The sequence below is a fragment of the Emticicia sp. genome, assembly GCF_043780375.1.
In the GTDB taxonomy this organism is placed as follows: Bacteria; Bacteroidota; Bacteroidia; order Cytophagales; family Spirosomataceae; genus Emticicia.
The window spans coordinates 1-57,671 of sequence record NZ_JAYWCU010000261.1; the positions used below are offsets into that span (position 1 = coordinate 1).

The following is a 57,671-nucleotide window of genomic DNA, read 5'->3' on the forward strand; positions in this document are numbered from 1 at the left end:
TTATTACTCATCACCAACATTTGCCAAATGTGCCTTCGGCCGAAGAAATGGCAAAGAATGGTATGGATGTAATGGAAACAAGTGCCAAACTATTGGAGAAATTGGAAGAGCTAACACTCTACATGATTGATGCCAACAAGAAAATTGAGGCGTTGCAAGAGAAGGTAAAGACGCTTGAAAAAGCACAAAAATAAAAAGTACAGAATCAATTACAGAGATTGCAATAATTATTAAAATAATTCAATATCAGTGATTTTAAATATATTGATTTTTATGGGTTAGGGTTTATTTTAAACGCCACTGCACACGATTGCGGTGGCGTTTTTTGTTGTGTATTTTGATTATTTCTGTAGATATTCACGGGTAGGAATCAAAGGAATATCAGTTTTATAGAAAGTGTTGACCGTTTTGATTATTTAGTTTGCTATAATAGCATTGCCGAGTGCTGTTGGCATTCCCCCCAGCAGACGAGAAAAAATTGTCGCTTGGATAGGAGAAATCTATTGATACCCCGTTAAAATTTATCATTGTGAGGTTTTTTAGCGTTTATGTTGCAACTAAAGATGAGTGAAATTTATATAATTATTTCTATATAAAAAACAATGTTTTTTATATAGATTTGCTTTTATTTTTTTTATAAAGTACTTATATTCAATGACTTAGCAAAAATGTACCTTATGAAAATCAGGTGTTTTTACGTAGTATTGATTCCCTAAAAATACCTTCATTATAGCATAAAACCACAAATAAAGAAAAAAATATGTATCATTGCGATTAGTTTTTAAAACCTCTTTCTTAGTATCATGCAAAAATCAAAATCTGTCAACTATTCACGTACCACCATTACCGAGCTGATGATTCCTGCTTACGCCAATTTTGGTGGCAAGATTCACGGAGGCATTTTATTATCGTTGATGGACAAAGTAGCTTATGCTTGTGCATCGAAACACGCAGGGGCGTATGTGGTAACGGTTTCGGTTGATGGCGTAAATTTTTTGCAGCCAATCGAAGTGGGCGAGTTGCTTTCGCTCCATGCGTCGGTAAATTATGTGGGGCGTAGCTCGATGGTTATTGGCATTAGAGTAGTGTCGGAAAACGTAAAAACAGGCGAACAAAAACATACCAATACTTCATATTTTACGATGGTTGCTAAAGACGATGAAGGCAAACCGACGGAAGTTCCGGTATTGATTTTGGAAAACAAGGATGATGTTCGTCGTTTCCTCGAAGCCATCAAACGCAAGCAATTGCGAGAAGCATACAAAGATGATTTCGACAACGAAAAATCAAGTATGCACGTGAATGAAAATATACATCTACTTGATAATGAGCGAGTTATCTACAAGATTTTAGAATAAAAAACCTATAAAATCAACAAACTTTTTATGCTAAAAATAAGCATTACTTTCATTATTTTCTTATTCTTGAGTTTCAATCTCTTAGCTCAAAACGCTGATATTGATTTACTCAAAAATATCAACGTCAATCGCAATCAAAACCTTGATAAACCATTTAAGTTCATCAGTGAAACAGTCTATCCTGTTAGCTTGGCTATGCCAATTGGATTGCTTGGTATAGGTTTAATAAAACATGATAAGATATTACAACAAAAAGGACTTGTAGCTTTGACTTCATTGACGATTTCGATGGGTGCAACCTACGTTTTAAAAAAAATCATCGACCGTCAAAGACCTTCAATAACTTACCTGTTTATTCAACCTGTTATTATAGAAACCAATGGTTCTTTTCCTTCGGGACATACAACCGCCGCTTTTGCGACCGCTACTTCATTTACTTTGGCTTACCCAAAATGGTACGTGGCAGTGCCAGCTTATACGTGGGCAAGTATGGTTGCGTACTCTCGTTTGCATTTGGGCGTACATTATCCAAGCGATATTTTGGGAGGAGCAATCATTGGAGCAGGTTCGGCATGGTTGAGTCATAAGGCAAATAGTTGGTTACAAAAGAAGGAACAAAGAAAAAAATAAAGCATAGTTTTCTGACAATGAATGCTTTAACAAAAAAAATCGAGCTACACGGTTTTGTGCAACTCGACTTTAACGAAGATTCTCAATTCTTCATTTATTATTTAGGCATAATCAATGTATCAATTACATGGATAACACCGTTGCTTTGATTTACATCAGCGATAGTAACTTTCGACGTTCCACCTTTTTCATCTGTCAAAATCACATTTTTACCTTTCATTGAAACTTTCAAAGTACCACCTTGAACAGTTTTCAATGTTGCTGTTCCATTACCAGCTTTAATTTTAGCTGCAAGGTCTTTAGCATTCAATTTTCCTGCAACTACATGGTAAGTAAGAATAGTTGTCAATGTACCTTTATTTTCAGGTTTTACTAAAGTTTCAACTGTTCCTGCAGGCAATTTTGCAAATGCTTTGTTGGTTGGAGCAAAAACTGTAAACGGACCAGCACTTGAGAGTGTTTCTACTAAACCAGCAGCTTTTACAGCGGCTACTAATGTAGTATGGTCTTTAGAGTTTACTGCATTTTCGATAATGTTTTTTGAAGGATACATTGCTGCACCACCTACCATTACTGTTTTTTCCATTTGTGCGAAAGAGCTCATTGATACAAGAGCTGAAACGATCATTACTGCTAATTTTTTCATTGTTAAGTTTGTTGCGGAACGCCGCATCGTTTTGTTTTTTAAAATTATTTGATTTCTTATTTGTTGATTATAATGAAAGCATTCGTTGAATCATTTTGTTTAAGAAACTTTTTTGATTTTGTGATTGCTTATTATGATTCAATTAACGGTAGTGAGTTGAACTTGGATTTATTTTTTATAAAAAAAATCATAACTAATTGATAATCAAATACTTACAAATAAAAAAAGTCTCTCAATGAAATTGAAAGACTTTCTGATAAAACTCAAACCTATTTTTTTCTAATTACAGCAGTCGCCACATTCGTTGTATTTAATTAATTTTTCTCCAATCAGTTCCGTCAGAAATTAAATATAAGGTATTCCCGGGCAAAACATATTGATAAGTAGAAGATGCCCCTGTTTTGAAAACAAGACTCATTTGAAGTGAACCAGTACCATGATTTATGATAAGATACTCTCGTCCAACAATGCCACTTGGCGAAGGTAAGGTTACTAAGTCTCCAGGGCCGGGTCCAGTATAAATGAGTTTGTAATGAGCATTTGAAAGCGTAATGCTTGATGAAAAAAGTACAGTTGAGGCATTGATAGAGCCACTTATTCGGACATTGCCGTTTACCTGTAATTTTCCGTCAGAGTTTGTTGCTAAACTTGATACATTCATATTTATACCTACAATATCGTTTGTAAAATCGCCACCGATAAGCGGAGAAGATGAAGTGGTATTTTCAATATATAATTTGTTACTACCGAGTTCATTATAACCTGCTTGGCTACCAATAGCTACATTATTATTACCCGTAGAATTTTGCCTCAATGCCTCTCCTCCAAGTCCAACATTTCCAGTTCCTGTTGTGTTTGCATTTAGGGCAGAATTCCCTATACCAACATTATAGCTACCCGTAGTATTATAGCGTAATACCATATTACCAAAAGCATTATTAAACATTCCAGTTGTGTTCTGATGGAGTGTGTAGTTTCCGTAAGCCATATTGAGAATCCCAGTGGAATTTGAAGTTAAACTTTCAATTCCAGTTGCAATATTGCCATTTCCAGAGGTATTGGAGGTTAAAGCCCTACTACCTATTGCAATATTGTTACCTCCCGAACTCGAAGATAAAGTTTCGTTTCCTAATGCTATGTTATTACTTCCTGTAAGTGCTGCTGCTAAAGCTTTGAATCCCACCACGATATTATTACTACCTGTAGTATTTAGCAACATTGCTTGATATCCAACGGCGATATTCTGGCTACCTGTTGTATTTGCTGACAAAGCATTGAATCCATTGGCTACATTATAGATACCAGTCGTGTTATCACTTAAAGCCTGATAGCCAATACCTACGTTTCCATCAACTGTATTTACATTGAGGGCTTCTTTACCAATAGCAACATTAAAACTACCAATTGTATTATTTTGTAATGCTCCAAAACCCAACGCTGCATTACTGCCACCTGTTGTGTTGAAATACATAGCTGAAGTACCAATGGCTACATTATTGCCACCCGATGTATTGCTTAAAAGTGAAGCATGACCAACAGCTGTATTGCCGTAGCCTGTAGTATTGGCTCTCATTGAAGACATACCGATGGCAGTATTTATTTGCCCAGCCGTAGCTGGGTTGAGTGCATTACGTCCAAAAGCGGTATTTACTTGGTTATTGACCGTAGAGGGACGATAAAAAGTCGTACCCGATGGCAAAATGGTTACACTCGTTGAGTTATCTTGCACAGTAAAATGCGACTGAGCTAAACTATCAAAGCCTAACAAGCTGATAATGAAGTAAATAAGTATTTTTTTCATAGTAAAAATTTATTTTAAAGATTAATAATTTCAAAAAAAGCTTTTTTCCGTCGGCGTGAAGGTTTAAGCGTTTCACCATTTTGAAAAATGATTTGCTCTTCATGGATTTGCTTAATGCAATCAATATTGATAATGACCGATTTATTTATACGAAAGAATTTTGGATAGCCTTGAAAACGATTTTCTATTTCTTTCAATGTGGTAGCTACGCAAATTTTCTTTCCGTCGGAAAAGAAAATACGGGTATAATTGATGTCGGCTTGTAGGCGTACTACTTCATCGGGATTAATGGTTTTTCGACCGCCGATAAAAATTGATGGTTGGCTCATTGCTTTTGTTTTTAAATTTGACGTTGCAAAGCTCTACCAAAAAATAAGAAGAAAATAGGATTGAAAAACGGGAATAAAAACCGTTTTTAGCGTAGCCAAAAACCGTCATTTAACGGTTTTTACTAAGGAGAAATACGCAGTTATTTGCAGAAAAAACTGCTATTACAAGTGTTTCAAGAAAGATACAATTTTATGCCTCTTGAATCTTGATTTTAACTTTCTACTTTTACGGCAATTCAAAGTTTTTAAAAATTTAAACTCAAATTAAACAATGAAAAAATTGCTGATTCTTACAAATCTAATTTGGCTGTCTTTTTTTGTATTTACAGGTTTTAAACCCATAAAAGAAATTTCATTAATACCACCTTCATCCAATTATCATTTGGTTGATGCTAGCCTCGCCAAAACAATGGCTGATAGTTATCGAAAAAGCTATATTAACATTACTAAAAATATAGGGACAAAAAAAGTAAGTAGCTCTCAAGATTCAAGGTCAATTTGGTTTAGCTTAGATATGCTCAAATCCTTCATTGCTGATATTGAAACCCAAGGAAGTAACTCAGGTGTGATGCCAAGTGGGTTAAGGTTTTATTTTATTCAATACCCCGCCAAAATATTTCCAATAGGCAATAATTATGCTTATTTTGATGGAGTAAATCCTACATTTCAGAATTTACATTCTTTGATGTCGGTTCCTACTTATTTGGATAGAGGATTAAAAGTACATGTAGATTATGACCCAAGAAAAGGAAGTATGCCGATTTCGGATGTTTTTGATAGCTTAATAGCAGCCGAAAAAAGGAACAAAGAAATAAATAAGAGCATATCGAATAGCTTTGACGCATTGAAAGCTAATGTTTTATTGTCTCATAATTTAAAAGTTTCGGGCGATGACAGCGACCCTGCCAATATTGCCAATAAAGGGCAAATGATACCTCCCCCATTTAATACAAGAATAGCCACGGGGACGAATGTACCATGCTCAGGAGCAAATTTGATGATATACTTTGATGGAAACACTAATTGTGGATTCAAACCAGACGTGGGAATAAAAGATTCAGAAAAAAAAGATTAAAAAAAACAGACAATGGAAAGGATTGAGTTTTTAAAGAATTTTGTGGTTTTTTCAGAGTTAATATCTTTTGTAATAGGCATCTATTTTATTAAAAAAAATACTCCTATTCATTGGAAACTCTTTCCATGCTATTTAGGCATAATCGTTTTGGTCGAAATATTAGCTTGGTATTTTAATCATCAAAAATTATATGACTTGAATGTGTATTTATATCGTTTTTTAGACCCTTTTCTGTTTATTTTTCTGTTTGTTTTGTATGATAAAATTTTAAAAATCAATCGGAAGCATTTGATAGTTGCTTTGTTCAGCTTGATGTATATTATTTGCTGGATTCTTGAATATTACATCTTACCAAAAGCAAGATTTGCTTCCATGTCGATGTCATTTAGTGCAGGCAGCTTATTGTTATTAATACTAATTTTGATTTATTTTTATAGGTTAATTTATTCCGAAAAAATCCTGTTTTTCTATCATCAGCAAGCTTTTTGGGTGAGCCTTGGAATCTTGGTTTATTATTTAGGAAGTTTCCCTTTTTATGGACTTTTTAATGTACTTATTCAAAAATATCAATCATTATATTTAATATATCTTCAAAGTGTATTGGTTTTAAGTAGCCTAATGTACTTTTTATTTGCAGCAAGTTTTATATGGGGGAAAGAGAAATAATCATATTCATTGTTATTGCCAATGTGATTCTGCTGGTTTTTATCGGCGGCATTATTGTGTTTATTTTTCAGTATCGAAGAAGAAAAATTTTGTATGAAAGTGAGAAAGAGTTACTTTCAAAAATTCATCAAGAAGAGATTCTCGGCAATCAAATAGAAATTCAGACTCAAACCATGCGAGATATTGGGAGAGAAATTCATGACAATGTAGGGCAAAAACTTACTTTGGCTTCAATTTATTCGCAACAAATCGCTCATGCCAATCAATATCCAGAGTTAAGTCAGAAAATAGAAAATATCAGTAAGTTGCTCAATGAATCATTACAAGACCTTCGCCAATTGTCCAAGTCATTGGTGCAACCACAATTGGCTCAATCTAATTTGCTGGATTTACTAAAAGAAGAAGCTACTCAAATCAATCAAACAGGCGTAAAACTAAAAATTAAAACAGAACTTACCGAAATAAATTTAGATATTAGCTCAAAGAATTCTGTTTTTAGAATATTGCAAGAATTTATGCAAAATAGCTTAAAACACTCAAATTGTAGAAATATTGTCATAAATATCAGTAAAATTGAAGAAAAACTCAAAATTTCCATCGAAGATGATGGCATAGGATTCGACCTCGAAACAAAAAAACAAGGCATCGGTTTATCAAACATGAAACGCCGAGCCAACGAAATCGGTGCTGATTTTGATTTTAAATCTGAAATTGAAAAAGGAACAAAATTGATACTTACAATCATTCACTAAACCAAACTCCCCACCGAAGCAGTGGCTTAAAAAAATGACCTATAAAGTAGTAGTAGTAGATGACCATCTGCTCATTGCCAAGGCTATTAGCTCAATAATTGAAGGTTTTAGTGGTTTTGAGGTGCTTTATGAAGCCGAAAATGGCAAGGTTTTAATTGATAAATTTAAGGTTCGAGTCAATATCCCTGACATTGTTTTGATGGATATTTCGATGCCCATCATGAACGGTTTTGAAACAACACAATGGCTTACCGATAATTATCCAGACATTTTAGTTATGGCTCTTTCGGTGCAAGATGATGATGAATCGCTCATAAAAATGATAAAATCAGGTGCAAAAGGTTATTTGCACAAAAACGTTCATCCCGCCGAGTTAGAAATTGCACTCAAAACACTCATTGACAAGGGGATGTATTTTCCTGCGTGGGCAACGAGCAAAATTTTTATGAGTATTTCAAAAAAAGACGATAAGAAAACCACCAACGAAATAAAACTAAGCGACCGTGAATTGGCATTTTTGAACTTTGTTTGCACCGAACTTACATATAAAGAAATTGCAGACCGAATGTGTTGTAGCCCCCGAACGGTGGAAGGTTATCGAGATGCCCTGTTTGAAAAATTAGGTGTTAAAACTCGTGTTGGCTTGGCTATGTATGTTGTCAAAAATAATATTTCATGACAAAATATCTTCTGTATCTTCTCCTAAATCTGGGGCTGTCCATGAAGGTTTTGCGGGAGTTTCTGAAAATTTCAACGGTACTCCAATACTTTTAAACTTACCTGCAATTTGGTGTTCTTCTTCCAAAATCATTTCTCTCGCTTGCAAATGTGGGTCGTTGTGGAGTTCGTCCAATTCATTAATTGCTGTAATCAAAACATCATTTTTTATTCCAAAACCTACCCAATAAGTCCTTGATTGTGAGGCGATTAGTTCCGAAATTTGACTTTTATATTCACTTGTATTTTCTTTATTTTCAGGAATAATAAAAGCTATCCAATCTGGTTTTCCGACAAGCAAACAAAATTTCTGCCAAAACTTGGGTTCAAGTGTTCCCAAAGCTATAAACTTCTGGTCAGAGGTTTTATAGATTCCATAGTTTGACAAACCACCCGACAAAGCAAAATTTCCTCTTGAATTTTGCCAAGAAAGTAATTTGTTATTAGGGCTGTCCGATGGGTCGGTTGGTTGGTAAATTGTCGCCAGCAACGGCATCACAGCATCGGTCATTGAAACATCAACTTGCTGCCCTTTACCCGTTTGCGAACGAGCATAAATAGCTGATAATGTGGCGATTACGCACATATACGAACCTCCCGCAATGTCGGCAAGCTGCACGCCTGCGACAATTGGCTCATCGGATTTTCCTGTAACGCCCAACACGCCTGCAAGGGCGGTATAATTCAAATCATGCCCCGCCAAATGAGCATAAGGCCCTGTTTGACCATAGCCTGTGATGCTCACATAAATTATTTTATCGTTAATTTTTTTAGCATCTTCATAACTAATGCCAAATTTATCCAAGAATTTTGGGCGAAATTGCTCAACCACAACATCGGCAGTTTTGACTAATTCCATGAAATTTCTTCGCCCCTCTTCACTCGTAAAATCAAGCGAAACACTTAGTTTAGAGCGATTAAAGGCTAAATAATTCATTGAAACACCATTTTTATATGGCGGAAAATTTCGCACATAATCTGGTTGTTTAGGGTTTTCAATCTTAATTACTTCCGCTCCCATATCGGCCATGAGCATAGTTCCGAGCGGGCCTGGCAACAGACGAGTAAGGTCTAAAATTCGTATTCCTTGAAGTGGCCCTTGGGTCGGCTTTCGATTAGGCATCATGATTCTCCTATTTTGGATTAAAGATAAACTCTTTGCGTGGAAAAACAAAAAAGCCATTGAAAGTAGAAACTTTCGATGGCTTTTGAAACATTGATATTTTGTTACTTCATTTTTCTTAATATTTCCCTCATTTCTGCCTCGTCCATTTCGCCAACAGCTCTCCAAACCTGTTTTCCTTTTTTTATAATTACATAAGTTGGTATTTCTTCTACTTTAAAAGTTAAGGCAATATTGTCGCTTTTTTCAGCATCTATTTTCAATAATATAATATCTTTATTCTCGTCAGCGATTTTGTTCAAAATTGGTGTCATTTTTTTGCATGGGCCACACCATTCGGCATAAAAGTCTATCAAAACTAAGTCATTTGTTTTCACAATTTGGTCGAGGTTTTCGATCGTAAAAGCCGCAATCGGTTGAGTTGTGATATTATCAGAGGCATACGGCTTGCTCGAAGACGTCCATTTGGCAAAACCACCAGCCATGTCATAAACTTCTTTAAAGCCTAAATCACGCAAAAAAGTAGCGGCATCAGCACTACGTCTGCCCGAAAAACAATAAACAAACACAGGTCGATTTTTATCTAATTTAACCTTCACCAAATCTTCAAAATTATCGTCATTAAAATTCAAGTTTGCTGATTTTTTCAAATGTCCACGAAGGTATTCTTCTGTCGTTCGGACATCTACTAATTGGGCAACTCCTATTTTTTCTTTCAATTTTATATCAAAATCATTGATTGTAAGTAAGAAAGGGTCTTTATTTTGTGAGAAAGTATTTGAACTGAACAATAAAAGTAAAATGATTAGAAAGCGTTTCATTTGAGTACGAATAAGATATAATTACAACAGTAATCAAGCAATTTTCAAGCCAAAATAAAAAGCCATCTATTGGTTGATAGATGGCTTTTTAACGAATATTTTTTGTTTTTATTCTATATCTTACGAATGAATCGAACGATTAGCGGTTGCTGCTAAAGCGGCTTCTTTCAACGCCTCCATATAAGTTGGGTGAGCATGCGAAATACGGGCAATGTCTTCAGCACTGGCCCTAAATTCCATGGCTGTTACGGCTTCGGCAATCATATCGGCAGCTCTCGCTCCGATAATATGCACGCCTAAAATTTCGTCAGTTGTTGCATCTGCCAACATTTTCACCAAACCATCTGTATCTCCGCTGGCAGTGGCACGTCCAAGAGCTTTGAATGGAAACTGACCTACTTTATAAGCTATGCCTTTTGCCTTTAATTCTTCTTCCGTTTGACCAACCGAAGCCACTTCTGGCCAAGTATAAACCACACCTGGAATCAAATTATAATTAATATGTGGTTTTTGTCCAGCCATTATTTCTGCTACCAAAACACCTTCTTCTTCAGCTTTATGGGCAAGCATTGCTCCTCGAATCACGTCACCAATGGCATAAATACCTTTCACATTGGTTTCTAAAGTATGCTCATCAACAACAACTTTGCCTCGATCGGTTATTATGCCAACTGTTTCTAAATTTAAACCATCAATATAAGCACGGCGACCTATGCAAACTAAGCAATAATCACCTTTTATTTCTACTGGTTTTCCATCTGCACCATCACCAGTCACGGTTACTTCTTCACCAGAGTTTTCGATTTTCGTAACTTTGGTGTTGAAAAAGAATTCAGCACCTAATTTTTTTATCGACTTTTGGAGTTCTTTACCCATCGTTTTATCCATTGTCGGAATCATCGAATCAGCAAATTCTACAAAAGTTACTTTAGCACCCAAACGAGCATAAACCGAACCTAATTCAGCACCAATGACACCCGCCCCAATAACAATTAGGTGTTTTGGAATTTCGGATAAATTTAGAGCCTCTGTACTTGTAATGATTCGCATGGGTGACTTTCCACTTTTATCATAGTTCATAAAAGGCAAAATCATTGGCTTTGAACCTGTAGCAATGATGACTTGCTCGGCAGTAATATTTTCTTCTGCACCATCATTTTTTGTAATTTTGATGGTGTTTTTATCTACAAATGAGCCAAAACCATTATAAACTGTAATTTTATTTTTCTTCATCAAGAAATTTATGCCTGTATTCATTTTCCCGACTACACCATTTTTACGGCCAATCATGGTGGAAAGATTGGCAACTGGAGCGGGAATTTCGATACCATGCTCGGCAAAATGATGGGCTGCATTATAAAAATGCTCCGAAGAATCAAGCAATGCTTTTGATGGAATACAGCCAACGTTAAGGCAAGTTCCACCCAAAACGCTATATTTTTCGATAATGGCAACTTTTTTGCCTAATTGTGCCGAGCGAATCGCCGCCACATATCCACCAGGGCCTGAGCCGATAATTACTACGTCGTATTGCATTTATTTGGTTATCTCTTTGGGAGAAATGAGATTTAAGATTTGAATAAAACATTGATAATACTCTAATTATCAAACAATTACACACCCAATAACATTCTCGTAGGGTCTTCCAATAGTTGTTTTACTCTTACCAAGAAACTTACCGAATCTTTTCCATCAATCGTGCGGTGGTCATAGCTTAAAGCTACATACATAATCGGACGAACAACGATTTCGCCATTGATTACTACTGCACGCTCAACAATATTGTGCATACCCAAAATAGCCGATTGCGGTGCATTGATAATTGGCGTTGAAAGCATCGAACCAAAAATTCCACCATTGGTGATAGTAAAAGTTCCGCCCGTCATTTCTTCAATTGTTAGCTTGTTTTCTCTTGCTTTTCCTGCCAAACGAACTACTTCTGCTTCGATTTGAGCAAAATTCATTTTTTCAGCATTACGAATAACTGGTACAACCAACCCTCGTGGAGCAGAAACTGCAATGGCAATATCCGAATAATCATTAAACACAATTTCATCGCCATCAATGTATGAATTTACTACTGGGAACTCCTGTAAAGCAATCGCACAAGCCTTCGTGAAGAAAGACATAAATCCTAAACCTACGCCGTGTATTTCTTTGAATTTATCTTTGTATTTTCCTCTCAAATCCATGATTGGCTTCATGTCAACTTCATTGAAAGTCGTTAACATTGCTGTTTCTTGCTTCACAGCAACCAAACGTTTGGCGATGGTTTTACGCAATGAAGACATTTTTTCACGGCGAGAAACTCTATTTCCTTGCGGAATTGCTACTTGTGGAGCTGTTGGTTTGGCTGGCTGTGGTGTAGGAGTTGCTGCTGGCTTTTCGGCTTTCATAGCATCGTCTTTGGTAATGCGTCCACCAATGCCAGTTCCTTCTAAAGAGGCTGCATCAATGCCTTTTTCAGCTAAAACTTTAGCTGCTACTGGTGATGGATGTCCTGCAGCATAACTTGAATCAGAAGCTGCTGGTGCTACACTCGGTGTGGTTGTAATGGGTTGTATCGCTACTACACCCACTCCACCAACGGTAATTTTGGCAACAATTCCGCCAACTGGCACTACTTGTCCTGCTTGGGCAACAATTGTCAAAACACCATTTTCTGGTGAAGGCAATTCAAATGTTGCTTTGTCAGATTCTAACTCACATATAACTTCGTCCATTTTAATATTGTCTCCATCTTTTTTGCTCCAAGCGGCAATTGTTACTTCTGTAATTGACTCTCCTACGGCTGGAACGACAACATCAATTACTTTGAGTGCTAATGCAGCAACTGGCTGACTTTCAGCTTTTGGAGTTTCTACAACGGCAGGTGTTTCAACAACAACCGCCTGAGTTTCTGCTGTTTGCCCTACTATTTCAATTTTGCATATCAATGCTCCTATTGGTAGCGTAGTACCTTCAGGGGCTACTATTCTTAGAATTCCGTCGGCTTCGGCGGGTAATTCGAATGTAGCTTTATCTGACTCCAATTCACAGATAACTTCATCCATTTTTACTAAATCACCGTCTTTTTTTGTCCATGAAGCGATGGTTACTTCGCTTACTGATTCGCCCACCGAAGGGACTTTCATTTCTATTGCCATGATGATAGGAACTATATTTTATTATATTTTTCTGCTTCTAATTTTTTGCGTTGTTACTGTTGAAAATTTTCCAAAAAGCTCATTTTGTAAATTCAAGAAAAGGTTCTGAAGACTTTCTATCATTTCATTGGTTTCTGAAAAAACATACCTTATAAAAACTATACTAATATTTATGACTCTATTCTGAAAAACCATTTCTCCAAAATCTTTATCTTATGAAAATAATGATTCTTGGAGGAATTTTCGAAAATTTAACGATATCAATATCAGCTTTTCCTCATTCATTTTCATAAATAGAGTAAATCTCTATCCCCAATTTGCGAAGGCACTGTATAATTTGGTGGTCGATATTTTCGTCTGCAATTATCAAGCCTCCAACGGAATAACCTCCTCATGTGCAATTACTTCCGATGTGTATATCAAACAAGCCAAAATACTATCAGCCTTTAGGTGTAGATAGCTGAGTAAAATATCCTCAATTTTAGCACCTTCTGCCATTTTCTTTAGTATCAACTCTACCGTAATTTTCGTGCCTTTTATAACAGGCTTACCAAGCATTACCTGGCGATTTGAGGTTATGTGGTCTTGATAATGTAACATAATTAGGTAATTTTCATTTCTTACAACTCATTCTCATCTATATTTGCTATCTTCATTAAAGATTTTAATAATCCTATTTTTAATGACTGATTCGCATGAATAGGTACTGAGATTCTTGCCGCACTTCCTTCTTTTGTGTAAATATGATGACTACCGTTTACTCGTGCAAGAATCCAACCTCGTTTTTCAAGAAGTTTTGCAAGATGTTTTCCAGACACACTTTTCATATTGCTAATTCTAAAATTCTATCATTTTTGGCAAGTGAAAAGGGTTCAATATCGACTGAAAGACAGCCCTCAATGGCTTCATGCACATTTTTAATTAACTCTTGATAGGTTTCTCCTTGAGAAATACACCCAAGAATTGCAGGAACTTCTGCCCAATAACCACCTTCTTCGGCTTCATGGATAATTACTTTTAGTTTCATAATTATTTAAAATAAGTTAATTATCAAAAAATTATTTTCCTGCATAAGCTCTTTCAACAATATCGGCTTGCTCTTTGGCGTGTACTTTTGTGAAGCCTGTTGCTGGTGAAGCACTTGACTTACGAGCAACTACATTTCCTAAACCAATTTCAGGAAATTCACGCAGTACGAACGACCAACAACCCATGTTTTCGGGTTCTTCTTGTACCCAAAGGATTTCTGGTTTTTTGTACTTACTTAATTCTGCTTCAACTTGTGTTTTCGGGAATGGGTGTAATTGCTCAACTCTTACAATTGCTACATCTGTACGTCCTTCTTTTTGTTGTTTGTCGAGCAAATCATAATATACTTTTCCGCTACAAAGCAATACTCGTTTTACCTTTTTAGGGTCGGCATATTTATCACCTATTACTTCTTTAAAACGTGTACCTTCTGCAAAATCGCTCATTGTCGAAACTGCCAATGGGTGACGCAACATTGACTTAGGTGACATGTGAATACATGGTTTGCGGAAAGGCAATGCCAACTGACGACGCATCATGTGGAAAATATTGGCAGGTGTTGTACAGATACAAACATACATATTGTACTCAGCAGCCAATTGCAAGAAACGCTCTGGACGAGCATTTGAATGCTCTGGGCCTTGACCTTCGTAACCATGTGGCAACAAAAGTACTAAACCATTCATGGTATTCCATTTCGATTCGGTAGCGGCAATAAATTGGTCAATCAGTGTTTGAGCCCCATTGACAAAATCACCAAATTGAGCTTCCCAAATAACGAGAGCATCAGGGTTTGCCATAGCATAGCCATATTCAAAACCCATTACGCCGTACTCAGAGAGTAACGAATTATAGATTTCAAACTTGCCTTGACCTTCGCCCAAATGAGCTAAGTTATTATAATTTTGGTTAGTATCCGAATCGTGCAGCACTGCGTGGCGGTGAGTAAAAGTACCACGTTGGACGTCTTGACCTGTGAAACGAACAAATTTTCCTTCGTTGAGAATAGAACCATAAGCCATCAATTCTCCGACTGACCAGTTGAACGGTTTATCTTGAGCAAAAATCGCTTTTCTTTCTTCCAAAATCTTTTCGATTTGCTTGAGCGGTTTAAAACCTTGTGGCACATTCGACAAGGCTTTTCCAACTTTTTCGATTACTTTTTTTGAAATACCTGTGGCTGGCGATTGTTCAAAATCTTCAGGAACTGAACGACGCAATTTCGCCCACGCTTCTTCTAATTTTGGTTTTTGATAAGGGAGCTGTTTTTGTTTTACTTTTGCCAATAAATCTTGTAATTCGCCTTCAAAACCTTTTTTCATTTCTTCGGCAAACTTCATATCAGCTTCACCACGAGTCATTAATTCTTGCAAATAAATTTCACGAGTATTGGCATGAGTATCTATTGTTTTGTACATGGTTGGCTGAGTCATACGTGGTTCGTCCGACTCATTATGCCCGTATTTACGGTAACAAACCATGTCCACAAACACATCACGGTTGAATTCTTGGCGAAATTCGGTTGCCAATTTCATGGCATAAACTACTGCTTCGGGGTCATCGCCATTGACGTGAAAAATTGGTGCATCAATGATTTTTGCAATGTCGGAGCAGTAAATTGATGAACGAGCATCACCGAAATCGGTTGTGAAACCAACTTGGTTATTTATCACAAAATGTAAAGTTCCACCTGTGTAATAGGCTGGCAGATTCGACATTTGGGTTACTTCATATACAATACCTTGACCTGCAACGGCAGCATCGCCGTGAATCAGGATTGGTAATACTTTATCATAAATATCATCACGGTCATTTGGCTTAATTGAGGCTTTCTCATAGTGAGCATCGGCTCTCGCACGAGCATAACCAACCACTACTGGATTTACCGCTTCCAAGTGCGAAGGGTTAGCCATTAGCTTCAAACTCACACGTTTGCCTTCTGGCGTTTCGACCTGGCTCGAATACCCCATGTGGTATTTCACGTCGCCATCACTGTACGATTCTAACTCAACATTTTCTTCAAATTCATTAAAAACTTGCTCATAAGGTTTTTGCATGATGTTTGTCAAAACATTCAAACGTCCACGGTGAGCCATTCCAATCACAACTTCTTCAACCCCGAGTTCAGCTCCACGATTGATTGCAATATCGAGTGCAGGAATCGTTGATTCTCCTCCTTCAAGTGAAAAACGCTTTTTTCCTAAAAACTTTGTGTGGATGAAGTTTTCAAAGTTTACCGCTTCATTAAGTTTCTCGAAAATACGCAATTTTTGCTCACGAGAAGGGTCAAAATAAAGATATTCATTCTCAATTTTCTTGCGTAACCAGTTTTTGGCTTTTCTATCTCTTATATATAGGTATTCAAAACCAATTTTACCCAGATATACTTTTTTCAAAGCATCAACAATCTTACGAAGGCTGGCTGCTTCGCCAAAAAGTTCGATTCCTGCTTCAAAAACGGTGTCTAAATCTACTTCCGATAGTTTAAAATCTACCAATTCGAGCATTGGCTGGCGGTCTTTTCTTCCACCAAGCGGATTTGTTTTTGAAAGCAAATGTCCACGAGAACGGTAACCACGAATCAAATGCACAACCTCCATTTCTTTGCGGGTATGCTCTGCACTAATTGATGGGCTAACTGTTCCTACTCCGTTGGTATGACCATTGCCATTGAAAGTTTGATTAAATTCAAACCCTTTAAAAAAGTTCTGCCAACTTTCGTCAACTGAAGCAGGATTTTGTTTGTATTCTTGATAAAGAGCATCCAATGTGGCTACGTCGGCGTTGGCTATGTATGAAAATTGGTCCATTGAACTATATATAAATGTCGAAATGAGTAAAGTTTATAAACGGTCGCAAAGTTACGGTACGTATTCTATAAAGTAACATTTTTTTTGCAAAAATCAAACAAAACGCCCCTCATTTCTGAGAGGCGTTGGTTTAATAAAACTTTAAACGATTAGTGCTTCGGGCATCTTGCCGCCCTTCATAGCGAAAATATAGCTGTAAAATACCATTTTGTTTGAAATTCCCTTGTGTGCCAGTAGTTTGATAATTGGCTGGCTTAGGGTCGTACGAAAGTCCCAAACGAATGGCTTCAGATAGTTGTAGCTCTGCCATCGGCACTACTTTGCCTGTTCGTGTACCACTTATCTCCTGCGAACGATAAGAAACACCCAAACCAAATTTTTGGTTGAACCACGCCTTAGCATTCAAATAAAAATTATTTCCTACACTTTTATTTGTTTCAATTAAAGCACTAAGATTGAGCATGGTGCTTTCATAATTGCCTAAGGAAACGCCGAGTTGGGTATAAAATGGCTTTTTGCTATTATAAAGTCCCTCGCTATTCATAAAAAGTACAGGTTTCGACAAGCCTAAAAAGAATCGATCGGCAGTAATAAGCCCACCCAGCCCTGCAAAAGGATACATTTGCTTTAAACCTAAACCCACTACAATTGTTGGTTGATAAATAAAACCCGCATCAGCTCCAACTCCTACGGTAAATAATTCGCCAATTTTTTTGCGATAAGCATAAGCCATTTTCACGCCCGAATTATTTAAACCAGTAATATTACTATTAAAGGCTTGGAGAGCAAGCCCGCCTCTCCCCTGCTGAATGACTCCATCGGTAGAAAAAAGTTGGTAAATTTGCTGCGGTTTCAGTGAGCCATTAAATTGATTGCCGAGCATGGCATTTAAGCTAAATGTTTCTGTCGCCCCTGCCATAGCTGGATTTAAGGCTAAAAAATTAAAGTGAAACTGGTCTTCCAAAATCGTTTGTGCTTGTGCGATATTTGAAATGGCTAGTAATATTAATAAAAAGTATTTTTTCATGTTGGAAGTTTTTCTCTTGAAACAACAAAAATATAACCAATTTTGAAGCATAACATTATAATCTGATTAAAATAGCTTATTTGGCTTCATTGATTTCAATCACTACACTTGTTCGTCGGCTTGAAACATTTGGGTTGAAGCCAATGGTCATTAAATATTCTCCCGAATAAATCGTGTTCTCATTAATTGGCGTTCTTGCCCCAGTGTAAAGGTTAATCTCTTTGACTTTGTATTTTTTATTGGCATCTAAACCTTTCAATTTTATGTTTTGAAGCAGCGAATTAAGGTCATAACGATTTTCGGTCAAATAATTAAACATCACAGATTGGTCTTTTTTATCATTGACAAATTGAACCGATGCCATCTGATTTTCAAAAGGATTGACCAAACGATACATATCTCCGTGCCAAATTGTTTGTTTCAAATTTGTGTAGTTTTTTAATGCATTTTGACTAAAAAGTAGTTCTTTTTCATCTAATTTGCTGACTACAATATCATAACCCATTTTGCCCATCATGGCAACATCGGTGCGATATTTGATGCCAACCTTGCTCCAATCGGTTATGTGGTTACACTGAGCAATGGCTGGATAATAATATGAATATTCCCATTGCATAAAAACTCTTTCAAGCGGGTCTGTATTGTCCGAAACCCAAAACTCAGTAAAATATTTTAAGGCTTCATAATCTACTCGACCACCGCCACCCGAGCAGAGCATCATCGGCACTTTTGGATATTTGGCACGAATGCGTTCCAAAACTTTGTATAAACCTTTAACATAATCAACGTATAATTGGGTTTGAGGCTTTTTTGTTCGCTCCAAATACATCGAATGGGCATTGTAAGTTACTGCATTACAGTCCCATTTAATGAAAGCAAGCTCAGGGTTTTTGGTAAATAAATCATCTAAAACGCCAAAAACAAAGTCTTGTACTTCAGGATTTGCCAAGTCTAAAGGCAATTGATTTCTAAAATAAGTTTCGGGGCGATTTGGCTCCCGAATTACCCAATCTAAATGTTTTTCGTATAATTCCGACTTCGGATTCACCATTTCTGGTTCTACCCAAATGCCAAATTTTACGCCTGCTTTAGTGGCTTCTTTTACCAAAAAACCGATGCCGTTGGGTAGTTTTTTCTTGTTTTCTTGCCAATCGCCCAGCCCTGATTTATCACCATTTCGAGGATATTTATTGGCAAACCAACCATCATCCAACAAAAACATATCAACACCCAATTCTTTTGCCCCTTTAAAAAGACTCGTTAATTTTGTTTCGTCAAAATCAAAATAAGTTGCTTCCCAGTTATTCAAAAGTGTCAAACGAGAACCTTCCCCATCTAACAAACGGTATTTTCTTGCCCAATTGTGCATATTTTTACTCGCTTCACCTTTTCCATTTTCTGAATAAGTTTGAATAAATGAAGGTGTTTTAAATTCTTCATTGGTAGCCAAAGAATATTCCGATGCAAAAGGATTGATGCCTGCAATCAGGCGAAGATTTTGGTAAGAATCTTTCTCAAAATCAATCTTAAAATTGCCCGACCAAGCCAAAGTTCCTAACAAAACTTTTCCATCATCTTCAGTTGCTTGGCGGTCGAACGAAAGCATAAAAGTTGGCGGTTGAAACAAATTGGCTCTCGTGCCGAGTTTCGAGTCGAGCGTTTTGATTCCCGCCGTGAGTTTGGTGTCTTCGGGCTTCATTTCTTTTGCCCAACCTCCATGATAATGGTGCAAATAATAGTCTTTGGCTACGAAATAAAGATTGGCAGAAGCATATTTTTTGAGCATCAAAATCCCTTTTTCTTGGTGCTTGATTACGCTCCATTGCTCCATTACATTTTCTTTGGCGTAAGTTTTAAAGAACAAAGTTACCTCGACTGGATAAATGGGGTCTTTCAATAAAATGCTTGTTTGACTTACATTTTCATCAATTTTAATTGTTTGATGGCTAATATATTTCAATTCCGATGAAGTATTTCCATCAGCATGTAACACTTCAAAAGCAGGTTCTACCAAACTCCATGAACCACTGGGCGTATAAATAGAATTGTAGATTCCTGCATTATTGTCATTATATTTAAAGGATTGTCCAATGGTGGCATACTCGGCAGATTGGCTAAGTTTTTTGCCGAAATGTATAATTCCTAAACGATTATCTTTGTCAGTTTGCAGTACTAAAGCATTTTGGCTCGTTTCGATCGGAATCGTAGTCATTTGTGCGTTTAGTTCAAATATTCCAAGTAAAAATATGACGAATGAAGTTGTTTTTTTCATTTTGACTGATTGTTAGGGTCAATTTTAAGGTTGAATGCCAAAGATAATGAAAAAATGATTGCGTGAATAATTATCTATTGATAGCAACATCGTTCATAAACTGCCGTTTTAAAATTTAAACTCCATAAATTCGCTCAAATTTAAAATTATTGTGATGAAAAAAATAATAGCTGTTCTGTTCCTTTCTTTGATGCTTTTAAACACTTTTGGGCAATTTAGAAAATTAGTTTTAAGACCCAAACACGGGCAAATCATTGGGCAATGGCAAGTAAATAATCAGCCACTCAGGGCTTGGGTTGATGGCAATAGATTATTTGTGATTCAAGGCGAAATGGACAGTTTTGTGGTAAGAGGAGCTAATATGCTGACACGAACAGACGTAGTTAGTGACTATAAAAACCACTCTCAATATTTTACAGAAACCACAGAAAATAATGGTTTGGAGATGCCCAAAAGTTTCGTCGTTCCAAGATTTTGTATTATGAAAACTACGCCAGACGGCACATCGGTGATACTTTGTGGTGATAAAGCCAAAGAAATTCCACCAGTTATAAAGCAGCCAACGCCTCCCTCAACAACTTCATCAAATGACAATCAATCGGGTGGCGTTCTACCTTCTTCAATAAGACGAGGCAATGGCATTGATATGAAATCGTCTGGCTATCCAAAAATAACCGATGGATACAGGTTTTTGAAAGCTGACGGCTCAGTGAAGGAAGTTGTTTCAAAATTAAGAATTGATAATGGCAAATTGACCGATGAACAATGGAATCGTTCTTTTTATAATGATAATAGTTACGAAAAAGGTTATTATATCGGGCTTGGCTCAAAGTCAAATACATCAGCTTTACAGAATTTGGATGTTTCGGCAATGGCAGGTTTCGACCTCAGTGTGGTTGAAGTTTATACCGAAAAAGGTAAATATTGGAATGGTAAAACTTGGATTCAACATTATGTCACTATTCCTGGAAAAAGAATGGTTACCGACACGGTCAATAAATCGGTCTATTTCTGGAATCCTGGTAAACAAGTAAGTGAAAGCATTTTACCTGATTTTTATGATTCTTTTCCTGAATTTTCGCTCCCAAAAGGCAAAATTGTTAAGTTCTCTTATTCATCAGGCACCGATATTAGCGGCGAAAAAGCGACTAAACGAGGGGTAAGTTTCGTGCAAAATGCACAAAATCCAACAAAAAAAGCCTTGATGGATTATGACGGGTGGTTGCTCAATGCTGGTTGCCCAAAAGCATATACTGTTACGCAAGAAGTAGTTAATAAATGGCTCGAAGGAGTAGATGCGAATGTGTTGAGGCGTAATTTTTCGCAAGTTGTCGGCCCTAATATAAAAACAGGCTATTTGAGTTTAAATTTTGAGCCAATCGGTATTTGGAATGGTAGCAAAAGCGTGAGCAAAATTGGTTTTGCATTGCAAGAATTAAAAAATCAAAAAGCTGAGGGTGAGTTTGCAATTTGGAGCTTAAATCCAAAAGGATTTAGCCGAGCTATGTTTGAAGGAGATAGAAATGCACAAGGCATGACCCAAGTACTGAAATGGCAAGGCAGCGGTTTTGAAGCATATAATCGGGCATTTCCAACGATGGGAACTTCTAATGTTTGGGGCTTTGTGCGAGATGCAGTTACTGTTTCACAAGTGGGTGGCTATTGTAATGATTTGCGGAATGTTGGCACAATTTATCACTTAATGACCGAAGGTTTGGTTTCTAAAAAAATTGAACCTACTAAAAAAGTCTTGGCAAATATTTGGCACGAAGTAGAAATAATGAACTGGCAATTGGGCGAACAAAACCACCGAACTTCGAGTGGTGAGGTGTTTAGAGTACAAGTAAAACCAATCGTTCCGCCCGATTTGATGCAAAGTTGGGGTGTTTGGAGCATGTGGCTCGATGGTTTGGATATGTGGAGTGACCCAAATACAAAAGTCGATAACCCCGACTTGTGGGGAAGTAAAGCGAAAGACCTCGAAGGGGATAAATACAAAGAAAATAGGTTTGGTGAAAAACTTTCGAGTTATCCGTTTCAATCGCAAAAAAATATTGATTGGCTCATGGCTGGCGTGTGGGCAATGAGCATGAACAAAGACATCCTTGAAGCCAATACACCGATCGAATACCCAGACGTAATTTTACCCGACGGCAGAACAGTTACAGGCGATAATAAACTTCCTACCGAAGCCTACATAAAAGGCTTTCCATTGGTGATGAAAAAACGTGACAACAACAGCAAAGATATTCTTTATACTGCCTACTGGGGGCATAACCCTGCTAATAAAGTTGTAAAGTTAGTTGTTGATGGCAATGAGATTATTATCAAAGGGCAATATACGAGTGTGATTAGGGTGAAGATGTAACAAAAAAAGCCCGTCTTTTCAGACAGGCTTTCAGTCGGGCAATGCGATTGGCGGTGGACAGATTCGAACCTGAATGCCGAATCTGACGAACTGCTACTCTCAAAGCAGTAAGAAAAACAAAAAAAGCCCGTCTTTTCAGACAGGCTTTCAGTCGGGGTGGCCAGATTCGAACTGACGACCTTCTGCTCCCAAAGCAGACGCGATACCGGGCTACGCTACACCCCGAATGGATGTTCCCCGAGGGGTTACTTTTTGTTTGGGAGTGCAAAGGTAAGAATGTTTTTTTCTTAATTCAAACTTTACACGAAAACTTTTTGCGGAGAGAGAGGGATTCGAACCCTCGGTACCCTTATGAGGTACGGCAGTTTAGCAAACGGCTACTTTCGGCCTCTCAGTCATCTCTCCTTTTCCTTTTTGGGAGTGCAAATATAAAACACTGTTTTTAATTTTTAACAAATCTGATGCCAAAATTTCTAAAAAAAAATAAACTTTTTACTTTTTTCTTGATAACACACTGTCTTTCAAGCATTTATATTCAACACTATTTATTCTAATTTCTAAATCCTAATACCCAAAAACCTAAAGTAAACCCTTTATTTGGGCATATTGCAGCAACATGATTGTTTTACCATCTTTTATTTCACCAGTTTCAATCATTTCCAAGGCTCGTTTGAATGGAATCTCTAGTACTTCAATATTTTCTTGCTCATGTTCTGCTCCGCCACCTTCATTGATTTTCATGGATTTGCTATATTCCGCTACAAAAAAATAAAGAATTTCAGTAACTGAACCTGGCGACATATATGCTTCAAAAACTTTTTGTACCTCCCCTATTCTATACCCTGTTTCTTCTTCGGTTTCTCGACGAATACAAGCTTCGGGATTATCTTTGTCGAGCAACCCAGCACAGGCTTCTATCAACATTCCTGTTTCGTTCCCATTAATATAAGTTGGCATACGGAATTGCTCAGTCAGTACAACTGTTTGATTATCAGCATTATAAAGCAAAATTACAGCCCCGTTTCCTCTATCATAAGCCTCTCTTGCTTGGGTTTGCCATTCGCCCGACTGATTTCTATAATCAAAAGTTATTTTTTTTAGTACATACCAATTGTTGGAAAGAATTTTTTCTTCAATTACTTTAACATTAGAATTCATAATGACCATATTTGATTAATTTTGATTATATTTGAACAAATTTAAGCTAAAAACAATGAGTTATCAAAATAGAAAGCAAAAAATCTTAACAATTGTAGAAACTGAAGGCGAAATTGATGTAAAAACATTGGCTCAGGTGCTAGATATTTCTGAAATCACTATTAGGCGGGACTTAACATTAATGGCGAGTGATGGGCTTGTTTTTCGTACGCATGGCGGAGCAATGAAACTAAGTTTGGCAAATATTCCGGTGAGTTTTGAACATAAAACTACCATAAACATCGAACAAAAAGATTATATCTGCCGATTATCAGCTCAGGAAATTATGGACGGAGATATTATTTTCATGGATTGCGGAAGTACGGTTTTTAGGCTTTGCCAATTTATCAAAAACAAACGAATTAAAATCATAACTAATTCACTGCCAGTTGTTTATGAATTATTGAATACTGAAGTATCTATTAACTTGATTGGTGGCGAATTAGACGATAAACGCCAATCGATTCATGGAAAAATTGCCGTTGAACATATCGAACGCTACAAAGCCGACAAAGCTTTTGTGGGAATTGATGGCATTTCGGTCGAAAATGGTTTGAGTGCCGCAAGCGAAAAAGAGGCTGAAATCACGAGTGCTATGGCAGCAAATGCTCGAAAAACATATTTACTTTGCGATTCGAGCAAGTTGGGTAAAGATAAATATCTGAAGTTTGCACCTTTAACAATAGTTGATGTTTTGGTGACAGATGAGCAAGGAGCAGTACTAAAACAATATCAAGATTTAGGAATTAATGTGCTGAATTAAATAAATATGTTTTATATTTGAGTTCTTCTAAACCTAACCAAAACTAATGAAAACAATTGTTTTAATTCTTAACATTTTACTTATCATTGTCTTAATTCCGTCGATTATGATAGCTATTACTTCGCCAATGATATTTGCCGCCAAAGAAACCAACCGCCTGTGGTGGACCGCTGGAACTGCCGTAGCATTGCCGCTTTCGATTATAATTTGTGGAATTATTTCTTGGCGAGCCTATTATCAAATGGATTATAGCTTTGCTTTTAAAATAAGCATGATTCCTGTTTTTAATGGTTTCTTGCTTATTTATTTCATGCTTACGATGGATCAATAACGTTATTTCTTACCCAATACAAACAAAAAAGTAGGCTTAGTCCTACTTTTTTTGTTTAATAACCATATTTCCTAAATTTTCTTAAAAAAATACATACGTATATAAAATAACCATATCATGGCTCTCGTTATCAACTAAATAGTTAGTTAATTTTTCGTCAAACACAATAAGACATATTTATGAAAAAGCCTTTACAATCTTTCACGGGTAGTTTACGCTCGGTAAATCTGTTACCTTCAATGCTCGCAAGTATCGTTTAATTAACGTTTCGTCATATTTCTGACTCCTTTCAAAACATTTTTCTTTTCTTAGTTTCATTTCAAATTAATTTTGTATCAAAACTGTAACCTTTTACAGCTTTTGAAGTAAGATAATTGAACAAGCAAACTTTAACAAATTATTTTTAACTAAGAAATTAGTTAAAAATAATTCCATCTTTTGCAACATTTCTATAATAATTACGACTAATCAAAAGACATTTTACCCACCGCAAAATTTTAAAACACATCAATTTTAATTATGAAAAAAGCTATTACCTTATTATTGAGTCTGCTTGTTTATGAGGCAGTTTTTGCCCAAAATCCTGCCCGTATTACTATTAAAGGTACTGCCATTGATTCGAGTAATGGCACTTTACCTTTCGCAACTGTTATGCTACTGACGCCCAAAGATTCTACGCTCGTTAATTTTGGACGTGCCGATGAAAAAGGCGTTTTTGAGTTTAAAAACGTTAAGAATACTAACTATTTACTCAAAATTTCGTCAATGAGTTATTTGCCTTTTCAGCAAGAAATTACGCCTTCCGAAAAGCCAATTAATGACTTGGGAAACCTGAAACTCAAACTCATTGCTAAAGAATTGATGGAGGTAGTTATCAAAACAGCCAGGGCTCCGCTGAGCATCAAAGGCGACACGATTGAGTATAATGCTGCCTCTTTTAAAGTTCCACCTGGTTCGACAGTAGAAGATTTATTGCGAAAATTACCCGGTGTACAAATTGACCAAGAAGGCAATATAAAAGCCCAAGGGCAAGATGTAAAAAAAGTAACGGTTGATGGCAAACAGTTTTTTGGAACTGACCCAAAATTAGCTACTAAAAACCTTCCTGCGGATGCTATAACTAAGATTCAGGTTTTTAATGACAAAACTGAGCAGTCGAAAATTACTGGAATTGATGATGGAAAAAAAGAAAAAACGATGAATTTGGAGCTAAAAGAAAGTTTCAAAAAAGGCGGTTTTGGTAAAGTTATGGTAGCTGGCGGAACAGACCAAAGAGGCGAATTCAAAGGAAATTATAATAAATTTGACTCAAAACAGCAATTTGCATTCATCGGTACGCTCAATAATACCAATCAAGGTGGCATTTCGTGGGACGATTATCAGGACTTCAAAGGAAGTAGTTCATTCAATTGGGGCGATGACGGCGACTTTGGTTTTAGCGGGGGTAGAAGATTTATTTATTTTGGTGAAGAGGATGAAGGTGTAAGCATTTCGCCTGGTGGTGGAGGCAATCGAAATCGTGGTTTTTCCACAAACGGTTCGGCAGGAGTAAACTATAATTATGACACTAAAAAAACAAAATTTACTTCGAGCTATTATTATAATCAAGTTCGTACGGTGATGGATTCTTATGCCAATCGTAAGACTTTTTTGCAAAACAATGAGTCGTTCGATACCCGTGATTCGAGCAATCGAGTAAATTTCAGTGGCAATCATCGTGTTAATTTGAGGTTTCAAAAAGAAATTGACTCATTAAATACCTTAATTGTGATAAGCAATAGCCGCTTTACCGATGCAAATAATATTTATGGTAGTAATCAGAATTATTTTAGAAATAATCTTTTGGCAAGTCAGACAGCAATTAATAATAGTGGTGATAAAAATTCATTTGGCACAGTCAATTCGGCAATTTTTCGCCATAAATTCAAGAAAAAAGGCAGGAGTTTTACTTTAAGTGCTGGTTATAACATGAATGAGTCGGATGCTAATGCAAGACAAATTTCTCTCAATGATTTTTATAATTCGACAACGGTAAATAATGCTTTGAGGAATATTAGACAGCTCAATGTAACTAATACAACAACCAATCAATACAAAGCAAGTGCATTGTTTGTTGAGCCGCTTAGTAAAAAGTTTTTCTTAGAAACATTTTATAATTTGAGTATTCAAAAGAGTATCGTCAATCGTGATGTAGATAGTATTTTTGTGCGAAATGAAAAAGAGGCTCTTGGAATTATAAATGAGTTGAGTAGAAATTATGTCAATGAAATTACTTATAATCGAGTGGGTACGAGCCTTCGCTACACCTACAAAGGCTTAAACTTGGCGGGTGGTTTGGCTTGGCAAAATTATAGCCTAAGAGGCGAATTTATCAACAATAAACTCACCCAAACAAAGGGAATTGTGAGCCGTAATTTTTCGGCATTTGCACCTAATGTTTCGCTTAATTATGACCTTAAAAACAACCGATACCTTTATGGCGGCTATGATGTAAGTGTGCAAGAGCCTTCAGTGCGAGATTTACAACCAATTGTTGACAATAGCAATCCACGTTATATTTCAGAAGGAAACCCTGACCTTTTGCCACAAATCAGAAAATTGGTTAATGTAGGTTATAATAAATTTGACCCCGCTACTTTTATTAATCTTTATGTGAGTTTGTCGTATGATTATAATATCAATCAAGTGATTTATAACCAAAATATTGATGCAAATTTTGTTACTCGCACCAAACCTGTCAATATTTCGGGTGGTTGGTCGGGTGGTCCATATTTTGGTTTTGGGTTTCCCTTGAAAAAGACAAAAGCAACAATGAATTTGAATGGAAGTATGTTTTACAGTAAAAATCTGACTTACATCAACAATGTTTTGAACAATACGAATGGCGATAATTATAATATTGGCTTACGATTAGACCTTACGCCAAGCGATGTATTTACGTTTTATGGCAATGCCAATTTTGGTATCAGTAATACTAAATATTCTATCAATACTGCCCAAAATCAACAGGTTTTTAATAATAATTACGGCGGAGAAATGAATGTAAAGTTTCCAAAAGGTATTTATTTCAATACTAAATTCAATTATAGAGTTTATAAAAATGCCCGCTTCGGCTTCGACCAAAAAATACCTTTGATGAATATGTCGGTTTATAAAATTGTGGGGAAAGCCCAAAAAGCCGAACTCCGTTTTACGGCCTATGATATTTTCAAACGTAACCTCGGAATTACTCAATCGGCAAGCCAAAATTATGTTTCACAAGAGCAAATTCAGACGCTTTCACGGTATTTTATGTTAAGTTTTACCTATAACATGAGAGGTATAAAAGCCCAAGTTCGTAAGCGTAATTCGTGGGATTAATTCAATTACTAATGAAAAATTATCAATTTTTAGTAAAATCTATATGAAAAATCATATCATTATATACTCAATTATTATAATCATTTTCTGCTCTTTCTTCGCTTCTGCCCAAAAAACAGAGGGAATTATTTCTTTTGAGCGAAAAACATATTATTCTAAAATCATTGCTCGATTACCGTATTTGAGCCAAGAAGAAAAAGACCGTGTAAAAATGCGACAAGGAAGCGATGATGAATGGAAAGAAAAAATGAAATTAGTATTTAGTCCTACCAAGAGCTTATATACATACCTAAATGAGCAAGCCGAAAGCGAAGATGGTACTTATGCTTGGCGAAACGATGATTATATTATTACCAGAGATTTTGAAAAAGAAAAAAAAACTGATGTTATAGAAATGTTGGGAAAAACCTATGTCATAGAAGATTCATTGCACACGCCAAGTTGGAAAATAATGAATCAAATAAAAGATGTAGCGGGCTATATTTGCATGAAAGCCGTAGCGGAAGATACCATTAAAAAACAAAAAATCACCGCATGGTTTACGGGCGATATTCCTGTACCTGCTGGACCCGAACTTTATTTCGGACTTCCTGGGGTAATCTTGGAATTAGACATCAATGATGGCGATGTGTTGATTGAAGCAACAAAAGTGGAGTTCAAGAAATTGGATAAAGAGCTAATTTTGCCGAAAACCAAAGGCAAGAAGATCAAAGACAAAGATTATGACACTTTGTTGAGAAATCATATTCGAGATAGTATCAAATCGCAGCGAAATCCTTATTGGGCGATTAGGTATTAACTTAATGAGTGAATGACAGAATTAATGAGTGAACATTGAGTGTTTTTAAAAGTTAAAATGCTCTATCATTCATTAATTCTATCATTTCAAAACTGTATTTACTTCAACCTCAAAACAATTCCACTAAGCGGTGGTAAAGTCAATGAAATTGAATTTTCTTTGCCATGCGATAGCTTAGCTTCGGTTTTCACTTCTCCATTTAGCGAACCGCTTCCCCAATAGTTCTGATTATCGCTATTGAAAACTTCTACGTAAGTTCCTGCCGCTGGCACGCCCACTCGGTAATTTGAGCGAGGTACTGGCGTAAAGTTCAAAATTACCAATACGTTTTCTTTTTCGTTAAAACCTTTTCTTGCGTAAACTATTACAGCATTTTCACGGTCGCTGGTGTCAATCCATTCAAAACCTTCTGGACTAAATTGTTTATCAAAAAGTGCTGCTTCTGAGCGATAAAGACTATTTAAACCTTTTACACACTCTTTCATGCCGTTGTTTGGTTGGTTTTCTAACAAATGCCAATCGAGGCTTTTTTCGAAATTCCACTCGGCAAATTGAGCAAATTCGCCTCCCATAAAGAGCAATTTCGTTCCTGGGTGTGTAAACATATAGGTGTACATCAAACGCAAATTGGCAAATTTTCGCCATTCATCGCCTGGCATTTTTTCAATCATTGAGCCTTTTCCATAAACCACTTCATCGTGCGAAAATGGCAACATAAAGTTTTCAGAAAAAGCATAAACCAAACTAAAAGTAATGTCGTTTTGATGCCATTTTCGATACATTGGATCTTTCGAGAAATAACGTAATGTGTCGTTCATCCAACCCATCATCCATTTCATGCCGAAGCCAAGTCCACCCGTATAAACTGGACGTGAAACTCCCGGGAATGCGGTTGATTCCTCTGCAATTGTCTGCGTATCAGGAAAACTACGATAAATTTCTTCATTCAATTCTTTGAATAATGAAATCACTTCGAGGTTTTCTCTGCCCCCAAACATATTTGGAATCCATTCGCCTTCATTGCGAGAATAATCACGATAAAGCATCGAAGCTACTGCATCAACACGCAAACCATCAGCATGAAATCTATCTAACCAAAATAGAGCATTGCTTATTAAAAATGAACGTACTTCATAGCGACCATAGTTGAAAATATGGCTTTTCCAGTCGGGATGATAGCCTTCACGTGGGTCTTCATGTTCGTAAAGAGCAGTTCCGTCAAATCTATAAATTCCATGAGCATCGCCTGGGTAATGCGACGGTACCCAATCAAGTATTACTCCAATGCCGTTGAGGTGTAATTGCTCAATCAAATACATAAACTCTTGTGGGGTGCCAAAACGGCTACTCGCAGCAAAATATCCTGTAATTTGATAGCCCCAAGATGGTTCATAAGGATGCTCCATTATAGGCATAAACTCTACATGCGTAAAGCCCATTTCCTTTATATATGGCACAAGCGTATCGGCTACTTCGCCATAACTGAGACATCTTTCGGGGTTTGAAGGGTCTCTTTTCCAAGAACCAAAGTGCAATTCATAAACCGATGTTGGAGCATTCAGGTTATTATGTGCTTTGCGGGTTTTCATCCAATCTTGGTCTTTCCATTCATACCAAGTATCCCAAACGATGGATGCAGTTTTTGGAGGGTGTTCCCAACGAAGAGCGTAAGGGTCACCTTTTTCGATATCAGCACCAGTATTTGACGCAATAAAATACTTATACACTTCGCCATTACCGATATTCGGAATCCAACCTTCCCAAATGCCTGAGCCATCCCAACGAGGATTTAGTGGGTGTTCACCACGATTCCATCCATTGAAAGCACCAATCACCGAAACGTATTTGGCATTTGGAGCCCAAACGGCAAAAAGTGTTCCTGTAACTCCTTGATTATCAACTACGTGAGAACCTAATTTTTCGTACAATCTAAAATGTTTTCCTGAACGAAAAAGTCCAATATCAAAGTCAGTTAGTAAACTAAAAGGTTCTACTTTGTTGAAAACTGGTGTAATATTTACTTCTGGTTGTTCAGTTTTTGCTGTTGCTTCTTTTTTAGTAGAAACTATTTTCTTTGCCATAGGTTGAATTTTAACAAGGTTATAAGTATTGGATTGTAAAAATAGTTTTTTAAAATTGAAATGCAAAAAATGGTTTATATTTGAGTGGAGAAGAATCAAACATTATTTTTGACCCTACAAAAAATCCCAATTTAATAAATATGAACCATATTGAAAAAAAACAATATTTACAAAGTAAACTTTCCGAGATAAACATCAACGACTGCCATTTTAATTTTATACCTTATTTAGAAGAGTCCAAATGGCGTTTTCAAAAACCAGATAAAATAGGAAGAAGACTTTATGCATTTTACTCAATAATATATTTAATTGAAAATCCAGAAAATAAAGAAAAACTTATTAGTTGGTTGAAAAGAGAAGCAATTTGGGAAGAATTATCAGAGTCAGAAAAATATATTTTTGGTGATGTTTCTTTAAGCGATGAGGAAATGGGAGAATGGTATTGGGCAATAGAGAGGGCAAGCATACTTGCTTGGGTTTTAGGATTTTACGATAAAGACTTAGACCCTAATAAACCTATTGAATTTGACGAGATTTATGAGAAAATCCCTAAAATTGGTGAATCTTTAAAAGATTTTTTAGAAGAATTAGAATTTGCTACTATTGATAAACAGAAGATTTTCTTAGAGAATATATTTAATGAATTAATAACTTCAACATTAAGGGATATTAGTTTTGGTTTAAAAAAACCAATTCCTAAGTGTGATGCTTACGTTTCATTTGAAAGACATAAAACATTAAATTGGGTAAGAAATTATGGATATTCACAGAAAAATGAAATAATTGAATGGGATGATGTTGCAACTGATACATGATATTTAAAATATTAACAAAAGAACAAATCACTCATTCACAAAATCACCATTCACCAATAGCCCATGTCAGCCCCTTTAGCCGAAAGATTACGCCCAAAAAAATTAGATGAATATATCGGACAAGAGCATATTTTGGGTAAAAATAAGCCTCTTCGTACTGCCATTGAAGCCAATCTTGTACCTTCAATGATTTTGTGGGGACCACCTGGTACTGGCAAAACTACGCTTGCTTTGCTAATTGCCGAGGCAACCAAACGACAATTTCACCAACTCAATGCGGTTAGTTCGGGTGTAAAAGAGTTGCGGGAAGTTATCAGCAAAGCTACGGGACTCTTCCCTCCGATTGTTTTTATTGATGAGATTCATCGCTATAATAAATCTCAACAAGATTCGCTACTGACGGCAGTAGAAAAAGGGCATATTACTCTCATTGGTGCAACGACCGAAAATCCTTCTTTCGAGCTAAACGGTGCGGTACTTTCTCGCTGTCAAGTTTATATTTTGGAATCTTTTGGTGAAAAAGAACTGAAAGAACTCACCAACAGGGCTTTACTAAAAGATGTAATTTTGAAAGAAAAAAACATAAAAGTAGAATCTTATGATGCTTTGATGCGAATTTCGGGTGGCGACGGACGGAAATTATTGAATCTTTTGGAGCTAATTACTTTTTCATATCCTCCTGATAATGAGATAATTATCAATGATAATTTGGTAGAAGAAGTTGCCCAACGCAATATTGCTCGCTACGATAAATCGGGCGAACAGCATTATGATATTATTTCGGCATTTATCAAATCTATTCGTGGTTCCGACCCAAATGCCGCACTTTATTGGATGGCACGCATGATTGTGGCAGGGGAAGACCCCGAATTTATTGCCCGAAGAATGCTAATTTTAGCATCGGAAGATATTGGCAATGCCAATCCAACAGCAGTAATTATGGCAAATAATTGTATGCAAGCCGTGAAGGTAATTGGTTACCCCGAATGTCGAATTATTTTGTCGCAAACAGCAATTTATTTGGCAACATCACCCAAATCAAATGCTTCTTATGTAGCGATTGATGCAGCAATGGCTTTGGCTGAAAAAACTTCACATTTGCCAGTTCCTTTGGCTCTCAGAAATGCTCCGACCAAATTGATGAAACAAATAGGCTATGGCAAAAACTACCAATATTCGCATAATTATGAAGGAAGTTTTGCAAAACAGAACTTCCTGCCTGACGAATTGAAAGGCACAAAAATCTATGAGCCAAGCAATAATGCCCGTGAAAACGAAATTAGAAAACAATTGCAAAATTGGTGGGCCGAGTGGTATGGGTATTGAAAAATCTATGAACTTATAGAACGGTCAGCGTTGTGTTATCGGCAATCGACTACGTAGATTCTTATTTTCTAAAGTTTATTTAATTACTTTCTAAAATCACTTTTCAACCAATATTTAATTTTTATAGAGTAAATTTGCGAAACAAAAAAAATTTAATAACATTTTCAACCATTCCTCAGTTTATTACGTATTGTATGATAGATCAATTATTTTCTACTCATTATACTTAATTTTTAAATTTAAATTTAAAATATCTTAATTAAATGAAAAAACACTTATTTTATTCGTTCGTTCTCATTTTAGCATTGGCAATTGGTTGCAAAAAAGATGAGACAATTCCAGACCAAGTTGTATCAAGTACACTCGCTGGAAATAGCAATATGCTCTATGCAACAACTACGCTTTCAGGAGCTAATGAAGTACCAGCGGTAACAACTACTGCCACTGGAGATGCGGTTGGTTCTTTTGACAAAACCACCAAAATTTTAAATCTTACCGTTACTTATGGAGGTGTTATACCTACGGCATGGCACATTCACAAAGCTGCTGCTGGAGTTGCTGGTGGGGTAGTTTTTAATTTTGGCACTGAATTTAAAACTCCATTTGTTTTTACTTCGGCTGCCCTTTCTGCTGCCCAAGAAGCTGATTTAGTTGGTGGATTAAACTATGTAAATATTCATAGTGCCAAAGCTCCAGGCGGTGAAATCAGAGGACAATTAGCGGTTGCAGCTACAACAGCTACAGGTTCAGTAAGCGGTACTTATAACAAAGGAACTAAGATTTTGAAAGTTTCTGTAACCTATGCAGGTTTAACACCTACGGCATGGCATATTCACAAGGGTGCAGTTGGAGTCGCTGGTCCTGTTGTATTAGATATGGGAACAACATTTACAAGTCCATTTAATTTTTCTACAGTAGCACTCACTACCGACCAAGAAGCTGATTTATTAGCGGGCTTGTTCTATGTAAACATTCACAGTAAAATTGCACCAAATGGTGAAATTAGAGGACAATTAGCTGTAAAATAAATATTGAGCCTTATTATAGCCGAAGGGTCAAGAGAAATTATTTCTTTTGACCCTTCGGCTATTTTATACTATTCAAGCTTATTTTTTATTAATTCTCTTGCTCCCTGAACAACTTTTTATCGGCATAAAAAGTGCCAAATGGAATAAGGGAAGCTATAAAAGCCAAAGCAGTTTTTTTCAATGACCATTTATATTGAATCTTAACTAAAGCCAAAAGCAAAACATAGCTGATAAAAAGTACGCCATGTGTCATGCCAACAAAATAGTTAGGTTTTGGCATTCCCATCATATATTTTAGTGGCATTGTTATGCCAAAAAGAATAAACGAACAACCTTCTAAAAAAGCTATTGTCCTAAATTTTCCTAAAGTAGTTCTTAACATAAAATTTCTGATTGATTTTTGTATAACAAAGATACGAGATTCGAGCAAGGCGAGTTGAGTTTTTTTCGATGGTGAACATTTTATTTTATTTTTTGTTAGTTTATTAGGTATAAATATTAAATAGTTTGTAATGATTGGCATCATAATAGGCACAAATCGCCACAATTCAATTTCGAGAAAAGTAGGTATAAGCTACCAAAATTTATTAACAACATTAGGCGAAGAAAGTAAAATTATAGATTTAGCTGAACTCCCACAAGACTTTGTGTTTTCGGCTCTGTATCACAATTCAGGAAAAAATGAAGCGTTTAATGATTTTCAAAAAATTATAGATGACACCACAAAATTTGTTTTTATTGTTCCCGAATATAATGGCTCATTTCCTGGGGTTTTAAAAAGTTTTTTTGATGGGCTACGCTATCCCGATAGTTTTAATAATAAAAAAGCAGCTCTTGTAGGAATTTCGGCAGGAGTTTTGGGCAATGCCGTAGGTTTAGGGCATCTCAATGATATTTTGAGTTACATGGGAACAGACGTACTTGGTCTGCGTATTAAATTAGGAAACATGAACACTCATTTTAATGGCGAAGAATTTATCTTCGATGTTTATCTAAACTTCCTCGAAAAACAAGCAAAGGCTTTAATAGCCTTTTAAAATATACAACCTGCCCATATCGCTTAGCCACCGTGGAAATTGACATATTTTCTCAAAATAAATTTGATTTACCTCATACAAATACAGTTCTACCGAAATCTATTACCTTTACAAACGTTTTTATTCATAAAACTGTTTTTTCAGAAATACATATATACCATAATAGATAAATGAAATTAGACCGCATAGAAGAAGCAATTGAAGATATACGTAATGGAAAAATAATCATTGTCGTAGATGACGAAGACCGTGAAAACGAGGGAGATTTTATATGTGCTGCCGAAAAAACTACGACCCAAATGGTCAATTTTATGGTAAAAGAAGGGCGTGGCTTGATGTGTACCCCGCTTACTCGGAAGCGTTGTGAAGAGTTAGAACTTGATATGATGGTAGGAAAAAATACCGCCCAGCATGAAACAGCTTTTACGGTTTCCGTTGATTTGCTTGGCAATGGCTGTACAACGGGCATTTCGGCAAGTGACCGTGCAAAGACAATTCAAGCATTGGTTAGTTCTGACACAAAACCAGAAGATTTAGGTCGCCCTGGTCATATATTTCCCTTACGTGCTGCCGAAGGTGGCGTATTACGTCGTTCAGGGCATACCGAAGCCGCTATTGATTTGGCAAAATTGGCAGGTTTAGAGCCTGTGGGTGTGCTTATCGAAATCTTAAATGAAGACGGTACAATGGCCCGTTTACCTCAACTTTTTGAAATTGCTAAGAAATTCGACCTCAAATTGGTTAGTATCAAAGATTTGATAGAATACCGTTTATCAAAAGAAAGCCTGATAAAAAGAGAAATAGGTGTTGATATGCCTACCAAATGGGGACATTTTGATATGGTTGCTTTTCGACAATTAGACAATGACCAATTGCATTTGGCACTTATCAAAGGTACTTGGGAAGCCGACGAACCTATTTTGGTGCGTGTACACTCTTCTTGCGTAACTGGTGACATTTTTGGTTCGTGCCGTTGCGATTGTGGTGCTCAACTTCACGCTGCCATGGAAATTGTTGAAAAAGAAGAAAAAGGGGTCATATTGTATATGAATCAAGAAGGGCGTGGAATAGGACTTTTAAACAAACTCAAAGCCTACAAATTGCAAGAAATGGGACGAGATACAGTTGAGGCAAACCTCGAATTGGGTTTCAATATGGATGAGCGGGATTATGGTGTGGGAGCTCAAATTTTACGTAATCTGGGCATCAAAAAAATGAAGCTTATTTCAAACAATCCTAAAAAGCGGGCGGGTTTAATTGGCTATGGTTTGGAAATAATAGAATCGATTCCGATTGAGATTTCTTCTAATCCTCACAATGAAAAATATTTGCAGACTAAAAGAGACAAAATGGGGCATGAAATTTTGGGAGTATAAAAATATTCGGCACGCATAACAATCTTTTAATACACCAAAATAGAATTTTACCAACATTTTTCATTAAAAATCATATAAATTGTTGTAAATCAAGCACTTATCCAAATAAAAAGGATAGGTGCTTGTTTTTTTTAGAGAAAAAAAATGTGACCTTTGTATAGAAAAATTAAAAACCACTAAATAATTTTTACTTCAAACATTTCTAACTCCAAAAAAAAATGATGCGAAAATTTACTTTCGGGCGACGCTTCGCTATTAAGACAGCGTTTAGCCTTTTTACAGTAATTCTATTTGCTTTTCAAGGCTTTGCACAGGTTACTACTTCATCAATCAGCGGTTTAGTCGCAGATGCTAAAGGCGAAGGCTTACCAGGTGCAACGATTGTTGCTATTCACGTACCATCGGGTACAAAGTATGGTACCGTTTCAAATGTATCGGGTCGTTATACGCTTCCTGCTTTACGTATCGGTGGTCCATATAAAATTACTTTTACTTTCATTGGTTTCAAAGAAGCCGTAAAAGAAGGGGTGATTACAAGTTTGGGAACTGCTGCTAACGTTGACGTTAAATTAGATGAGGAAGGAACATTCCTTGATGAAATCAAAGTTGTATCTACTCGCAGTGACATTTTCAGCTCTGACCGTACTGGTGCTTCTACAACAATTGGTAAGCAAGCCTTACAAGCGTTGCCAACAATTGGTAGCCGTTCGATTAATGATTTTACTAAGTATAATCCACAGGGTAATGGTCGTTCGTTCGGTGGTCAAGATAGCCGTTTGAACAACTTTACTATTGATGGTTCGGTATTTAATAACGGATTTGGTTTAGGTTCTGATTCTCAAGCTGGTGGACGTACAAATTCAACTGCTATTTCGTTGGATGCCATCGAGGAGATTCAAGTAAGTATTGCTCCTTTTGATGTACGCCAATCAGGTTTTGTTGGTGCGGGTTTGAACGCCGTAACTCGTTCAGGAACAAACGAAGTACAAGGTTCGGTTTATCACAGTTTCCGTAATAACGGTAAAAGTTTTGTAGGTACAGAAGCAAAAGGTTTACCAGTAACTATCGGAACATTTGATGAGAAAATCACTGGTTTCCGTTTGGGAGCTCCAATCATCAAAAACAAGTTGTTTATATTCGTGAATGGTGAATTCCAAAGAAGAACATCACCAGCATCGGCTTTTGTGGCAAAAGGTTCTAATAACCCTGGTAACCCGACACGTGTAGAGAAAGCAGATATTGACGCTTTGAGTACATTTATGCAAACAAAGTTTGGATATGAAACAGGCCCTTATGAGGCTTATGATGACCAAACTTCTTCTGATAAATTTTTGGCTCGTTTAGATTATAACATTAGTGATAACCATAAGGCTACGGTACGTTATACATTCCACAACTCACAAGATTACGTTACTATCAGTAACAGCTCTTCGGCTGGTTTTGGTAGCCGTATCACTGCAAACTCAATGTCGTTCAAAAACTCTGGTTATTTGATTCAAGATAATACTCGCTCGATTGTAGCTGAATTGAACTCAACTTTCAAAGGAAAAGCAGCCAATAATTTCATTATTGGTTACGACAAACAGAATGAAGACCGTGCTTATGCTGGTGCATTTTTCCCAACGGTTGATATTTTGAACAATAATCAAACTTATATTGCAACTGGTTTCGACCCATTTACACCAAGTAATAAGTTGAATTATGGTACGTTTCACATCACAGATAACTATACTTTGTTTAAAAACAAACATACTATCACAGTAGGAGCTAATTACGAGAATTACAAATCTAATAACTTATTCTTCCCTGCTTCAAATGGTGTTTGGGTATTTAACTCATTAGCAGATTTCTATGCTTCAGCAAATGGAAATAAAGATGTTACTGTAAACTTGTTCCAATATCGTTATTCGGCATTGGAAGGTGGTGCAGAACCATTACAGATTTTGAAAGTTAATAAATTTGACTTTTATGGTCAAGATGATTACCAAGTGTCTCGTAAATTAAAATTATCAATGGGTTTGAGAGCAAGCGTAATAGCATTAGGCAATACAGCTTTAGAAAATAAGACTATTTCGGGACAAACCTATAAAGACACAGAAGGTGCGGCATACAAAATTAATACAGGTACTATGCCTGGTACGAAAATTTTGTTTGAGCCTCGTCTTGGATTTAACTGGGATGTTACTGGAAAACGTACAACTCAGGTTCGTGGTGGTTCAGGTATCTTTACTGGTCGTCCTCCTTATGTATTCATTTCAAATCAAATTGGTAATAACGGTATTCTGACAGGGTTTATAGAGGCTCGTAATACGAAAGCATATCCATTTGTGCAAGATGCTTCGGTTTATGCTCCAACTACGCCAACATTACCAACTACTTTTGATATTGCTGCAACTGACTCAGATTACAAGTTTCCTCAAGTTTGGAAAACCAATATTGCAGTTGACCAAAAATTACCATTTGGTTTAGTTGGTTCGATAGATTTCTTGTATAACAAATTCTTGAATTCAGCTCAATATTTCGATGCAAACTTAGAGCCGGCAACCAGTAAGTTTACTGGTCCTGATACTCGTGACCGTTTCCCAGGTTCTGGTTTGACTGGTGCTAACTTAACAAATGCTATCCGTATTAATGATAATGTGTCTCGTGCGGCGGTTTTGAGAAGTAATAATACAGGTGAAAACGTTTCCTTGACATTCAAATTAGAAAAGCCATGGACTAAAGGTTTCTATGGTATGGTTGCTTATACTTATAGCAAAACACGTGATTTAATGTCAGCGGGTTCTATTGCTTCAGGTTCATTTACTGGTGCAAGAAGTGTCAATGGGAATAACAGATTAGGTTTGTCTACGAGTGATTTTGACCTTCCTCAACGTGTTGTAGGTGCATTGAGTTATCGCCTTGAATATGGTGGGAAATTTGGTGGTTCTTCCCAAGTTTCAATTGGTTATGTTGGTGGCTCGGGTACTTCACGTTATTCATATTCAATTTCTGGTGATATGAATGGTGACGGTATTGCAGGAAACGAATTGTTATATGTGCCAAATAAAGCAACTGATTTGACTTTTGTAAACACCCTTGCCATTGGTGGAGTGGTTTATACACCTGCACAACAAGCTGAAGCTTTTGATAAATTTATTGACCAAGACCCATATTTGAGTACAAAACGTGGTCAGTACGTTGACCGTAACGGTTCTATCCTTCCTTGGTTGAATCAATATGACTTATCGTTCATCCAAGAGTTTTTTGTAAACATAAAAGGAAAGCGTAATACAATCCAAGTACGTGCAGATATTCAAAATTTTGCAAACTTATTAAATAGCGACTGGGGTGTTGGTCGGTTTGTAAGTAATACTTCGCCTTTGGCTTTTGTAAGTGTTACTGCTGTTGGTGTTCCTCAATATCGTTTGAATACTCAAACAACAAGAACGCTAAACACCGATGGAATTAGCACAACTTCTACAACCGGTTTGTTGAAAGATACTTTCCAAAACAGAAGTGGTTCGGGTGATGTTTGGAATGCTCAATTGACATTACGTTATATCTTTAACTAATTGATAATCGAATAATTATAAAAAAAAGTCCCACCTCGAAAGAAGTGGGACTTTTTTTGTGATATTTTTTAGCCTTTATTTATACAAACCTGCCACAACCTCTACCACTTTGTCAACTTCTTCAACGGTATTATATTTTCCAAAAGAAAAACGTACATTTCCACGCTCTGGCAGTACATTTAATGCTCCCAACACGTGCGAACCTACATCTGACCCACTCGTACAAGCACTGCCACCCGAACAAGAAATTTGAGCAATATCTAAATTAAATAGTAACATATCATTATCATCACTTTGCGGTAAACTTACGTTTAAAACAGTATAAAGACTACGCTCCAAATTTGCAGAATCTCCATTGAAACGCACGTCAGGAATGGCTACTTGAAGTTTTTCAATCATGCGTTGTTTTAAACCTTCTATATGACTTTTGTGTTCTTTCATATCTGCATAAGCAATTTCGAGGGCTTTTGCTAAGCCTACAATGCCATAAACATTTTCTGTTCCACCACGCATATTTCGCTCTTGTGAGCCGCCGTGAATGAATGGATGAATTTTATTGTTGGCGTTAATATATAAAAATCCAACCCCTTTTGGTCCATGAAATTTGTGTGCAGCTCCTACCAGAAAATCTATATTCAATAGCTGAACATCGTGCTTATAATGCCCCATTGTCTGCACTGTATCGGAGTGAAAAATGGCACCGTATTGTTTGCATAACTCCCCTACTCTTTCCAAATCTATCAAATTACCAATTTCATTGTTGCCGTGCATTAACGACACTAAAGTACGTGGCTTTGTACTTAATAACTCCTCTAAATGAGCTAAATCAGCATGACCTTTTTCATCAAGATTTACATAACTTAGCTCGATGATACCCTGTTTTGCCAAATATTCGAGCGTGTGCAATACTGCATGATGCTCAGTTGGTGAAGTAATGGCATGTTTAATATTATAAGTATCAATACTACACATAATGGCAGTATTGTCTGCCTCTGTTCCTCCCGAAGTAAAAAAAATCTCAGACGGTGAAGCGTTAATAAGGCTTGCCACTGTTTTACGAGCTTTTTCAACAGCCGAACGCACTTGTCGCCCATGCGAATGGATAGATGATGGGTTTCCGAAATTTTCGGTCATTAGTGGTAACATCACTTGTAAAACTTCGTCATCAAGGCGAGTTGTAGCGGCATTATCTAAATAAATTTTTGACATTGGTATAACTTATTTATCGAACTGGGAAAAGATTTTTACAAAAATAATATTTGGTTTTCAAATATACAACCCACAATTTTGATAGACTAAAACAAATTTTATTTGGCAATATATCAAATATCTTACAATTCTACGCTTACATTCCTTTTAAAAGCCGCACCAAAATCAATCATTGATTCGGTTTTGAGTACGCCAGCAATATGGTCTATTTTATCATAAAGTACGCTTCTCATATGCTCACTCGACTTTGCCACAATACGAATATAAAGCGTATATTGGCCCGTAATGTAATAGCATTCTGTTACTTCTGGAATTTTTCGTAAAGCCTCAATAATTAGTTTTGAATCAGAGTCTTCTTTCAAAACAAGTCCTGTAAATGCACTCCATTCGTAGCCTAATTTTCGTTCATCCAAAATAATTCCTGCTCCTTTCAGCACACCGATTTTCTTCAAACGAGTAACTCGTTGATGCACCATTGTATTAGAAATACCCATGTTTTTGGCTATTTCCGAATAGGGTTTTCTACCATCTTTTTCGAGTTGGAGCAAAATTTTTCTATCAAATTCATCCAGCAAGTCTTCAGTTATCATAAGTCAATATAATTTATAATTACATATTATAGCGTATTTTTTACTTTAAAATTTAAAAATAAAGTAAATATAACTTATTTATAAAAAATATTAAGTCATTTTAACATATTTAAATAATATTTCTCTAAAAAGAATTTATAATAATGTGTTCGGAAATTAGCGAACATTTGTAATTAACAATTAATCATTCTTGAGTATGTTAGTAAATACATCAATAAGCGAACAACTTATCGAATTAGAAGAACGCTACGGAGCTCATAATTATCACCCTATTTCGGCAGTGCTCGACCGTGGTGAGGGTGTGTATGTTTGGGACATTGAAGGCAAGCGTTACTACGATTTCTTGTCGGCATATTCGGCAGTAAATCAGGGGCATTGTCACCCACGTATCATCAAAGCTTTGATTGACCAATCGCAAAAACTAACGCTTACTTCACGGGCTTTTTATAGCTCAATATTGGGGCGTTATGAAGAATATATTACCAATTACTTTGGCTATGACCGAGTTTTGCCAATGAATACAGGCGTTGAGGCAGTTGAAACGGCTTTGAAACTTTGTCGCAAATGGGCTTATCAAGTAAAAGGAATTCCTGAAAACAAAGCCAAAATTATTTTTGCTGGTGGCAATTTTCACGGACGAACGTTATCAGTAATTTCCGCTTCGACCGACCCTACAGCCCGCCAAGATTTTGGCCCATTTATGTCGGGTTTTGAAGTTGTGCCTTATAATGATATCGAAGCATTAGAAGAGGCATTAATCAATGACCCTTATATTGCAGGTTTTATTTTTGAACCAATTCAAGGAGAGGCTGGTGTAGTTGTACCGGACGATAATTATTTGCCCGAAGCCTATCGTTTGTGCAAAGCAAGTAATGTACTTTTTATTGCTGACGAAATTCAAACAGGCATTGCTCGTACTGGAAAAATGTTGGCAACAGACCATTATAATGTTCGTCCTGATATTATTATTTTAGGTAAGGCTCTTTCGGGAGGAGTTTTACCAGTATCGGCAGTTTTGGCTGATGATGAAATTATGCTTACCCTAAAACCAGGTGAACATGGCTCTACTTATGGCGGAAATCCGTTGGCTTGTGCCGTAGCAATGGAGGCTTTGCAGGTTGTAAAAGATGAGAAATTGGCAGACAATGCAGACTTTTTAGGAAAATTATTTCGACATGAAATGACTAAGCTCATTCAGGAAACAAATATAGTAACACAAGTTCGTGGAAAAGGCTTACTTAATGCCATTGTGATTGACTCGCACGAAGATTCAAATTTAGCTTGGGATATTTGCATGAAATTTAAAGACAATGGACTTTTGGCAAAACCTACTCATGGCAATAAAATTCGCCTTGCTCCACCATTGGTTATGACCGAATCTCAAATGTGGGATTGTGTTGAAATAATTTCTGATACTATAAAACGTTTTTAAGTCATTAGCAATTTTTAGAATCTTTTTTGAAAGTACCGACATCTTCGGGACTTTTGTTTTTATAATGCCCTACTCTTCATTCATCAAAGTTTCATAAACAAGCAATAAAATCCCATCTTTTAGCCCTAAATCAGGTACTATGATTTCGATTGCACCTGCCCATTTCATCACAGAAAGATAAATATCAGACGCAGGAACAATGACATCGGCACGGTCGGCGTTGAGTTGTAGTTTGTTTATACGGTCTTCCAAACTAAACTTTTCGATGTAGTTTCGCATTTTTTCAACATCTTTCAAGGTTGCTTTGTTATCTTTCTTGTTTTCAATCATGTTGAAAAGTTTCGAGATATTTCCGCCAGTTCCTACCGCTGTTACTTCTACATGAGTCGGCACGTTTTCTTTGACCCAAGCTTGCATTTTTTTCCAAACATCAGGAGCTTCTTTGTGTTCGAGTAGGCGAACTGAGCCAATTTTAAACGATTTTGCTGCAATTTTCTGCTGTCCTTTATAAATATTTAGTTCAGTACTTCCGCCACCTACATCAATATGCAAATAAGTTTTGTCATTTTGAAGTACAACTACAATAACATTATTGATGAGTTCCGCTTCTTTCTCGCCTTCAATTAAGTGAATTTCCATACCCAATTCATTCTTAATTCGCTCTACAATACTGTCTCCGTTTTCTGCTTCTCGCATGGCACTTGTGGCACAAATCATATAGGCATCTACTTCGTGGAGTTCCATTAAAAGTTGGTATGCTTGCAATAATTTCTTGATTCGGGCTTCACTACCTGACGAAATTTTGCCCGAGTTGAATACATCCATACCCAAACGCAGGGCAAAACGCACATATTCTACTTTTTTAAAACTTATTGTTTTTTTGTTGGTCAATACCGACGAAATCTGCATTCGTGCGGCATTTGAGCCAATATCAATGGCGGCAATTTTCATTTATAGTTGATGGTTTATAGCCTTTTTTTAAATATATAAGATTCGCAAAAGTAATCATTTCGCTTTAATTGTTTTTAGAAAATAAAAAAGGTACTACAATTTCTCGCAGTACCTTTCTCATTCTTATTGTTTTATTGATTATAGTCTATTGACCATCGACTCGAAGTTTTACCAGAAATACGTGTAAAGAGAAATAATGATAATAATAACTATACTTGCTCCAATAGTAAAACCAGTAGATGGTTTAAACATAGAAGCATCTATTTCAAGTCCTTTTTTCTCATCGGGCAATACCAAACTCAAAATAAACATAACAGCTATACATATTACAAATACCCAACCCATACGGTCTAAAAATGGCATTAAACTCCAATCGTCAAATGGAAATAAGTTATTGAAACCTAAAACCTCCAATGCTTTTGCATCACCATCAAAATTCATTAATACTGCTATTATTAAACCACCCACAATGGCAAAAAATGCCCCTGCCGAATTAGTTCTTTTCCAGAAAAAGCCCATGATAAATGCCGCAAAAATACCTGGAGAAAGCAAACCTGTCATTTCTTGAATAAATTGAAAGCCGCCTTTTTTCTCAATTCCCATGAATGGGGAAATCACGATTGCCAAAATCATGGCAATAACAATTACTACTCTACCTACCATTACAAGGCTTTTTTCGCTCATATCTTTTGCAAAATATGGTCTAAAAACATCTAAAGTAAAAATTGTAGAAATGCTATTGGCTTTACCAGCCAACGAGGCAACAACTGCCGCAGTAAGTGCCGCAAATGAAAGACCTTTTAGCCCCATTGGCAATAAATTTAATAATACGGGATAGGCTCGGTCTTGGTTGAAAGTACCATCAACTCCTAACATTTCTTGTTGGAACATTCCTTTTTGGTAAAGAGCATAAGCCGCAATGCCGGGTAAAGTAACGATTACGGGCATCAATAATTTAAGGAATGCCGCAAACAATAAACCTTTCCGTGCAGTATCAAGGTCGGCACCTAATGCCCGTTGCGTAATATATTGATTACAGCCCCAATAGTTTAGATTCACAATCCACATACCGCCAAAAAGTACAGTTAGGCCTGGAAGTGACATATAATTTGGATTTCCTTTTGGATATATCATGTGAAAATGGTCATCGTGGTTTTGAGTCATCATTTTGAAACCATTGACAAGCCCAGTCAATTCATATTTCGAAGACACAAGTGTTACCGCTAAATAGGTAGCCGCCAAACCGCCAATTACTAAGAAAAACACTTGTATAACATCGGTATAGCCAATTACTTTCATGCCACCTATGGTAATTATAATGGCAAAAATTGCCAAAAACACCATACAAGTATAAAAATCTAAGCCCGAAATACCCGATACTGCCAATGCTCCTAAATATAAAATAGAAGTAAGATTTACCATAATATAAAGCAACAACCAAAATATTGCCATGATCAAACTCACCGTTTTGTTATAACGTTGGCTCAAAAACTGAGGCATGGTCGAAATATTATTTTTCAGATAGATTGGCATAAAAAATACAGCTACAATAATTAAAGTAGCTGCTGCCATCCATTCGTAAGTAGAAATACCTAAACCCATCGAAAAACCATTACCCGACATACCAATCATTTGCTCGGCCGAAATATTAGAAGCAATCAATGAAGCACCAATTGCCCACCATGTAAGCGAGCCTTCGGCCAAAAAGAAGTCTTTAGTTGAAGTTTGTGCCGATTTCTTCTTGTTGTAAATCCAGAAGCCATATCCCGCCACAACAATAAAATAGAAGAGAAAAACCAAGTAATCAATCGTTTGTAATTTTTGCATATTGCTTAGGGTTAAATGTAATAAGTATCAAAATAATATTTTTATAGCAAAGCAAATTAAGGTAGAAAATTTGCTTTTTCAAAGAAAAATAATTGCTTTAAGAAGAAATCAGGTGGTTTTCAGACATTTATTTAATTTAATATTCACTAACAAATTTCAAAATTCTTGACATTCAAAGTTCTTTTTTATAATTTTACAAAAAAACTATCCCGTTTTGAATAGAAATACAATCAGGCTCCTAATTTTGTTGGGTACGCTTTCGATTACGGGGATTCTTGCAGTGCAAGCCTACTGGGTCAAAAGTGCTTTCGACCTTAAAGAACAACAATTTCGTCAAACCGTAATGATTTCATTGCGAAATGTGGCGAACAGAATTTCTACGCTCTATAAACTCTCAAAATTTGAAAATCCAGTTAGTCAGCTTTCGTCAGATTATTATGTGGCAAATCTCCGAATTCCTTTGGAAGCTGCCGTGTTGGAACATTATCTAAAAGATGAATTTAAGAAGCAAAATTTAAACACCGACTTTGAATATGGCATTTACGACTGCGATACCGAAAAAATTGTTTATGGAGCATATATCAACTCAAATTTTGAAGAAGGCGAGGTAGCAGCCAAACCACTACCCAAAACCGATAAATACCTTAACTATTTTGGGGTGAGATTTCCGAGTAAAACGAGCTATTTAGCCAGTCGCTTAGATATTTGGTTAATTTCGTCACTCATAACACTGGTTGTAACAGTATTTTTTGGCTATGCTATGTTTATAATTCTACGTCAAAAACGCTTGAGCGAAGTACAACGAGATTTTGTGAATAATATGACGCACGAGTTTCAAACTCCTATTTCGACCATCCGAATTGCAACCGATGTATTGAGTCAAGCGAAGATTATAGACCAACCCGAACGCTTCAAAAAGTATGTTCAGATTATTCGACAAGAAAACAATCGTTTGAAAACCCAAGTCGAAACAGTACTTAATACGGCTAAGTTGGAACGTGGAAAAATGAATTTGGATATACAATTACAGGAGCTTCATAGTTTGATAAATGAAGTAACAGAAGGTACACAAGCAGAGTTAGAGGATAATTTAAAGATGGAGTTAAATGCCTCAAAATCAAGTGTTTATGCAGACCGCACACAATTACTCAGTCTTATAAGAAACTTAGTTGAAAATGCCATAAAATACTCGAAAAAACAGCCGAGTATTTATATAAAAACTGAAAATATTGGCGATACAATTGTTTTTTCGGTGAGTGATAAAGGCATTGGTATTCCGAAAGAAAGTCTGGATAAGATATTCAAAAAATTTTATCGTGTACCAACAGGAAATTTGCACAATGTCAAAGGTTTTGGATTGGGTTTGAGTTACGTGAATGAAATTGTTAAAGCACATAAATGGCAAATAAATGTAGAAAGCGAAGTGGGTGAAGGAAGTACATTTAAAGTTACAATGCCCATCTGAATTTATGGTTTTTTTCTCGAAAACAGTAATTTGTAATTATTAGGATAGTCCAAATCGTAATCGCAATGGCGAACCGTTCGTACCTCGTAAATCGTAAATTGAAATAATGCCTAAAATTCTATATGTAGAAGACGACCCAAATTTGGGTTTCGTAACGAAAGATAACCTCGAACTCGAAGGTTATGAAATCGTTCATTTTCAAGATGGAAAAGAGGCTTGGAAAAGTTTTAGTAAAGAAAAATATGACCTTTGTTTACTCGATGTGATGTTACCTGAATTGGATGGTTTTTCGTTAGCCGAAAAAATAAGAAAACAGAATTTGCACATTCCTATTATATTTTTGACTGCCAAAACTATGCAAGAAGACCGCATTGCAGGACTAAAAATTGGTGGAGATGATTACGTAACGAAGCCTTTTAGCATTGAAGAATTAAGTCTGCGAATAAAAATATTTCTAAAACGTAAAGAAGTAAGTAAAGTAGTTGGTGGAGTAGATAATTGGAATATTGGACTCTATTCCTTTGATTATCAACAACTTACTTTACAATCTACTACAAAAACAGAACAACTTACACACCGTGAGGCCGAAGTTTTGAAGTTTTTGTGTGAACGAAAAAACCAAGTTATCAAGCGTGATGAAATCTTGACCGCCATTTGGGGTCGTGATGATTATTTTTTAGGCAGAAGCCTCGATGTTTTTGTTACTCGTCTTCGCAAAATGCTCGCCGAAGATACATCAATAAAAATTGAAAATGTACACGGTATTGGGTTTCGATTTGCGTGTTGAGAAAGACAATTATAGAATGAGCGAATTTGTGAATGAATGATTGTTTTTTCTATTTCTTTAAATCAGTTCCTAAACCTAACTATAAATCATACACCGTACTTCCTAAATCGGTAAAACTGTCGTACTTTTTACTTCCGACATTACAAAAAAACTATGTATGAGTGAAACACTGGGCAGCACAGAAAGTTTCAATTGATGAAATTGATGATAACTTTCCATATCTGGCACTACGATTTTGAGCATATAGTCAAAACTTCCTGATACAAAATTACATTCTACCACTTCAGGTAAATCCAGAATGAGTTGATTAAAACCTTCTGAAGTATCATGTGTTTGCTTTATTAGCGTAACCTGACAATACACCGTTAGATTTTTCCCTAATTTCTTTTTATTCAAAATTGTAACATACTTTTCAATAATCCCTTCTTGCTTCAGACGCTTCACACGGTCATGCACAGGAGTAAGCGAAAGATTAATTTGCTTGGCAATATCTTTCAAGGTCAAATGGGCATCTTCTTGAAGTAGCCGTAAAATTTTTTTGTCAGTTTCGTCAAGATTCATTATTTATATTTTTGCTGTAAGCATTATGTTTTTTGAATGAAATTTTATGAAAAATTGCTAAAAACCGAAGCATATAATTTATTGCTTTTTATTTATCAGAATTTTTTTCTTTTCGGAAATGCAAAAAAGCATAATATCAGGAATTATTTCTGCAAAAATAACATTTTAAAACAATAATTTCTTATTTTTTTATAGATAGCCATAATATTTTCTTAATACACTAATTTTGTAGTGCAATTACACTTCATACTAAAAATATACATCTCCACTACCGATTACGGTAGCGGAGATCAATTACACTTCATCAAAAAAACATTTAGAAATGATAATCGGCGTACCAAAAGAAATCAAGAACAACGAAAATCGTGTAGCTCTCACCCCAGCAGGTGTTGCAGAGTTGAAAAAGTATGGACACAAAGTATACGTACAAGCAAGTGCAGGAGAAAGTAGCGGTTTTAGTGATAATGAGTACGTAAAAGCTGGTGCAGAAACTTTGCCTACCATTGAAGAGGTTTACGGCATCGCCGAAATGATTATTAAAGTAAAAGAACCCATTGCTTCGGAGTATCCGCTCATCAAAAAAGACCAACTATTATTTACTTACTTTCACTTTGCTTCTTCTGAGCTATTGACTCATGCCATGATTAAGCGTAGAGCAGTCTGTTTGGCTTACGAAACCGTAGAGAAGTCTGACCGCAGCTTGCCTTTATTAGTACCGATGTCGGAAGTAGCAGGACGTATGGCGATTCAGGAAGGTGCTAAATATTTAGAAAAACCATCTGGAGGAAAAGGTATTCTTTTAGGAGGAGTTCCAGGAGTTCCACCTGCAAAAGTTTTAGTTTTAGGTGGTGGAATCGTAGGAACACAAGCAGCGAAAATGGCAGCAGGTTTGGGTGCAAGAGTAGTGATAATGGACGTAAGTTTACCTCGTTTGCGTTATTTGTCAGATATTATGCCGCCAAATGTTACAACCATGATGTCGAATCATTATAATATTAGTGCGGCAATTGCCGAAGCTGATTTGGTCGTTGGTGCAGTATTGATTCCAGGGGCTAAAGCTCCACACCTTATCACTCGTGATATGTTGAAACTTATGCGTGCCGGAACAGTTGTAGTTGATGTAGCAGTTGACCAAGGCGGCTGTATTGAAACCTGTACACCCACAACACACGAAAACCCTACATTTGTGATTGACGACATCGTACATTATTGCGTTGCCAATATGCCTGGGGCTGTACCTTATACTTCTACGCTTGCATTGACCAACGCAACTTTACCTTATGCTTTGCAGTTGGCTAATAAAGGCTGGAAAAAAGCATGTAACGAAAATGAAGAATTGAAGAAAGGACTCAACGTTGCCAACGGAAAGATTGTTTACAAAGGTGTTGCCGATGCGTGGGGCTTGGAAATGACCGAAGTTGACGATATTTTATAATAAAATCACCACCACAATATACCCAGCCTTTTCTCTTCATTGAGGGAAGGCTTTTTTTTGTGTTGGTCTTCTTTAAAATAAAATTAACATATTGACCATAAGCAACTTACAAATAAAAAGATATTCAATAAAATATCAGATTCTCTAAAGCAAGCTATTTGGGTAGCCTACGATTATCCACGTACTAATCCCTTTTCACGCAAAAAATGATGGGTCATTACTTCTTTTTCAGAATTAAGAATGACTTGTTTTAAAACTTCACAAACCAAAATTTCGTGGTCACCGCTATCAGTAGAGTGTAATACTTTACACTGAATATAACCGATTGCCTCTGTTAAAAAAGGAATCCCTCGGTCATCTAAATCATATTTTAAGTTTCGGAATTTGTCCGAATCTCGCCCACTTTTCCTGCCTAACTTCGCAATTAAGTTAGTTTGCTCCTTTGCTAAAATATTGATATTTAGTAATCTAGATTCCCTTACCAACTCAATGGTATAATCAATTTTATAAAGAGCTACACAAAGCATTTTACCGCCCATTGCTACTTGCATTAGCCATGTGACGATGTTGGCATTTAAGTGTTTACCATGAGCCGTTGTAACAGAATGAACGTCGTAATTTTTGTATTTGAGTAATGATTTTGACATATATATAGAAGCCATTTTGTTATCCAAACATATAAACAAAGAATTTGTTTTGTAAATGAATATATTTCAAATAATTAGTAAAAAATAAGTTAAATAAAATTTGCATTTATTCAATATAAAAATTAACTTTTCAAAGAAATAAATAAATTATTCACCTTAACTACCTATCAACATGAATAGTATCGTAAAATATGGACACTTTTTAATAGCTATACCGATTGCAGTTTTCGGTATGTTTCATTTTTTGATTGCTAAAAATATGGTTGGAATGGTTCCGAGTTGGTTACCTGGCGGTGTTTTTTGGGTATATCTTACAGGAATTGCTCACCTTTCGGCTGCAGTAGCTATTATTATAGGAAAATATACCCGATTGGCAGCTACACTATTAGGACTAATGCTTATTATTTTTGCATTGACGGTTTACTTACCAAAGGTAACAGATGGAGATCAAATGGCAATGTTTCAGGTACTCAAAGATTTAGTGATGGCAGGAGGTTGTTGGGTATATGCTAGCACTCAACCTAAAGATAAAGAATAATTTCTCTAAACTAAAAGTTCAAAACGCTATCTCGGAAAAATCTGAGGTGGCGTTTTGAGTTTTATTGCTAAATCAAAAAAAATCTAAAACAAATTATATGTATCTACATAAAATTTTTACAAAAAATTTGTATTTATTCAATAATAAATTTAATTTTGTAGAGAAATAACCCCTAACTCAAAAATAGTCTTACAACAACCCTAAACTAAAAACTGTATGCACCTGACCAATTTGGTTAGGTGTTTTTTTTTAATCACATGAAAACTCAATTATATCCACCAAATTGGGTTTTAAAAACTACTCTCTCATTCGTAAACCTGGCAATATTTCAACAAATGTACCAGCTTGATAAATAATATTTTAGCCGCTATCAAATAAATTATTCCTTGATATGGTTGTGGCAACTTTGATTTTACTAAAGAATAAACCTAAAGCATGATTTTTTTTTAATAACAATATGAAATTGGAGCCACCAACTAAAACCTCTCGGTGTTCGGAACTTAGTTTGGTCAATGCTTCATGCAAGGCTTCAGATTCTTGTTTTTTTTCTACCTGAATACCTGCCGATGGCTCTGAGAGATTTCTTTCACTCATTACAGTTACATCTGCGTGATACATAATTCGGTAGTTTTTTTGATGGCATCATTCAATACATTTCGTGCCAAATGATACATCCAAGTTCTAAACTCACCTACTTCGGTAAATGTGTAACGATATTTCAACATTCTATAAAAAACCGTTTGTACTAAATCTTCGCTATGTGCAGCCTGACCCGTCGAGTGATAAAGAAAAGCAAACAAAGGCCGATGGTAACGCTCAAAAAGCAAACCCATCTTATCTAAATCTCCTGCTTTTACTTTAAGCATAAGGCTGTTGTCAGTCAATGCGTTCAATAGAATGTTCGTTTTTTCGGTTATTTGAAAGTGGAAACTTAGCAAAAAAAGAAAGGTTACAGAAATAATGAAGTTTTTTTGTTTTGAGAAAAACGTAAAACGCTAAACTTTTACTTTGACAAAAAAAACGCAGCATTACCAAATTGGTAATGCTGCGTTTCTGAAAAAACAACTATATTTTTAAATTCCCACCGCCATAATATCAGAAGTAGGAACTGGACTTCCTCCTTTCTTTTCGAGTGTTACTGCGAAAGCTTTCGGCTGTGGTACTGTTTTTAACTCTTGCGTATTATTTTTTATGTCAAAAACACCAGCATCCATCGGTTTATCGTTGACAATTGCCCAAAGTTGATACTGCATACCATCGGGTGGTATGGGCAAATTGCCTCGAATCAGGTAAACTTTATTAGTTTTGGTATCCCAAGTTAGCATAACAGTCGAGTTTTCAGAGCCTTTCTGACCAACCAACTTACTCATTTTCATTTCTGGACTCATTAACATATTTACTTCACTCGGCATTATTGCCCCTTCTTGCGATTTTGCATTTTTTTGTAATTCTATATTTTCATTTATCGCCAACGAAAGATTTTCCTTACTTTCATTCCAGCGAGTTCCCAAATAAACATTGGCTAAAATACTACCCAACAATGCTAACGATGCTGCAATGCGGAGGTAATTACCAAAGAATCCTGTTATTTTTGGTGGTTGTTGTTCACTTGCGTTAATTTCTTTTCCACTCTCAAAGTCTATTACTTTTGTCGTTTTTACATCCGACTCTGCCGCTATTTTATCCCAAATTTGACTTTGCAAATAGGCGGGAGGGGCTTCAGCATTAGCAAAAGCATAGCTTTCTAAGGCATCTTCGATAGCTCGAATTTCAGCCTTAATTTCAGGTGATTGTACGGCCAACTGCTCGATTTCAGCTATTTCTGTTTCATTAGCTAAACCAAGTACGTAGCTCTCCAAAACCCCCGATGCTATGTATTCTTGAATATTCATTATATTTATTAAGTGAGTGAAATTTTCACTCTTTTTTTCCTTTGTTTGATTTTCTTTAACAAGTAAATGTCTTATTATAAATTAGTTACACATATAATTTACTAATTTCAGTCTTACAACATTGCTCTTAAAGTACCAACTGCTGCTTTTATTCTTGTTTTAACAGTACCGAGAGGTATGCCAAATTCTTCCGAAACCTCCGCTTGTGTATATCCTTTATAATACACCAAATCAATCAATTGCTTATATTCAGGCCTGAGTTTTTCTATGACATTTTGTAATCCTATTGCGTCAATGTCTTGTACAGTCTGATATTCGTTGTCTATTTGAAAGATAACATTATCTTCCATCGAAATATTTTGTGATGAATCTCGGAAATCTGCAGAGCGAACCCTGTCAATTGCCAAATTTCGAGCAATATTCATCATCCACGTAAAGATACTCCCCTTCGAAGGGTCATAATTGTCAATGTTTTTCCAAATCTTTAAAAAAGTATCTTGAAGTAAATCATTGGCATCATCATTTGATTGTACGATTTTATTAACCACACCAAACAACGCCCCTGAATAATTATTATACAGGATATTAAAGCCCTTCTGGTCTTTGTTTTTCAACAAAGACACTAATTCTTCTTCTGCTATGCTAATGCGTCGTGCCAAACGTTTCTTTGATTTCGGACTAAATAAAAATATTTTCTCAAAGATGTTGGTTTCTTCTCATTTTTCCAAAAATTTCTTTAAAAACAAGAGGTTTCAATTTAAAACCCCTTGAAGATTCACTCAAACTACAAAACCTCATAACAACTATTTTTGTTGTTCTCATTCATTTACGATATATCGAAAAGTTTGGATTTATAGTTTTAGATTTTAACCTTATCTTTGTACTTATTTAACAAGATTAAGGCTTTTTAACCACCAACTATTTACTATAATCTCTAATTGATTTCTGAAAAATGACTCCAAAACAACAAGGCTTTTTCTTTCCTGCCGAATGGCATCAACACAGAGCGACCTGGTTAAGTTTTCCACAAAGTTCCGACTCGTGGGACTACGGCGGGCGTTTGGAGCGAATATATCCTGCTTATTTACAATTCATCAAAGCAATTTCTGAAAGTGAAAAAGTGTGTATTAATGCTACTAACGAAGCTCATAAAGCATTGATAATAAGCTTGTTGGATAAGTATGAAGTTGATAAAAATCAAATTGAAATACCGATTCATCCAAATAATGATTCGTGGTGCAGAGACCACGGCCCAGCGTTTTTGATAAACACTGATACCAAACAACGAATGATAGTAGAATGGGGCTATAATGCGTGGGGAGGGAAATATCCACCTTTTGATGACGATGACCAAATTCCTGTTAAAATAGCAAATTACTTAAAATTGCCATACGTTGTGCCAGGAATTATTATGGAAGGTGGCTCGGTAGAATTTAATGGAAAAGGCTCGTTGTTGACAAGTAAATCTTGCTTGCTAAATCCGAATCGAAATCCAGATTTGAACCAAGACCAAATTGAAGGATATTTGTGTGATTATTATGGCGTTGAGCAAGTTTTGTGGGTAACAGAAGGAATTGTGGGTGATGATACCGACGGACATATTGACGACACTACTCGCTTCGTAAATGAAGATACGGTATTGACAGTAATAGAACATGATAAGTCTGACGATAATTATGAGCCGCTCAAACAAAATCTAAAAGACCTCAATAAAATGCGTTTGCTGAATGGCAAACAGTTGAATATCAAAGAATTGCCGATGCCTAATGCCGTTTATGATAGTGAAATCAGACTGCCAGCATCTTACGCTAATTTCTTGATAACCAATGGCTCGGTCATTGTGCCAACCTACCGTTGCAATAAAGATGAAGTTGCTTTAGAAATCATACAAGGTTGTTTTCCTGAGCGAAAAATAGTAGGAATTGATGCCACCGAAATTATTTGGGGATTGGGTAGTTTTCATTGCCTTTCGCAACAAGAACCAATTGTGTAGCTTTTGTTTCTTGAAAGAATAAAAACCTCTCTCCCACTTTCTAATTTTTAAAACTTGAAATGAATTACCGCAATAAAACATTCAAGTTAGTAGCTTAAGACGTTGTTTAAGTTTTTTGATTTGGGCTTAAAATGCACCTTTTTAACATAGTCTTCGTTGAAAAAGTATCATTTTTTTCCAGCAAAAAAAAACTTAAACAACCTCTAATACTACCAACGGAGAGGTGAGTTTAGAAACACTTTTTCATTACAAACAAAAATGTGAAATAGTTTGGGCAGAATATAGCGGTGGAAGTATCGTGAAAGGCTTCTTGATTGCACGAACATTAGAAAACAATTCCTTAGATTTGCCTTATGAACATATCAACATCGCTGGTGAACTGATGAAGGTATTTGTCATTGAATTCCCGAAATCTTGTTGAATGGATTGGTAAATTTGCACTAAAAATGGCAATGGACAAGTGGTGATTTTTCATCTGGCGAATCAATAATTGAAGAAATTATTGTAAAAACTTCGTAAAACGAAGAATTTTCGCTTAATTTTGAGCCTTGAATAAAATTTTAATCTTTTTCTTTAGCCTAAAGTCAATGGCTAATTGTTAAAAGCTCTTAATTACCCAAACAAAGTTTATATTCATCACAATAAATTTTAACCTTATCAGTTTTTTATTGTAGATGATTCATCTGTGCCTTTATATGAAGCAAATAAATACCATTATATATATATTAGTAGCCTTTTTTCAGTTTGCTTGCCAAATTTCAAAAAAACCTACGCCACAAAGGAGGGTTTCTCAACAATCTGCCCCTAAAAAAACTGATGATGTTTTTGCTATGCCTCAAACATCTGCCCCTACAGTTAAAAGTCAGCCAATCGAAGACGTAAAGTTTCAACCCGTGGCAATGACTGTTGGAACCAATAAGTTGACAACTTCAGAATTACAGTTAGAAGTTGAAAAAAGAATGCTTGATGATTCGATTTCACCCAAAAGTGCTTTGGAAGAAGTTATCTACGACCAGCGAATCATTGCCGATGCTAAGAAAAGAGGTTACCACCAAAACGAAGATTTTAAAGATGAAATGGAAACCTATCGAGGAATCTTGGCAGAAGCATATTTGACCGACAGTACCACAATAAAATATTTGTTGAAAGAGACTTACGATTGGATGAAGCAAGAGATCCGGGCGGCACATATTATGTACCAAATTTCTGAATTTGCTGAACCTGCCGATACAGCCGCTATTTATCAAAAATTAATTGATATTCGTAATAAAGCTTTGACAGGGGAAGATTTTGGAATATTGGCTCAACAATTTTCACAAGATAAAAAGACAAGTAACATTGGCGGAGATTTGGGTTGGTTCAAAGCCCTTCAGTTTGTTTACTCAATCGAAAAAGCAGCTTATAATACACCCATTGGTCAGGTTTCAATGCCCTTCAAAACTAAAGGTGGTTATCATATCATCAAAGTCAATGAGCGTCGTCCGTTTAGCGGTAATGTGAGAGTGCAACATATTTTAAAAATGGTTGCTCTAAATGCACCCGATTCGGTCAATGTTAAAGTAAAGGCAAAGATAGATTCTTTGTATGCTCAATTAAACAAAGGAGGAGTTTTTGAAGATTTATGTAAGAAATATTCGGACGACTACAAAACAAAAAACTACGGAGGTTTTTTACCTGCTTTTGGAATTGGCACAAGAGAAGAAACAGCTTTTGAACAAGCGGCTTTTGCTCTAAAAGAAGGAGGATTTTCGCAACCTGTTCGTACATCTGCGGGTTGGCATATTATTAAACTTTATCAAAAATTACCTTTAGAATCTTTTGAAGCCATTTATCCAAAAATAAAAGAGAAAATGGTAACCGATTCTCGGGGCGATGTGGTAAAAGAAAATGCTTTGAAACGATTGAAAAAAGAAATGCAATTCGTTGAAAATGAGGAAGTTGTAAAAAAAGCAATTGCTGCTGCTGATACTAATTTATTGAGAAAAAAGTGGAATTATGCCCTCAATGATGAAACTACTAATCAAACGATTTTTAGTATTGGCAAAAAACGGTATGATACTAAATTATTTTATGATTTTGCCGTAGATAGACAAACCTTCGAACGCAT

At 36.1% G+C, this 57,671-nt stretch carries 50 protein-coding genes, 2 tRNA genes and 1 pseudogene (1 of these 53 running past the window's edge); 25 read left to right on the forward strand and 28 right to left on the reverse strand.

All coding sequences use genetic code 11. The features are described from left to right. The 3 genes and pseudogenes from ACH2CJ_RS19215 to ACH2CJ_RS19225 form a co-directional block, all read left to right on the forward strand. A pseudogene (locus tag ACH2CJ_RS19215) lies at positions 1-194 on the forward strand (hypothetical protein); the annotation flags it as partial. A gap of 609 nt (positions 195-803) precedes the next feature. After that, positions 804-1,358: an acyl-CoA thioesterase gene (locus ACH2CJ_RS19220; protein ID WP_394995452.1), complete on the forward strand. Its 555-nt coding sequence runs from the start codon at positions 804-806 to the stop codon at positions 1,356-1,358. A gap of 27 nt (positions 1,359-1,385) precedes the next feature. Beyond that, entirely contained in the window at positions 1,386-1,988 is a 603-nt protein-coding gene (locus ACH2CJ_RS19225) for a phosphatase PAP2 family protein (protein WP_394995453.1), read from the forward strand. 97 nt (positions 1,989-2,085) lie between these two features. Here the strand turns inward: ACH2CJ_RS19225 and ACH2CJ_RS19230 are convergent, their stop codons facing one another. From ACH2CJ_RS19230 to ACH2CJ_RS19240, 3 genes are all read right to left on the reverse strand, one after another. Continuing rightward, positions 2,086-2,634, reverse strand: coding sequence for a fasciclin domain-containing protein (locus ACH2CJ_RS19230; RefSeq protein WP_394995455.1), 549 nt, complete (start codon positions 2,632-2,634; stop codon positions 2,086-2,088). 310 nt (positions 2,635-2,944) lie between these two features. Further along, complete coding sequence (locus ACH2CJ_RS19235; RefSeq protein ID WP_394995457.1) at positions 2,945-4,435, reverse strand: hypothetical protein; 1,491 nt, start codon at positions 4,433-4,435, stop codon at positions 2,945-2,947. Between the two features lie 14 nt (positions 4,436-4,449). Then, entirely contained in the window at positions 4,450-4,764 is a 315-nt protein-coding gene (locus ACH2CJ_RS19240) for a LytR/AlgR family response regulator transcription factor (RefSeq protein WP_394995459.1), read from the reverse strand. Positions 4,765-5,035: 271 nt separating this feature from the next. Here ACH2CJ_RS19240 and ACH2CJ_RS19245 point away from each other — a divergent pair, with 271 nt between their 5' ends. The 3 genes from ACH2CJ_RS19245 to ACH2CJ_RS19255 all read left to right on the forward strand — a co-directional run bounded on the left by ACH2CJ_RS19245 (position 5,036) and on the right by ACH2CJ_RS19255 (position 7,936). Further along, entirely contained in the window at positions 5,036-5,839 is an 804-nt protein-coding gene (locus tag ACH2CJ_RS19245) for a hypothetical protein (protein ID WP_394995461.1), read from the forward strand. A 647-nt stretch (positions 5,840-6,486) separates the two neighbouring features. Continuing rightward, on the forward strand, positions 6,487-7,257 hold the full coding sequence (locus tag ACH2CJ_RS19250) for a sensor histidine kinase (protein WP_394995463.1): 771 nt from the start codon (positions 6,487-6,489) through the stop codon (positions 7,255-7,257). Positions 7,258-7,291: 34 nt separating this feature from the next. Beyond that, a complete protein-coding gene (locus tag ACH2CJ_RS19255) occupies positions 7,292-7,936 on the forward strand; it encodes a response regulator (protein ID WP_394995465.1) in 645 nt (214 codons plus the stop codon). Here the strand turns inward: ACH2CJ_RS19255 and ACH2CJ_RS19260 are convergent. The 10 genes from ACH2CJ_RS19260 to ACH2CJ_RS19305 form a co-directional block, all read right to left on the reverse strand. Further along, positions 7,931-9,100, reverse strand: a complete 1,170-nt coding sequence (locus ACH2CJ_RS19260) for a CaiB/BaiF CoA transferase family protein (protein WP_394995468.1) — start codon at positions 9,098-9,100, stop codon at positions 7,931-7,933. The two genes, ACH2CJ_RS19255 and ACH2CJ_RS19260, sit on opposite strands and share 6 nt — an antisense overlap. Positions 9,101-9,201: 101 nt before the next feature. Next, positions 9,202-9,918 (reverse strand): thioredoxin domain-containing protein, encoded by a 717-nt coding sequence (locus tag ACH2CJ_RS19265; RefSeq protein WP_394995470.1) that lies wholly within the window; start codon positions 9,916-9,918, stop codon positions 9,202-9,204. A gap of 120 nt (positions 9,919-10,038) precedes the next feature. Next, positions 10,039-11,454: a dihydrolipoyl dehydrogenase gene (gene lpdA / locus ACH2CJ_RS19270; protein WP_394995473.1), complete on the reverse strand. Its 1,416-nt coding sequence runs from the start codon at positions 11,452-11,454 to the stop codon at positions 10,039-10,041. Between the two features lie 77 nt (positions 11,455-11,531). Next, on the reverse strand, positions 11,532-13,064 hold the full coding sequence (odhB, locus tag ACH2CJ_RS19275) for a 2-oxoglutarate dehydrogenase complex dihydrolipoyllysine-residue succinyltransferase (RefSeq protein WP_394995476.1): 1,533 nt from the start codon (positions 13,062-13,064) through the stop codon (positions 11,532-11,534). Between the two features lie 366 nt (positions 13,065-13,430). Continuing rightward, positions 13,431-13,664: a DUF433 domain-containing protein gene (locus ACH2CJ_RS19280; RefSeq protein ID WP_394995478.1), complete on the reverse strand. Its 234-nt coding sequence runs from the start codon at positions 13,662-13,664 to the stop codon at positions 13,431-13,433. A gap of 20 nt (positions 13,665-13,684) precedes the next feature. Continuing rightward, positions 13,685-13,891 carry a type II toxin-antitoxin system HicA family toxin gene (locus tag ACH2CJ_RS19285; protein WP_394995481.1) on the reverse strand — a complete coding sequence of 69 codons (207 nt, stop codon included), beginning with the start codon at positions 13,889-13,891 and terminating at the stop codon, positions 13,685-13,687. Further along, entirely contained in the window at positions 13,888-14,091 is a 204-nt protein-coding gene (locus ACH2CJ_RS19290) for a type II toxin-antitoxin system HicB family antitoxin (RefSeq protein ID WP_394995484.1), read from the reverse strand. The genes ACH2CJ_RS19285 and ACH2CJ_RS19290 overlap by 4 nt, the downstream gene beginning before the upstream one ends. A gap of 31 nt (positions 14,092-14,122) precedes the next feature. Further along, the gene (locus tag ACH2CJ_RS19295) at positions 14,123-16,903 is read right to left on the reverse strand and encodes a 2-oxoglutarate dehydrogenase E1 component (protein ID WP_394995487.1); all 2,781 of its coding nucleotides are present in this window, start codon (positions 16,901-16,903) and stop codon (positions 14,123-14,125) included. Positions 16,904-17,033: 130 nt separating this feature from the next. Beyond that, the gene (locus ACH2CJ_RS19300; protein WP_394995489.1) at positions 17,034-17,930 is read right to left on the reverse strand and encodes a PorP/SprF family type IX secretion system membrane protein; all 897 of its coding nucleotides are present in this window, start codon (positions 17,928-17,930) and stop codon (positions 17,034-17,036) included. Between the two features lie 76 nt (positions 17,931-18,006). After that, positions 18,007-20,202, reverse strand: coding sequence for an alpha-galactosidase (locus ACH2CJ_RS19305; RefSeq protein WP_394995492.1), 2,196 nt, complete (start codon positions 20,200-20,202; stop codon positions 18,007-18,009). 154 nt (positions 20,203-20,356) lie between these two features. On the opposite strand from ACH2CJ_RS19305, the gene ACH2CJ_RS19310 reads away from it, so the two are divergent. Continuing rightward, positions 20,357-22,570: a hypothetical protein gene (locus ACH2CJ_RS19310; protein WP_394995495.1), complete on the forward strand. Its 2,214-nt coding sequence runs from the start codon at positions 20,357-20,359 to the stop codon at positions 22,568-22,570. Between the two features lie 151 nt (positions 22,571-22,721). Here ACH2CJ_RS19310 and ACH2CJ_RS19315 read toward each other — a convergent pair. The 3 genes from ACH2CJ_RS19315 to nudK all read right to left on the reverse strand — a co-directional run bounded on the left by ACH2CJ_RS19315 (position 22,722) and on the right by nudK (position 23,728). After that, positions 22,722-22,795: transfer RNA gene (locus ACH2CJ_RS19315), tRNA-Pro, on the reverse strand. A gap of 92 nt (positions 22,796-22,887) precedes the next feature. Next, positions 22,888-22,975: transfer RNA gene (locus tag ACH2CJ_RS19320), tRNA-Ser, on the reverse strand. Between the two features lie 174 nt (positions 22,976-23,149). After that, positions 23,150-23,728, reverse strand: a complete 579-nt coding sequence (gene nudK / locus ACH2CJ_RS19325; RefSeq protein ID WP_394995498.1) for a GDP-mannose pyrophosphatase NudK — start codon at positions 23,726-23,728, stop codon at positions 23,150-23,152. A gap of 55 nt (positions 23,729-23,783) precedes the next feature. Between nudK and ACH2CJ_RS19330 the strand changes: the two genes are divergently transcribed. The 4 genes from ACH2CJ_RS19330 to ACH2CJ_RS19345 all read left to right on the forward strand — a co-directional run bounded on the left by ACH2CJ_RS19330 (position 23,784) and on the right by ACH2CJ_RS19345 (position 29,020). Then, positions 23,784-24,530: a DeoR/GlpR family DNA-binding transcription regulator gene (locus ACH2CJ_RS19330; RefSeq protein WP_394995500.1), complete on the forward strand. Its 747-nt coding sequence runs from the start codon at positions 23,784-23,786 to the stop codon at positions 24,528-24,530. A 46-nt stretch (positions 24,531-24,576) separates the two neighbouring features. Further along, entirely contained in the window at positions 24,577-24,861 is a 285-nt protein-coding gene (locus ACH2CJ_RS19335; protein ID WP_394995502.1) for a hypothetical protein, read from the forward strand. A gap of 519 nt (positions 24,862-25,380) precedes the next feature. Next, on the forward strand, positions 25,381-28,221 hold the full coding sequence (locus tag ACH2CJ_RS19340) for a TonB-dependent receptor domain-containing protein (protein WP_394995504.1): 2,841 nt from the start codon (positions 25,381-25,383) through the stop codon (positions 28,219-28,221). 43 nt (positions 28,222-28,264) lie between these two features. Next, the gene (locus ACH2CJ_RS19345) at positions 28,265-29,020 is read left to right on the forward strand and encodes a GLPGLI family protein (protein WP_394995506.1); all 756 of its coding nucleotides are present in this window, start codon (positions 28,265-28,267) and stop codon (positions 29,018-29,020) included. 98 nt (positions 29,021-29,118) lie between these two features. Here ACH2CJ_RS19345 and glgB read toward each other — a convergent pair whose 3' ends face one another. Then, a complete protein-coding gene (gene glgB / locus ACH2CJ_RS19350; protein ID WP_394995509.1) occupies positions 29,119-31,101 on the reverse strand; it encodes a 1,4-alpha-glucan branching protein GlgB in 1,983 nt (660 codons plus the stop codon). 80 nt (positions 31,102-31,181) lie between these two features. Between glgB and ACH2CJ_RS19355 the strand changes: the two genes are divergently transcribed. The 3 genes from ACH2CJ_RS19355 (at position 31,182) to ACH2CJ_RS19365 (ending at position 34,270) form a co-directional block, all read left to right on the forward strand. After that, entirely contained in the window at positions 31,182-31,916 is a 735-nt protein-coding gene (locus tag ACH2CJ_RS19355; protein WP_394995511.1) for a DUF4272 domain-containing protein, read from the forward strand. A 63-nt stretch (positions 31,917-31,979) separates the two neighbouring features. Beyond that, a complete protein-coding gene (locus ACH2CJ_RS19360; RefSeq protein WP_394995513.1) occupies positions 31,980-33,242 on the forward strand; it encodes a replication-associated recombination protein A in 1,263 nt (420 codons plus the stop codon). Between the two features lie 263 nt (positions 33,243-33,505). Further along, positions 33,506-34,270 carry a CHRD domain-containing protein gene (locus ACH2CJ_RS19365; protein ID WP_394995516.1) on the forward strand — a complete coding sequence of 255 codons (765 nt, stop codon included), beginning with the start codon at positions 33,506-33,508 and terminating at the stop codon, positions 34,268-34,270. A gap of 88 nt (positions 34,271-34,358) precedes the next feature. Here ACH2CJ_RS19365 and ACH2CJ_RS19370 read toward each other — a convergent pair whose 3' ends face one another. Continuing rightward, a complete protein-coding gene (locus tag ACH2CJ_RS19370; RefSeq protein ID WP_394995519.1) occupies positions 34,359-34,652 on the reverse strand; it encodes a DUF3817 domain-containing protein in 294 nt (97 codons plus the stop codon). 130 nt (positions 34,653-34,782) lie between these two features. On the opposite strand from ACH2CJ_RS19370, the gene ACH2CJ_RS19375 reads away from it, so the two are divergent. The 3 genes from ACH2CJ_RS19375 to ACH2CJ_RS19385 all read left to right on the forward strand — a co-directional run bounded on the left by ACH2CJ_RS19375 (position 34,783) and on the right by ACH2CJ_RS19385 (position 40,237). Beyond that, positions 34,783-35,307 (forward strand): NADPH-dependent FMN reductase, encoded by a 525-nt coding sequence (locus ACH2CJ_RS19375; RefSeq protein WP_394995522.1) that lies wholly within the window; start codon positions 34,783-34,785, stop codon positions 35,305-35,307. Between the two features lie 170 nt (positions 35,308-35,477). Then, positions 35,478-36,683: a bifunctional 3,4-dihydroxy-2-butanone-4-phosphate synthase/GTP cyclohydrolase II gene (locus ACH2CJ_RS19380; protein WP_394995525.1), complete on the forward strand. Its 1,206-nt coding sequence runs from the start codon at positions 35,478-35,480 to the stop codon at positions 36,681-36,683. 218 nt (positions 36,684-36,901) lie between these two features. Further along, positions 36,902-40,237, forward strand: a complete 3,336-nt coding sequence (locus ACH2CJ_RS19385) for a carboxypeptidase regulatory-like domain-containing protein (protein ID WP_394995528.1) — start codon at positions 36,902-36,904, stop codon at positions 40,235-40,237. 75 nt (positions 40,238-40,312) lie between these two features. Here the strand turns inward: ACH2CJ_RS19385 and ACH2CJ_RS19390 are convergent, their stop codons facing one another. After that, positions 40,313-41,446: a cysteine desulfurase family protein gene (locus tag ACH2CJ_RS19390; RefSeq protein ID WP_394995531.1), complete on the reverse strand. Its 1,134-nt coding sequence runs from the start codon at positions 41,444-41,446 to the stop codon at positions 40,313-40,315. Between the two features lie 122 nt (positions 41,447-41,568). Then, positions 41,569-42,036: an Lrp/AsnC family transcriptional regulator gene (locus ACH2CJ_RS19395; RefSeq protein ID WP_394995534.1), complete on the reverse strand. Its 468-nt coding sequence runs from the start codon at positions 42,034-42,036 to the stop codon at positions 41,569-41,571. 196 nt (positions 42,037-42,232) lie between these two features. On the opposite strand from ACH2CJ_RS19395, the gene rocD reads away from it, so the two are divergent. After that, positions 42,233-43,468: an ornithine--oxo-acid transaminase gene (gene rocD / locus ACH2CJ_RS19400; protein ID WP_394995536.1), complete on the forward strand. Its 1,236-nt coding sequence runs from the start codon at positions 42,233-42,235 to the stop codon at positions 43,466-43,468. A 69-nt stretch (positions 43,469-43,537) separates the two neighbouring features. On the opposite strand, the gene ACH2CJ_RS19405 is transcribed toward rocD, so the two are convergent. Both ACH2CJ_RS19405 and ACH2CJ_RS19410 read right to left on the reverse strand, forming a co-directional pair. After that, entirely contained in the window at positions 43,538-44,419 is an 882-nt protein-coding gene (locus ACH2CJ_RS19405; RefSeq protein WP_394995539.1) for a Ppx/GppA phosphatase family protein, read from the reverse strand. 168 nt (positions 44,420-44,587) lie between these two features. Next, entirely contained in the window at positions 44,588-46,246 is a 1,659-nt protein-coding gene (locus ACH2CJ_RS19410) for a sodium/solute symporter (protein WP_394995541.1), read from the reverse strand. A gap of 214 nt (positions 46,247-46,460) precedes the next feature. Between ACH2CJ_RS19410 and ACH2CJ_RS19415 the strand changes: the two genes are divergently transcribed. Together ACH2CJ_RS19415 and ACH2CJ_RS19420 are read left to right on the forward strand one after the other, a co-directional pair. Continuing rightward, positions 46,461-47,711 carry a sensor histidine kinase gene (locus tag ACH2CJ_RS19415; protein ID WP_394995543.1) on the forward strand — a complete coding sequence of 417 codons (1,251 nt, stop codon included), beginning with the start codon at positions 46,461-46,463 and terminating at the stop codon, positions 47,709-47,711. A gap of 106 nt (positions 47,712-47,817) precedes the next feature. Beyond that, positions 47,818-48,498 carry a response regulator transcription factor gene (locus ACH2CJ_RS19420; protein WP_394995546.1) on the forward strand — a complete coding sequence of 227 codons (681 nt, stop codon included), beginning with the start codon at positions 47,818-47,820 and terminating at the stop codon, positions 48,496-48,498. 102 nt (positions 48,499-48,600) lie between these two features. Here the strand turns inward: ACH2CJ_RS19420 and ACH2CJ_RS19425 are convergent, their stop codons facing one another. Next, positions 48,601-49,059, reverse strand: a complete 459-nt coding sequence (locus ACH2CJ_RS19425; RefSeq protein ID WP_394995549.1) for an Lrp/AsnC family transcriptional regulator — start codon at positions 49,057-49,059, stop codon at positions 48,601-48,603. 322 nt (positions 49,060-49,381) lie between these two features. On the opposite strand from ACH2CJ_RS19425, the gene ald reads away from it, so the two are divergent. Then, positions 49,382-50,494, forward strand: a complete 1,113-nt coding sequence (gene ald, locus ACH2CJ_RS19430; RefSeq protein WP_394995551.1) for an alanine dehydrogenase — start codon at positions 49,382-49,384, stop codon at positions 50,492-50,494. A gap of 173 nt (positions 50,495-50,667) precedes the next feature. Here the strand turns inward: ald and ACH2CJ_RS19435 are convergent, their stop codons facing one another. Beyond that, positions 50,668-51,141, reverse strand: coding sequence for a flavin reductase family protein (locus tag ACH2CJ_RS19435; RefSeq protein ID WP_394995554.1), 474 nt, complete (start codon positions 51,139-51,141; stop codon positions 50,668-50,670). Between the two features lie 172 nt (positions 51,142-51,313). Here ACH2CJ_RS19435 and ACH2CJ_RS19440 point away from each other — a divergent pair, with 172 nt between their 5' ends. Next, complete coding sequence (locus ACH2CJ_RS19440; protein WP_394995556.1) at positions 51,314-51,679, forward strand: DoxX family membrane protein; 366 nt, start codon at positions 51,314-51,316, stop codon at positions 51,677-51,679. Between the two features lie 360 nt (positions 51,680-52,039). Here ACH2CJ_RS19440 and ACH2CJ_RS19445 read toward each other — a convergent pair whose 3' ends face one another. From ACH2CJ_RS19445 to ACH2CJ_RS19460, 4 genes are all read right to left on the reverse strand, one after another. Next, positions 52,040-52,297 carry a hypothetical protein gene (locus ACH2CJ_RS19445; protein ID WP_394995559.1) on the reverse strand — a complete coding sequence of 86 codons (258 nt, stop codon included), beginning with the start codon at positions 52,295-52,297 and terminating at the stop codon, positions 52,040-52,042. Next, entirely contained in the window at positions 52,279-52,545 is a 267-nt protein-coding gene (locus ACH2CJ_RS19450) for an RNA polymerase sigma factor (RefSeq protein WP_394995561.1), read from the reverse strand. Before ACH2CJ_RS19450 ends, ACH2CJ_RS19445 begins: the two co-directional genes overlap by 19 nt. 207 nt (positions 52,546-52,752) lie before the next feature. Further along, positions 52,753-53,571 (reverse strand): anti-sigma factor domain-containing protein, encoded by an 819-nt coding sequence (locus ACH2CJ_RS19455; RefSeq protein ID WP_394995563.1) that lies wholly within the window; start codon positions 53,569-53,571, stop codon positions 52,753-52,755. A gap of 113 nt (positions 53,572-53,684) precedes the next feature. Continuing rightward, positions 53,685-54,230: an RNA polymerase sigma factor gene (locus ACH2CJ_RS19460; RefSeq protein WP_394995565.1), complete on the reverse strand. Its 546-nt coding sequence runs from the start codon at positions 54,228-54,230 to the stop codon at positions 53,685-53,687. 293 nt (positions 54,231-54,523) lie between these two features. Between ACH2CJ_RS19460 and ACH2CJ_RS19465 the strand changes: the two genes are divergently transcribed. The 3 genes from ACH2CJ_RS19465 to ACH2CJ_RS19475 form a co-directional block, all read left to right on the forward strand. After that, complete coding sequence (locus ACH2CJ_RS19465; RefSeq protein WP_394995568.1) at positions 54,524-55,564, forward strand: agmatine/peptidylarginine deiminase; 1,041 nt, start codon at positions 54,524-54,526, stop codon at positions 55,562-55,564. Between the two features lie 223 nt (positions 55,565-55,787). Beyond that, positions 55,788-55,985: a hypothetical protein gene (locus ACH2CJ_RS19470; protein WP_394995571.1), complete on the forward strand. Its 198-nt coding sequence runs from the start codon at positions 55,788-55,790 to the stop codon at positions 55,983-55,985. Positions 55,986-56,259: 274 nt separating this feature from the next. Continuing rightward, on the forward strand, positions 56,260-57,671 hold the 5' portion of the coding sequence (locus tag ACH2CJ_RS19475) for a peptidylprolyl isomerase (protein ID WP_394995573.1). 991 nt of this gene lie beyond the right edge of the window; 1,412 of the gene's 2,403 nt are visible here — the first part of the coding sequence; it begins with the start codon at positions 56,260-56,262; its stop codon lies beyond the right edge, outside the window.

What these genes read in the sequence shown, in the direction of transcription:
- ACH2CJ_RS19240 (WP_394995459.1), bottom strand. Translation starts at nt 4,764, where the DNA reads ATGAGCCAACCATCAATTTTTATCGGCGGTCGAAAAACCATTAATCCC.
- ACH2CJ_RS19390 (WP_394995531.1), bottom strand. Translation starts at nt 41,446, where the DNA reads ATGTCAAAAATTTATTTAGATAATGCCGCTACAACTCGCCTTGATGAC.
- ACH2CJ_RS19405 (WP_394995539.1), bottom strand. Translation starts at nt 44,419, where the DNA reads ATGAAAATTGCCGCCATTGATATTGGCTCAAATGCCGCACGAATGCAG.
- ACH2CJ_RS19255 (WP_394995465.1), top strand. Translation starts at nt 7,292, where the DNA reads ATGACCTATAAAGTAGTAGTAGTAGATGACCATCTGCTCATTGCCAAG.
- ACH2CJ_RS19290 (WP_394995484.1), bottom strand. Translation starts at nt 14,091, where the DNA reads ATGAAACTAAAAGTAATTATCCATGAAGCCGAAGAAGGTGGTTATTGG.
- ACH2CJ_RS19305 (WP_394995492.1), bottom strand. Translation starts at nt 20,202, where the DNA reads ATGAAAAAAACAACTTCATTCGTCATATTTTTACTTGGAATATTTGAA.
- ACH2CJ_RS19380 (WP_394995525.1), top strand. Translation starts at nt 35,478, where the DNA reads ATGAAATTAGACCGCATAGAAGAAGCAATTGAAGATATACGTAATGGA.
- ACH2CJ_RS19385 (WP_394995528.1), top strand. Translation starts at nt 36,902, where the DNA reads ATGATGCGAAAATTTACTTTCGGGCGACGCTTCGCTATTAAGACAGCG.
- ACH2CJ_RS19450 (WP_394995561.1), bottom strand. Translation starts at nt 52,545, where the DNA reads ATGCTTAAAGTAAAAGCAGGAGATTTAGATAAGATGGGTTTGCTTTTT.
- ACH2CJ_RS19340 (WP_394995504.1), top strand. Translation starts at nt 25,381, where the DNA reads ATGAAAAAAGCTATTACCTTATTATTGAGTCTGCTTGTTTATGAGGCA.
- ACH2CJ_RS19330 (WP_394995500.1), top strand. Translation starts at nt 23,784, where the DNA reads ATGAGTTATCAAAATAGAAAGCAAAAAATCTTAACAATTGTAGAAACT.
- nudK (WP_394995498.1), bottom strand. Translation starts at nt 23,728, where the DNA reads ATGAATTCTAATGTTAAAGTAATTGAAGAAAAAATTCTTTCCAACAAT.
- ACH2CJ_RS19455 (WP_394995563.1), bottom strand. Translation starts at nt 53,571, where the DNA reads ATGAATATTCAAGAATACATAGCATCGGGGGTTTTGGAGAGCTACGTA.
- ACH2CJ_RS19360 (WP_394995513.1), top strand. Translation starts at nt 31,980, where the DNA reads ATGTCAGCCCCTTTAGCCGAAAGATTACGCCCAAAAAAATTAGATGAA.
- ACH2CJ_RS19220 (WP_394995452.1), top strand. Translation starts at nt 804, where the DNA reads ATGCAAAAATCAAAATCTGTCAACTATTCACGTACCACCATTACCGAG.
- ACH2CJ_RS19245 (WP_394995461.1), top strand. Translation starts at nt 5,036, where the DNA reads ATGAAAAAATTGCTGATTCTTACAAATCTAATTTGGCTGTCTTTTTTT.
- glgB (WP_394995509.1), bottom strand. Translation starts at nt 31,101, where the DNA reads ATGGCAAAGAAAATAGTTTCTACTAAAAAAGAAGCAACAGCAAAAACT.
- ACH2CJ_RS19345 (WP_394995506.1), top strand. Translation starts at nt 28,265, where the DNA reads ATGAAAAATCATATCATTATATACTCAATTATTATAATCATTTTCTGC.
- ACH2CJ_RS19235 (WP_394995457.1), bottom strand. Translation starts at nt 4,435, where the DNA reads ATGAAAAAAATACTTATTTACTTCATTATCAGCTTGTTAGGCTTTGAT.
- ACH2CJ_RS19370 (WP_394995519.1), bottom strand. Translation starts at nt 34,652, where the DNA reads ATGTTAAGAACTACTTTAGGAAAATTTAGGACAATAGCTTTTTTAGAA.
- ACH2CJ_RS19280 (WP_394995478.1), bottom strand. Translation starts at nt 13,664, where the DNA reads ATGTTACATTATCAAGACCACATAACCTCAAATCGCCAGGTAATGCTT.
- ACH2CJ_RS19375 (WP_394995522.1), top strand. Translation starts at nt 34,783, where the DNA reads ATGATTGGCATCATAATAGGCACAAATCGCCACAATTCAATTTCGAGA.
- ACH2CJ_RS19230 (WP_394995455.1), bottom strand. Translation starts at nt 2,634, where the DNA reads ATGAAAAAATTAGCAGTAATGATCGTTTCAGCTCTTGTATCAATGAGC.
- ACH2CJ_RS19395 (WP_394995534.1), bottom strand. Translation starts at nt 42,036, where the DNA reads ATGATAACTGAAGACTTGCTGGATGAATTTGATAGAAAAATTTTGCTC.
- odhB (WP_394995476.1), bottom strand. Translation starts at nt 13,064, where the DNA reads ATGGCAATAGAAATGAAAGTCCCTTCGGTGGGCGAATCAGTAAGCGAA.
- ACH2CJ_RS19285 (WP_394995481.1), bottom strand. Translation starts at nt 13,891, where the DNA reads ATGAAAAGTGTGTCTGGAAAACATCTTGCAAAACTTCTTGAAAAACGA.
- ACH2CJ_RS19465 (WP_394995568.1), top strand. Translation starts at nt 54,524, where the DNA reads ATGACTCCAAAACAACAAGGCTTTTTCTTTCCTGCCGAATGGCATCAA.
- ACH2CJ_RS19295 (WP_394995487.1), bottom strand. Translation starts at nt 16,903, where the DNA reads ATGGACCAATTTTCATACATAGCCAACGCCGACGTAGCCACATTGGAT.
- ACH2CJ_RS19435 (WP_394995554.1), bottom strand. Translation starts at nt 51,141, where the DNA reads ATGTCAAAATCATTACTCAAATACAAAAATTACGACGTTCATTCTGTT.
- ACH2CJ_RS19265 (WP_394995470.1), bottom strand. Translation starts at nt 9,918, where the DNA reads ATGAAACGCTTTCTAATCATTTTACTTTTATTGTTCAGTTCAAATACT.
- lpdA (WP_394995473.1), bottom strand. Translation starts at nt 11,454, where the DNA reads ATGCAATACGACGTAGTAATTATCGGCTCAGGCCCTGGTGGATATGTG.
- ACH2CJ_RS19300 (WP_394995489.1), bottom strand. Translation starts at nt 17,930, where the DNA reads ATGAAAAAATACTTTTTATTAATATTACTAGCCATTTCAAATATCGCA.
- ACH2CJ_RS19445 (WP_394995559.1), bottom strand. Translation starts at nt 52,297, where the DNA reads ATGTATCACGCAGATGTAACTGTAATGAGTGAAAGAAATCTCTCAGAG.
- ACH2CJ_RS19440 (WP_394995556.1), top strand. Translation starts at nt 51,314, where the DNA reads ATGAATAGTATCGTAAAATATGGACACTTTTTAATAGCTATACCGATT.
- ACH2CJ_RS19225 (WP_394995453.1), top strand. Translation starts at nt 1,386, where the DNA reads ATGCTAAAAATAAGCATTACTTTCATTATTTTCTTATTCTTGAGTTTC.
- rocD (WP_394995536.1), top strand. Translation starts at nt 42,233, where the DNA reads ATGTTAGTAAATACATCAATAAGCGAACAACTTATCGAATTAGAAGAA.
- ACH2CJ_RS19250 (WP_394995463.1), top strand. Translation starts at nt 6,487, where the DNA reads ATGGGGGAAAGAGAAATAATCATATTCATTGTTATTGCCAATGTGATT.
- ACH2CJ_RS19425 (WP_394995549.1), bottom strand. Translation starts at nt 49,059, where the DNA reads ATGAATCTTGACGAAACTGACAAAAAAATTTTACGGCTACTTCAAGAA.
- ACH2CJ_RS19260 (WP_394995468.1), bottom strand. Translation starts at nt 9,100, where the DNA reads ATGATGCCTAATCGAAAGCCGACCCAAGGGCCACTTCAAGGAATACGA.
- ACH2CJ_RS19365 (WP_394995516.1), top strand. Translation starts at nt 33,506, where the DNA reads ATGAAAAAACACTTATTTTATTCGTTCGTTCTCATTTTAGCATTGGCA.
- ACH2CJ_RS19410 (WP_394995541.1), bottom strand. Translation starts at nt 46,246, where the DNA reads ATGCAAAAATTACAAACGATTGATTACTTGGTTTTTCTCTTCTATTTT.
- ACH2CJ_RS19420 (WP_394995546.1), top strand. Translation starts at nt 47,818, where the DNA reads ATGCCTAAAATTCTATATGTAGAAGACGACCCAAATTTGGGTTTCGTA.
- ACH2CJ_RS19335 (WP_394995502.1), top strand. Translation starts at nt 24,577, where the DNA reads ATGAAAACAATTGTTTTAATTCTTAACATTTTACTTATCATTGTCTTA.
- ACH2CJ_RS19310 (WP_394995495.1), top strand. Translation starts at nt 20,357, where the DNA reads ATGAAAAAAATAATAGCTGTTCTGTTCCTTTCTTTGATGCTTTTAAAC.
- ald (WP_394995551.1), top strand. Translation starts at nt 49,382, where the DNA reads ATGATAATCGGCGTACCAAAAGAAATCAAGAACAACGAAAATCGTGTA.